The sequence below is a fragment of the Prescottella sp. GW823-FHT02E09 genome (assembly GCF_058797375.1).
In genome coordinates, this window is sequence record NZ_JBXAJP010000001.1 from 1 (window position 1) to 51,856 (window position 51,856).

Sequence of the window (51,856 nt, forward strand, 5' to 3'; positions counted from 1 at the left end):
GACCCCCGCCGAAGTCTTCGACGAACAGCTACGCTCAATCCAGCAGTCCGGTGTTGCATCGACCAGTTGAACACGCCTAAATCACATCTCCGGCATTTCGGTTTCATTGCACCGTTTGCCACATTTTTCGCATTCGAATTGGTTTCTTGCCCAGTCGGTTCCGGCTGTCTCGGTTCCCGGCAGATGTCGGGCGCGGCACTGGCGCGAGCTACCCGACAGGGGGCGGGGCCGGACGGTGTCACCGACCGATCGGTAGTCGGCGAGGATGACGAACGCATCCACGCCCTGCGCTGTCACCACTTCCGGAACACGCCTCAGGTGCGGAGCAGTTCGGCCTTGCGAGCCGGCGATGCGAAGGACGCCTCGATAGAGTTGCGCGCGAGTGTCTCGACCTCGTTGTCGGTCAACCCGATCCCGGCCCGCAACTGGGCGATGTTCTCCCCCAGGTCACCACCGAAGTACGCGGGGTCGTCGGAGTTGACGGTCACCCGCAGACCCGCGCGCATCATCGTGCGCAGGGGGTGATCGGCGATCATATCCACCACACGCAGGCGGACATTCGACAGCGGGCACACGGTCAGAGGAATCTCCTCGTCCACCAGACGCTGCACCAACGCCTGGTCCTCGAGGCAGCGCACACCGTGATCGATCCGCTCGGCTCCGAGGAGATCCAATGCCTGCCAGATGTACTCGGGCGGCCCCTCCTCGCCGGCGTGCGCGACCACGTGCAGCCCCTCCGCGCGGGCCCGGGCGAACACGTCCTCGAACAACGTCGGCGGGTAACCGACCTCCGCCGAGTCGAGTCCGACGCCGATGATCGGCGCCTGCAGTCTGAGGATCTCGGCGAGCACCTCCTCGGCATCGTGCACGGGCTGGTCGCGCAGGAACGCCGCGATCAGGCCGCTACTGATGTCGAACTCCTGCTCGCTGGTGGCGAGCGCGTCGAGGATGCCGTCCAGGACCACCTGCAGCGGGACGCCTCGCGACACGTGCGCCTGCGGGTCGAAGAAGATCTCCGCGTGCCGCACCCCCGCCGCGGCCGCACGGCGCAGGTAGTCCCGGGTGAGGTCGGCGAAGTCGTCGGCGGTCCGCAGCACCGCCATGTTCGCGTAGTACAGGTCCAGGAACGACTGCAGGTCCGTGAACTCGTAGCGCGCTTCGAGATCGGCCAGGTCGACATACGGCAGGTGCATCCGGTTGCGCTCGGCCAACGCGAAGATCAGCTCCGGGCCGAGTGCTCCCTCGATGTGCATGTGCAGCTCCGCGAACGGCAGCGCGGTCATGTTCGTCAACGCCCCTTCCACACGGGTGCCCGCTTCTCCGCGAACGCGGTCGCCCCTTCCCGCGCGTCCTCGGAAACGAACACGGGGCCGATCACCTCGAGCTGCTTCGTGAACGCCTCGTCGGCGGGCCAGTCGCGGGCACGGACGAGGACCTCCTTCGTCTTGGCGACCGCGAGCGGGCCGTTGGCGGTGATCCGCTCCGCGAGCTCGAGTGCGCCGTCGAGCGCGCCGCCCGGCTCGGTCAGCGTGTTGACGAACCCGTACGCGGCGGCCTCCTCGGCCGTGAACGGATCGCCGGTCAGGGCGTACTCCATCGCCTTCTGGTACGGAATCCGCTCGGGCAAACGCAACAGGCCGCCGGCGCCGGCCGCCAGCCCGCGCTTGACCTCCGGGATGCCGAACTCGGCCGCGCGCGACGCCACCACGAGGTCCGTCGCGAGCACCAACTCGGTACCGCCCGCGAGGGCGTATCCCTCGACCGCCGAGATGATCGGCTTGCGCGGAGGCTGCTCCGTGAAACCGAGGCCCCGGCCCGGCACCACCACGTTCTCGCCGGCGACGAAGGCCTTGAGATCCATACCCGCGCAGAAGTTTCCACCGGCCCCGGTGAGGATGGCGAGCGACAGACCCGGATCCTCGTCCAGCTCGTCGACGGCGGCGGCCAGGCCACGGCTCACCGCGGCGTTGATCGCGTTGCGCGCCTCCGGACGGTTGATCGTGATCACGAGCACCCGATCGCGGCGGTCGAGCAGGACCTCATCCGACATCGACATATCCCTTCGTCGTGGAACACAAACCTGGCGCCCCCTGCAGCCACGACCGTACCGACCGCCGGTCGACGCGTCCCGTGGAAGTCCGGGGCAGCGCGGGCACGCTCGCACACAGCCGCCGCGACGGGCGGTACCCCGCCAGCGCCGTTCGGAGGTGCTCGCGGACCGTGTCGAGGTCCACACCGGAGCCGGGCTCCCCGACGACGGCCACCCCCAAGTCGGGGCCACCGGGCGTCGTCACGCCCACCACCACGGCCTCCGACACCCCGGGGCACTCGAGCAGCGCGACCTCGATCTCGCGGCCGTAGACGACCCCACCGGGGAACTCGACCGCATCCCCGGCCCGGCCCGCGATACGGAACGAGCCGTCCGAACCGACCCGCATCACGTCGCCGGTGTGCAGCCATCCCCCGACCGTCGTGCGGGCGGTGGTCGCGGGATCGCCCCAGTAGCCCCGCATCACACTGGGCCCCCGGCACCACAACTCGCCGACACCCGGATCGGATTCGGCGACAGCGAATTCCATTCCCCCGTGTGGAGATTCGAGCAATCGGTCGCCGCCCGCGACACCGCCGACCCGTTGGATCAGCCCGGCACCGCCGGTCTCCGTCATCGCCCAGCCGGAGACTACGTCGGCGGCCGGGAAGCGGTCCCGCAGCCGCCGCAGCATCGGGGACGAGAGCGGCTCGTCGTCGAGCGCGAGAGACCGCACCGCGTCGAACTCGGCGCCGGGCGCCCGAACCATCTGCCGGTAGAACGGAGCGGCCACCGAAAGACGTTCGACTCGTTCGACGTCGAGGGCACGCAGCAGCGTGCCGACGTCGGCGTTGGACTGCAGGACGACGGTGCCGCCCACGACGAGCGTGGGAAGCAGTTGCGACACACACGCCGCCGCCGAACTGAGCGGCAGGGCGATCGCGTGACGAAGCCCTCCCGCAACTCCGCCATCCAGTTCACGACCCCATGCCCCGATGACCGACTCGATCGTCGAGAGCACGTTCTCGTGACAGAGCTCGACGCCCTTCGGTGGCCCCGTCGTTCCGCCGGTGTAGAACAGCAAGGCCGAATCATCCGGCCCCGCACCGTCGTCGATGAACGGAACCCCCTGCGGCAGTTCGTCGTCCAACACGAGGACACTGCCGCTGTCGGCCACGATGTGCTGCGCCTCCGCGGCGTCGAGCCCCGGGTGGATCGGCACCGGCACGCCACCGGCCAGCAGCACACCGAGGAACGCCTGCACCCAACGGGCCCCGTTCGGCATCCGGATCGCGACACGGTCACCGATATCGACCCCCTGCTGGAGCAGACCCCCGGCCACTCGCGCCGCCGACGTCCACAACTGCGTGTGCGTCAGGCGCTCGCCGCCGACCTCGACGACTGCTTCACGGGAGCCGAAACGGTGCGCCGCGACGTCGAGGAGTTCGGTGAGGGAGGAGGTCAGCCCGGTGTAGCGGAGCAGACCGTCCGCGCCGCGCACCAACCGGTCGTCCCGCAGGCGATCGGGCCCGACCGGGTACTCGAGCAGCGACGCCATGCCCACCTCCACCGAGTAGGTTCCACCAGCACGACTATATGACCGTCGTCACATTCGCGCCGTCGAACCGCCGGCTCGGCGCGCCGCTACTCCCCCGTGTACGTGGCATGCCCCGGGCCGACCTCGAGGAAGCTGCGGACCGCTCCCTGCAGGTCGGCCGTCCCGAACAGCGCGCCCGAAGTTTCCGGTGTGATCGAATCCGCCTGCGCGACACCACCCGAACGCCACGCGGCGACGATGGTCTTGGTGGCGGAGTGCGCACGGGTGGGACCGTCCGCCAGGCGCGCGACCAGAGACCGGGCCTCGCCGTCGACATCCTCGTGCACGTAGTTGACGACACCCCACGCGTGCATGGTCGCGGCGTCGTACAGGTCCGCGGTCATCACCAACTCCCGAGCGCGTCCCGATCCGGCGCGTTCGGCCAGTCGCTGCGGACCGCCCATCGACGGCGTCAACCCGACGACGGTCTCGACCAATCCGAACTTCGCCCTCGGTCCGGCGACGATGATGTCGCATGCGAGTGCGATCTCGAACGCCGCGGTGAGAGTCAACCCGTGAGCGGCGAAGGCGACGGGGCACGGCAGGGCCTCGAGTGGATGCGCGATCTGCGCGAACAGCGACTGCCACAGCTCGCTGCCCTGGTCCGCGGTGAGTCCGTCGAACACATGGACATCCACACCTCCGGAGACCACCTTGCCCTCGGCCCGCACCAGGACCGCCCGCGGCGGCCTCGCGGTCAGGTCCGCGATGTCGGCGATGACCGCGTCGAACATCGCCCGGTCGAACAGATTGAGCGGTCCGTGCGCGAAGGTCAGGATCGCGACTTCGGCACCGGCGGCGGTGGTGACGCGCTCGAGCCGGGTCGGACGGGATCCAGGAGAAGAGGCGGCGTCGGGTTCGGTCATGGGCTCAGAATGCCACCGTCACGCGGCGGGCGCGATCGACGACCCCAGCACCGTGGTCATCGCCCGACCGAAGCTGTCCGGGTCGCCGATGAGCCAGCCGTGACAGCCCGGGACCCGGTGCACGTGCGGGTCGCGCAGTGCTCCTCGCAGGGACTCGAAGCTCGCACGCGGGATGAACGTGTCGCCGTGACTCCAGACCAGGGTGGTCGGTACCCCACGCTCGGCGATCCGGGTGGCCTCCGCCCGCAGATCGGCGCCGCGGGCCAGTTCACCGATCCGCCACAGCGTCGCGGGGCTGCGGACCGCATTGCGCAGTGCATCGCCGGCGATCGCCGCGATCGCGATCGCCGGTGGCCTCGCGAGGAGAGCATCGACGGCCGCGGATGCTCCCCACCGCCAGAGAGGACGTTCGCGAAGTGCGCGCGGCGGGCCGCCGGGCGCCCACGCCCCACCGCCCACCGAGTTGACCAGCACCAACCTCGACACCCGCGTCCCGAGATCGTGCGTCGACGCGATCCCCACCCCGCCGCCGAACGAGTGCCCGACCAGCGTGACGGGCCCGTCGACACCGACCGCGTCGAGGAACCGGTCCAGCCATCGCGCGTAACCTCCGAACCCGTCGTGGTGCGGGGGCAGGGCGTCGGTGCCGGCGAAGCCGGGCAGCGCGGGCGCGTACACACGGGCACCGGTGGCCGCGAGCCGCTCGACTGCGCCCGCATAGGTACGGTGGGTGAGCCCGAATCCGTGCAGAAAGACCACCGGCTCTCCCGACCCTGCCACCCCGTACTCGGCGTTCCGTCCGTCCACGACGACGTCCCGCCAGCGGACCGGCTCGGAGCGGGCGTCGATCGAACAGTGGACGGGCGGATGCTGGCGCACGGGACGACCTCGTTTTCCGGTGTCGGACGGGACAGGTCACAGCGTGCCCGGGAATCGCCCTGTCGGGGACCGTGGATCTACCGGTTTCGATACGTGTTTCGTCGCGACGGGTATCCGCACAGGTCCGCGAAACGACCTGGTCAGGTGCGATCGTGTTCGGCCACCCAGGCCGCGATCTGGGCGCGTGATCCGAAGGCGAGCTTGGCCAGCACGCGTTCGACATGGCCCTCCGCAGTGCGCGGCGAGATCACCAGCTCCTCCGCGATCTCGCGGTTCGTCAGCCCGCGTGCGACGAGATCGGCGACCTGCCTCTCGCGGCGGGTCAGCGAAGGCGTCTCGGGTGCCGGAGTCACGATCTGCATCGGCGCGGTCGGGGCATCCATCTCGCCACGGGACAGGTCGAACCCGTCCCGGCGCCCGAGCGCGTAGTCGACGGCCTCGGCGAACTCGAGCGCCGCCCCCTTGGCGAACGCCGCCTCGAACGCCCGGTCGCCGAGAATCTGACGGCACAGCCGACGGCATTCCTCGTGATGGACGAGCATGGTCGGTATCAGTACCGGCGGCACCCCCATCGCCTGCCGCAGGGCCTCGGCCGCACCCGACAGGATCGCCGCCCGCTCGCCCTGGCGCGCGGCGGCCGCACCCCAGGCCGCCGACTCCAGGCATCCCGCCCCGGCGAAATGGTCGTCGACCACCCGAGTCAGTTGCAGCGCCTCGATGAACAGGCCGGTGGCGCGGTCTCGATCGCCCTGCCGCCACACGCTGAGCCCCAGCAGGAACATCGCCCGCGCCCGATACTCGTACTCCCCACGCGCGGCCGTGATCGCGAGGACCTCCTCGTGACACGCTCGCGCGAGTGCGACGTCTCCGTTCATCCCGCCGACGAGCCCGAGCGCCTGCAGCACCCAGATCAGGCGATGTGGATCGGGTTCCCCCCGCAACGGCCCGAGTGCCCGCTCGAGGAACTCGATCGCCGATGCGAGCTCACCCCGATACAACGCCTGGCGACCGAACGCGTGCGCGACCATGGCGTCGACGACGGGATCGCCCAGTGTGGCGGCGAGGAGCTCGCCGTGGCCGGCGAGTTCCGCGCCGGCCACGAAGTCCTCCTGCATTCCGGCCAACTGGCTGGCCGCACACAGCGCCGCGACCCGCAGAACGCCGGGCCGGTCCTCCGACGCCGCCAGCGTCCTCGCGAACCAGCGTCGACCCTCACCCAGCATCCCGCGGCAGAACCAGAACGGGAACAGCGCGTTCGCCATCCCCACCCCCGCGTCATCCTCGCCCGGGTCGCTGACGCAGAACTCGAGTGCGTCACGCAGGTTCGCCTGCTCCCGGTCGAGTCGAGCCATCAACTCCGGCTGTCGGGGCCCGATCCAGTCGGCGGCCGCGCGTTCGGCGAAGTCACGGAACCAGTTGCGGTGCTGCCGCCGGAAATGCACGTCCTCGCCCGATTCCGCGAGCTTCTCCAGGCCGTAGTCGCGGAGAGTCTCGAACATCCCGTACCGCACCACCGGGCCGGAGCCCTCCACGAGGAGGATGGACTTGTCGACCAGCGAGGCCACGATGTCCAGAATCTCACCCGGCGCGGCGTCGTCCACGCAGATGCCCTCTGCGGCATCGAGTTCGAACCCACCCGAGAACACCGCCAACCTGGTCCACAACCGACGCTCCGGCGGCGTGCACAACTCGTAGCTCCAGTCCACCGAGCAGCGCAGCGTCTGCTGTCGTGTCGGGGCGACCCTGCTCCCCGCGGTGAGGAGTCGGAACCGGTCGGTCAGCCGCTCCAGGATCTGAGCCGGGGACAGGGCGCGCACCCTGGCTGCGGCCAACTCGATCGGCAGCGGTAAACCGTCGAGACGGTGACAGATCCTGGCGATCGCAATCCGATTGTCCTCGGTGACAGCGAAACCCGGTAGCGCCGAACGCGCTCGATCGACGAACAGCGTCACCGCCTCGTATCGGGGGAGCACCTCCAGGGCCGGTGGGACGTCCGGATCCGGTACCGGCAACGGCAGCACCCGCAGGATCGACTCCCCGCCCACGCCCAGCGGTTCCCGACTGGTGGCGAGCACCCGCACGCGGGGGCACTCACGCAGAAGCACCGACGTCAGCGCGGCAGCCGCGGCCACCAGATGTTCGCAGTTGTCCAGGATCAACAACGCGTCCCGATCGGCGAAGTGTTCACCGAGGAGGTCCAGCGGCGACCGGGCCGCCTGGTCGCGCAGCCCGAAGACGGCGGCGACCGTGTCGGGCACCAGCTCCGGGTCGTGTAGTTCCGCGAGCTCCACGAGCCACACACCGTCCGCGAACTCGCGCCGCACGTCCTCCCCGACCCGCAGCGCGAGCCGTGTCTTGCCGACGCCACCGATTCCCGTCAACGTCACCAGCCGCGCCGAGGAGAGCAATCGCTTGGCCGCAGCAAGCTCGCGCCGACGTCCGATGAACGTGGTCAGCGCGGATGGCAGATTGCCGGCCCTGCTCCGGGCGGTGGTCGCCATCAACCGTCACGCTCCCTCGCGCTCCCTGCAGCTTCGACGGTACGCCCCGGCCCCGGATGCCGGGGCGCGGTCCAGCGTGCCGAGCGCCCCTTCGCCTGGACCAGGATCTCGCGGGTCGCGGCCACCAGACGCTCCAGCCACGGGCCGGTGCCGACCTCCCGCCGTAGCGGCTCGTTCGGGAGTTCGATGCTCACCGGCAGGTCGTCGGGGAGCGTCGCCCAGATGTCGGCGAGCGGGATTCCACCCGTTCCGGGCACCAACCGTTCTTCCCGTACATGCCGGATCAGCTCGGCGTCGTCGGTCGGCGTCGGGACCGAACCGTCACACATCTGGGCATAGTGCAGCCACTCGCGCGGGATCGCCCGCAGATCGTCGAGCGTGGTCGTGGAGCGTCCGACGTGGAGGCCGTCGACGAGCACACTGCGGGCCGGACCGTCCGCCTGCGAGACGATATCGACGGCGGCGGTCGCATCGGGGACCGCCGTCCACGGCATGAACTCGAGGCTTGCGACGATGCCGTACGGAACGCACAGTTCGGCCAGTCGCGCGTACGAGTCGGTCAGGCGGGAACGGTCGGGATCGTCGCCTCCGACCAGCACAGCCTTGGCACCCAGCCGGGCCCCGGTGTCCAGGAGCGGCACGTAGTCCGCCGGATCGAAGTCCGCGCCGAGTCGGATGATCTCGAGGTCGAACACGTCGATCGGCGAGTCGGCAAGCCGCCGCACCAACCTGTCGAGGTCTGCCGGGTTCTCGTGCAGGGGGTACGCGGTGGTACCCGGCGCGGCCGGCAGCAGCCGGATCCCGATCGTGTCGAACCCGTACCGTTCGGCGAGGTCCACCTGCTGCATCGGCGCGGTGTCGAGGACGGTGAGGGCTGCCAGGCCCAGCTTCGCGGTCACTTGGTGTCTCCGGTCTTCGAAGTGGATTCGGTCGAGGCGAGGCGGCGTCCGGTGAGGAAACCGAAGGTCATGGCCGGGCCCAGATTGATGCCACCGGACGGGTAGTGACCACCCATGACACTCGCCTGGTCGACACCGACCGCGAACAGTCCGCCGATCGGCCGGTCGTCGCCGTCGAGGACCCGCGACGCCGAGTCGGTCACGAGGCCGGCGAACGTGCCGAAACTGCCGGGCACCACCTTGACGGCGTAGAACGGGCCCTTCGCCAGCGGTGCGAGGGACGGGTTGGGCCACGGGTTGTCCGCGTCCCCCGATCCGCGGTTGAACGGCGTTGTGCCGCGACCGAACTCGGGATCCTCACCGTCGCGTGCACCCTCGTTGAAGGCCGCTACCGTCTTCTCCAGTCCGTCCGGGTCGACGCCGATCTTCTCCGCGAGCTCCCGCACGGTCTTCCCGCGGGTGAGGTACCCCGAACGCAGATAGGGCCAGATCGGAATCGGCAGGGGCTTGGCGAAGCCGAGCGGCAGGTACCGCATGTACTGCTGGTCCGCGATCAACCACGAGCACACCTCCTCCCCGTCCGGCACCTGCTCGACCATCGCGAGTGTGTAGTCGTGGTAGCCGAGGGCCTCGTTGACGAAGCGGCGACCGTTCGCGAGCACACCGATCGCGCCGGGCTTGCCGCGATCGAGGATGTGCGGGAACACGCCCTGCCTGCCGTTGCGGTACTTCACGATCGAGACGGGGCAGTACGCGACGGGCGAGCGAGCGGTCGAGGCGAGCGAGCGGTCGAGGCGAGCGAGCGGTCGAGGCGAGCGAGCGGTCGAGGCGAGCGAGCGGTCGAGGCGACCGCCCACCGATTCGCCGAGACCGATGCCGTCGCCGGTCGTGGTCGACGGGGTGAGCGTCCAGTGATCGCGGCCGGTCGGGTTGCGCGGGAACAACTCTCGACGGCGATCGATGTCGTGGGTGAAGCCGCCTGTGGCGAGCACGACGCCACGGCGGGCCTGCACGGTGTAGGCACCGTCCGACCCCTCGAGGCGGACGCCGACGACATGCCCGGCGGAGTCCGTCTGCAGCGCCGTCGCCGACGTGCTCACCCGGATCTCGACACCCGCATCGAGAGCCGACCGGAGCATCCGGCCCACCAGCGCGGTGCCGTTCACCAACTGCTGACCGCGCCGTTTCGTGGCAAGGTCGATCAGGTGCTTGGTCACGCGAACACCGCAGTGCACGAACGCCTTCGGCGACCGCGTCGAGTGCAGGAACGCCTGCAGGTCGGGACCGGCCATGATGCCCATGCCCAGGAACGAGGTCTCGTACAGCTGTCGGCGAAGCAGCGCGGCCACGTCCGGGCCGAGCTTGCGCAGACTCACCGGCTTCGGGCCGACCGACCGGTGGCCCGTGCCGGCACCCGGGGTGTCGCCGTGGATGTCGGCGATCTTGGCGCCGGGCACGAACTGCAACGCGGTCTGCTTCTCGAAGAACTCCACCATGTCGGGTGCGCCGTCGAGCAGTGCGTCCACCTTCTCGGCGTCGAAGTTGTCACCGAGACGATGCTCCAGATAGGTGCGCGGTAGCGAGCGGTCCTCGTGGACGCCGTCGGCGTGCGCGAACATGTTGCGGGGCGTCCACATCCAGCCGCCGGACCACGCCGTCGCGCCGCCGCACACGTCGGCCTTCTCGACGACGAGCACCGAGGCTCCTCCGTGCGCGGCGGCGATCGCGGTGGAGAGCCCGCCCGCGCCGGAACCGACGACGACGTCGTAGGCGAGGCCGCCGTGGGGCTGGTCGGAACTCATCGGGTCTCCTTGTTTGCTGTGGTGAGAGTTGTTGCAGGCGTGAGGTCGACGACCCGCCCGGTGCGCGACGACTCGTAGATCGCAGCGACGATCGCGAGCGAGGCCCGCGCGTCGCGCCCCGTCACGGCCGGCGCACGGCCGGTCAGCACCGCGTCGGCGAAGTCCTGCACCTGCCGCGTGTGGAAGTCGGTGAGCCGGGCGTTGACTTCCCCGACGTCGAGATTGGCGTGCGTCTCGGGCGAGAACGGGGTGCGCAGTTCGAGTTCACCCGGCGCCGTCCAGATCTCGTTGACGCCCTCCTGCCCCTCGGGGAACTCGAGGACGCTGGCGATCGCACCGGTCCGGCCGATCACGGTGACACGGTTGCCGAGATTGTGATTGGCACCGGTGGTCGCGGTGACGGTCGCGGTTCCGCCCGACGCGAACGAGACGACCGCCGAGGCACTGTCCTCGGTCTCGATGTGCTCGCCGTGCGTGTGGGTGCGGATGAAGCCGCTGCCGGCGCCGTCTACGGCGCGAGCGGAGGGCGCGCCCGCTACTGACCGCACTACCGTTGGGTCCCGTGGACGCGCATCAGATCGACATCATCCGGCTCGCCTGGTCTCGGGAACTCGGTATACCCGACCGCGCGCTCGACACCCCCGGCACCCGCCACGTGCGGGTCGACGAGGCCGCGAATCGGATCAGATTCGTGACGGTCGCCGGTGCGAGCGCGCTCGTCGGCCCGGCATGGGCCACCGAACGCGCGGAGGACTGGTCCGACGACGACCTCGCCCGCTCCGGCGCCTTCTCCGCGCTCGCGAAGGACCACGCGGGCCGCAGCGCCGGACCCACCGAGCTCGCCTGGGCTGCGGACTTCGGAACGGCCACGGCGGTCGAGGAACCACTGGTCTCGCACGACCTGGCACACGTTGTCGAGCTGCAGAACCTCTGCCCGCCCGACGACGTCGCGGAGGCCGGCCTCGCCGACAAGGGCAGCTGGTTCACCGTCGTCGACGACGCCCACCGCCCGCTGTCCTCGGCCGGTTACACGGAGTGGCAGGGCATCGTCGCGGACATGGGCGCCCTGACCGCCCCGTCGGCCCGTCGACGCGGATTCGGCGCGACCGCAACACTGCTGGCCACCAACGACGCCCTCGACGCGGGGCTGATCCCCCAGTGGCGGGCACACCGCGACAACGTCGCATCCCGCCGCCTGGCCTCGGCGCTGGGCTACGAGGAACTCGGAACCTTCGTGTCGATCGAGGTGGCTCCCAGTACCGTGTGAAGCGGGGGAAACGGCGGCCGCGATGCCGAGACACGGAGCTGATGCGCGATGAGCGAGAGCACGGAAAGCAGGAAGGGCACCGAGGACGTCGGAGCCGATTTCGTGGAACCGGGCAAGGAATTCACCCGCGACACGAACTACATCACGACACGGATCACCGCCGACGGCCGTGACGGCTATCCGGTCGAGCCGGGCCGGTACCGCCTGATCGTCGCCCGTGCCTGCCCGTGGGCCAACCGATCGATCATCGTGCGCCGCCTCCTGGGACTGGAAGGCGTTCTGTCCATGGGCATCTGCGGCCCGACCCATGACGAGCGCAGCTGGACGTTCGATCTCGATCCCGGCGGCGTGGACCCGGTGCTGAAGATCCCCCGGCTGCAGGATGCGTACTTCGCGCGCTTCCCCGGATACCCCCGCGGAATCACGGTGCCGGCAATCGTCGAGATCGCCACCGGGCAGGTGGTCACCAACGACTTTCCGCAGATCACGCTGGACCTGTCGACCGAGTGGAAGGAGTTGCACCGTGAGGGCGCCCCCGACCTTTATCCGGAGGATCTGCGCGGCGAGATCGACGAGGTGTCCGAACTGGTGTTCCACGACGTCAACAACGGCGTCTACCGCTGCGGCTTCGCCGGCTCGCAGGAAGCGTACGACAGCGCGTACGAACGCCTGTTCGGGCGCCTCGACTGGTTGACCGAGCGTCTCTCGACACAGCGGTTCCTGGTGGGCGACACCATCACCGAGGCGGACGTCCGTCTGTTCACCACACTCGCCCGGTTCGACGCGGTCTACCACGGCCACTTCAAGTGCAACCGGAGCAAACTGTCGGAGATGCCGGTGTTGTGGAACTACGCGCGGGACCTGTTCCAGACGCCCGGTTTCGGGGACACGATCGACTTCACCCAGATCAAGCAGCACTACTACATCGTCCACAAGGACATCAATCCGACGCAGATCGTGCCCAAGGGCCCGGACCTGTCGCACTGGCTCGAACCACACGGCCGCGAAACGCTCGGCGGCCGACCGTTCGGCAGCGGCACCGCACCTCACCCACCTCGACCGGAAGAGGTTGTGCCACTGTCACACTGGGCGAGCGCACAGAGAGACTGACCCGCTATTCACCGGTGTAGGTACCGAAGCTCCAGTACACGCCCTCCGGATCCCGGCACGTGAATCCCCGGGAACCGTAGTCCTCGTCCTCGAGACCCTGGACCACCGTCGCCCCGGCATCGACGGCGCGCATGTAGAGCCCGTCGGGATCGTCGGTGACGAGGTACACCGCGCCCACCCCGGTGGGCAGGTCGACGAGGACGGAGTCGGGGCGGGGCGAGCCGAGCATGATGCCGCCGCCTCCCGGCCACGCGAGCTCGGCGTGATCGACGCGGGTCCCCTCGCCGTAGACCGACTTCTCCTCGAACCCGAACGCCTCGACGAGGAAGACGATTGCCCCGCGGGCGTCGGCGTAACGCAACGCCGGCCACACCCTGGTCGTCTCGGCCATATCCGACACCTGCTTCCGCTCTCGGTCACGGACCGCTCCAGCGTATCGCGGGGTATCCGTCCCGGACCGGGGAATTCGGGGGACGAGCGCCCGGTTTCCCTATAGTCGGATGCGAGACAGTCGGATATCGCGTGACCGGACGACCGACCGCCGGATACCGAAGTGAGGACTGATGATGGGCCAGAAGCAGGGACGGGTGGAGTCGACCGTCGTCTCCGTCCTCGACAATGCGAGCCGACTGCAGGCGCCCGCCGTAGCCAAATACGTCGAGCGGGTCCGCCGGGCACACCCCGACGAGAGCCCGGCTCAGATAGTCGCGCGGATGGAGAAGATGTTCCTGACCGCGGTCACCGGCAGTGGCAGCGCCGTGGGAGCGGCAGCAGCGGTTCCGGCCGTGGGAACCGTGACCTCGATCGCGGCGGTGGGTGCCGAGACCGCGTTCTTCCTCGAGGCGTCGGCACTGCTGACCCTCGCGATCGCCACGGTGCACGGCATCTCCCCGCAGGATCACCAGCAGCGCCGCGCACTCGTGCTCGCGGTGGCGCTGGGAGCTTCGGGCATGGAGATCGTCGAGCGCGTGACCGGCGTGACCGCGACCAATTGGGCACGCCTCGTCACGGGCCGGATTCCGCCGAGCACGATGCGGGCGCTCAACAGCTCGCTGGTCCGCAAGTTCGTGACCAAGTACGCGGCGAAGCGCAGCGCGCTCATCCTCGGCAAGCTGCTCCCCGCCGGGGTCGGCGCGGTGATCGGTGGTGCCGGAAACCGCGCGATCGGCCGCGGCGTCGTCGACAACGCGCGTGAGGCGTTCGGCCCGGCACCCGCCCAGTGGCCGGACCGACTCGGCACGGCGGTCGGTGACGCCCGACTGCAGGTGGTCCCGCCGCTAACGGGCGAGGGCCGACGTTTGCAGTCCTGACATCGGACCCGGCCCCGACGAAAGGACGTCGCCGTGTCCCCCGCCTCCCCCGACGTTCCCCACGTGCTCGTCTCCGGATCGGGCGATCGCACGGTGGTGCTGCTCCACGGCTACTCCGATCACGGCGGCACGTGGCAGAAAGTGGTGCCGACACTCGGCGAGCGCTTCCGGGTCCTGGTCGTCGACCTGCCGGGTTTCGGTCTCAGCGCCGGATCGTGGTCCGAGCCGTTGATCGACGGCTACGTCGGCGCCCTCGCCGCCCTCGTCGGCGCCCGGACCGGACCGGTGAGCGTGATCGGCAACTCGCTCGGCGCGGTGACCGCGCTGGCCTTCGCCTCCGCGCGTCCCGACCTGGTGACCGATGTCGTCCTCGCGGACATGCCCGGGGTCACCGGGATTCCACGCTCGTGGACCGGAGGCGCACGGCTCGGGGCGGACCGGGTGACGCGGGTGCTCACCGGGCCGGTGCCCGACCGGTTTCTGCAGCGGATGATCGGGACGCTCTATGCCGGCGCGGCCCTGCGCCATCCACGCCGGGCCGATGCCCGCGTGCGCGCCGGCTACTCCCGGCACTACGCCACCAAAACGCAGGTGGCCGATCTGCTCGCGATCGGGCGGGTCGTCATCCGGGAGATCGCGGAGATGCCCGTCGCGACGATGGTGGACGAGCTGACCGTCCCGGCCCTCCTGCTGTGGGGTGCGAACGACCTGCTCACCCCGGCACGCGCCGCCCGCCGCATCACCCCGACGATCGACCGCCGCGTCGCGGTCATCCCCGATTGCGGGCACTGCCCGCAACTGGACTGCCCCAGCGAATTCCTCGCCGAGGTCCTGCCCTTTCTCGACCGTTGAGCACATCGTGCCGATCGGTACAGTTGGAGCCATGCGTGACCAGGTCCGAGTGTCGTTCGCTCGACTCGCGGCACTGTGTGCGCTCGTCTTCGGGGTCCTGGCGATGCACCACGTCACAACCGGCCCTCTCGTCTCGACATCGACCGGGGCGGACTCCACGCATCAAGCGGTCGGCCACCAGGTCGGCACGGAGTCGGACGGCTCCGCCGACGCTCCGATCCATCCGCCCGACCACGACAGCTTCCACATGTGCCTGGCGGTACTTCTCGCCGCGGCGCTCGCCCTCGCGGTGTGGTTGTTGATGCGGACCGCGCGTGAACAGCGCGTGCACCCACGCCGTGCGTCCGGGCCGGCGCGGCGAGCGGGGCGCGGGCCGCCCTTCGCGCCGTCCACCTCGGTCTTTCTCTCGTCACTGTGCATCCTGCGGGTGTGAAAGGGCCACTGCGGCGCGACCCCGGGTCGTTCCGGCCGCAGTCCGGTCCCTGATCTTGCACACGACTGCACACACGTAGAGGAAGAACACGCCATGAAAACCAAGCGCATGCTCGTCGGAATCGGTGCCGCGGCAGCCGCCGTCACCCTCGTCGTCGGCTGTTCGAACAACGACTCCGACACCGGCACCTCGGCCACCGGCACCGCCACGACCACGTCGGCGAATGCGTCGGAGACCAACGAACAGGGCGGCGCGCACAACGACGCCGATGTCGCCTACGTCCAGATGATGATCCCGCACCACGAGCAGGCCGTGGAGATGGCCGAGATGGTGCCCAGCCGGAGCGGGAATCCGGATGTCATCGCACTCGCCGCGCAGATCGAGAAGGCTCAGGCACCCGAGATCGAGCAGATGGAGGGCTGGCTGAAGGCCTGGGGCGTGCCCGAACCGAGCGCGATGCAGACTCCCGACGGCATGGACCACGACGGCATGGACCACGACGGCACCTCGGCCCCCATGACGTCGATGTCCGGCATGCCCGGCATGGAGGGCGGCCACGAGGGGATGATGACGGGCGAGCAGATGCAAGCACTGGAGAACGCGAACGGACCCGAGTTCGACCGCATGTGGCTCGAGATGATGATCGAGCACCATCAGGGCGCGGTCGCCAGCTCCGAGCAGATTCTCGAGACCGGTGAGAGCCAGCAGGTGCGCGACCTGGCCCAGCAGATCGTCGCCAGCCAGCAGGCGGAGATCGCCCAGATGGAAGCTCTCCTGAACAAGTAGTCCCGCTGCAGACCTGCACACCCGGCGCCACCAGCGCCGGGTGTGCAGTCGAGACCGGCCGGTACCCTCTCAGGCATTCGATCGACTGTGATCGTCGCGAAGGGGGATTCGTGAGTTCAGCCATGCAGTTCGGTCCGCCCGGGGCCTACGGGCCGGGTGGGGGCCACGGCCCGGCCGGTGCCGGGGGGAGCTACGGCCCGGGAGGGCCGGCCATCGAGGTCCGGGGACTGTCCAAACAGTTCAAGACGATTCGGGCCGTGTCCGACCTGAGCTTCGCGGTCCCGCACGGCTCGGTCACCGGGTTCCTCGGACCCAACGGGGCGGGCAAGACCACCACTCTGCGGATGTTGCTCGGGCTCGTGCGCCCGAGCGCGGGCACCTCGACGATCCTCGGTCGGCCGTTCGGCGCGATCGACGAACCGGCACGCGCCGTCGGTGCCGTTCTCGACTCCCGAGGACTGCACCCCAAACGCACCGCGCTCGACCATCTCCGGATGTACTGCGCCGCGATCGGGGTGCCGGACGACCGCGCCCCGTACGTGCTGCACCTGGTGGGGCTTGCCGACGCGGCCGACCGCAGAGCCGGCACCTTCTCGCTGGGTATGCGCCAGCGGCTGACCCTCGCGACCGCCCTGCTCGGCGATCCGCAGATCCTCGTGCTCGACGAGCCGTCCAACGGTCTCGACCCCGAAGGCATCGCGTGGCTGCGCGATTTCCTGGTCGCCTTCGCCCGGACCGGTCGCACCGTCCTGGTGTCGAGCCACCAGTTGCGTGAGGTCGAGCAGATGGTCGATCACCTGGTGATCGTCAGCCGTGGGTCGCTGGTCTTCCAGGGCGCCATGGACCACCTGAGGAGCGCCCACCGCGCACGACTGCTCGTCGCCTGCTCCGACCCGGCCCGCCTCGCGACGGCCCTCGCGGCCGCCGGAATCATCGACATCCAGCACCTCTCCGACGGGCGGATCGCGATCTGCGGATCCGACCCCGCCACCGTGGGACGGGTCGCCGCCGACGTCGACGTGACGGTGTTCGGCGCGTCCACCGAACACGTCGACCTCGAGCAGGTGTTCCTGGCGATGACGTCGGGGCAGTACGCGGCCCCCGGTCACCGCACCGGTCCCGGTCTCCCGCCGCCGGGGCCACCGGGTCCCCCGCCGCCGGGATACGGCGCCCCACCGGGGTACGTCCCACCCCAGCCGCCCCAGCAGTGGTTCGGCCCGACCGACGGAGGTGGACGGTGACCACACGCCTGCTTCTCGCAGAGTTCCGCAAGGTCACGTCCCTCCGCTTCTGGTGGGCGCTGGGTCTGGCCCCGCTTCTGGTCGGCGTGATGGCGAGCGCGATCAGCGTCCCGATGTTCAACGCGGTCGCCGACGAGATCGAGTCGAAGGAAGCGACGACGGCCGCCACCGCGATCGGGCTGTTCGTGGCGCTGGGCCTGGTGTTCCTGTTCGCAGCACTGTTCGGGGCCGTCAACTGCGGTACCGAGTACCGCCACTACACGCTCACCACGACCTTCCTCACCGCCCGCGGACGCGACGGTGTGCTGGCCGCGAAGCTCGCGGTGACGGCCGCATTCGGCCTCCTCTACTGCCTGGTCATCGAGGTCGTGAGTGTGCCCCTGCTGCTCGTCCTGTCGGACGACTTCGAGCTCGACGGCACGATCGCCGGACTGCTGGTGATCGGGCTGGTCGCGTCGACGCTGTGGGCGCTGATCGGCGCCGGACTGGCCCTCGCGACGGGGTCGTCGATCGGCGCGGCCGTGGGGCTCGTGGTGTGGTACGTCATGGGCGAAGGCATCGTGCGCCTGGTGCTGGCCGGCCTCGGCGCCGACGTGGTCGCCCAATGGCTCCCGGGATCGGTCACCGTCACCGCCTTCGTCGGCTCCATCGACGACGGCGCGCTGGACGGCATCCCCGACTGGCCGCTGTCGTTGCTGGTGCTGTTCCTGTGGGCCGTCGCGTCGTGCGGGCTGGGCTGGTGGGCGACCCGCTCGCGCGACATCACCTGACACCGCGGACCGCGGACCCCGGCCCCGACACGACGTGTCACCGGGCCGGACTACCGTTGATCGCAATGGCTACACACGACGCGACATCGGTGTCCGGCGAGCACCGCGGCTGGATACGACGGCTCGGAGCCGAGTGCTGGAATCACCGCCGGACCGCGGTCGGGGCGCTCACCGTGACGGTGGTGGCGGCGATCATCGACATCGGCTTCCCGCTCCTCACGAAGATCGCGCTCGACGCGGCATCGGCCGGCGAATCGACCGCCACCGAGGTCATCGCCGGCGTCGCGGGCCTGATCGCGGTCCTCGCGCTCGTCCGGTTCGGCTGCCAGTACGGCCGCCGGATGCTCGCCGGCCGGCTCTCCCTCGACGTGCAACACGACCTCCGCCTCGGACTGCTCGGGTCGCTGCAGCGCCTCGACGGCCGCGGCCAGGACCAGATCCGCACCGGACAGGTGGTCTCCCGTTCCATCACCGACCTCCAGTTGGTGCAGGGCCTGCTGGCGATGGTGCCGATGTCGGCGGGAGTGGTGCTGCAGTTCGTCCTCGCGCTGGGGATCATGGCGTGGATGTCGCCGCTGCTCACGCTGGTCGCGCTCGTCGTGGTTCCGGCAGTGGCGCTGGTGGTCTACCTGGTGCGGCCCGTCCTGTTCGCCGCGACCTGGTCGGCGCAGCAGCGGGCCGCCGACCTCGCCCAGCACGTCGAGGAGACCGTCACCGGTGTCCGGGTCGTCAAGGGGTTCGGGCAGGAGGCGCGGGCGGTCGACCAGCTCGAGGACCTCGGTCGGACGCTGTACGCCGAGCGCATGCGGGCGGCGCGGATCAACGCACGGTTCGCCCCGTCGATGGCCGCACTGCCCCAGCTCGGTCTCGTCGGCGTGGTCGCGCTCGGCGGCTACCTCGCCCTCCACGGCACCATCACCGTCGGCACGTTCCTGGCCTTCGCGGCGTACGTCGCGATGATGACGACCGCGACCCGGACGCTGTCGCAGGTCGTGATCATGGCGCAGCTGTCCCGGGCGGCCGTCGAACGGGTCTACGAGGTGATCGACACCGAACCCGACGTCTCCGATCCCCCGCACCCCGTCGACCTCCCGAGCGGACCCCTCGGCGTGGACCTGCGCGACGTCGGGTTCGGCTTCGAGGAGGGCCGCGGAGTGCTCGCGGGCCTCAACCTGTCGATCGCGCCGGGCGAGTCGGTGGCCGTCGTGGGTCCAGCGGGCTCCGGCAAGACCGCGCTGTCGCTGCTGCTGCCGCGCTTCTACACCCCGAGCGCCGGGACGGTGTCCCTCACCTGCGACGGCCGCGAGTTCGACGTGTCCGCGCTGCGCGCCGACCAGCTCCGCGAGGCGGTCGGACTCGTGTTCGACGAGCCGTTCCTGTTCTCCGACACCGTCGCCGCGAACATCGCGCTGGGACGGCCCGACGCCAGTTCCGAGGAGATCCGCGCCGCCGCGAAGCTGGCGCAGGCCGACGAGTTCATCACGTCGCTGTCCGACGGCTACGACACCGTGGTCGGCGAACGCGGGCTGACGCTGTCCGGCGGGCAACGTCAGCGGGTGGCGCTGGCCCGCGCCCTGCTCGTCGATCCGCGGGTCCTGATCCTCGACGACGCGACGTCGGCGGTGGACGCGAACACCGAAGCCGTCATCTTCGACGCCCTCCGCGACGGTCGGCGCCGGACCACGCTGATCCTCGCGCACCGACGTTCCACGCTGACCCTGGCGGACCGTGTCGCGGTCCTCGACGGCGGTCGCATCGTCGACATCGGCACCGTCGACGAGTTGGACGAGCGGTGCGCGCTGTTCCGCACGCTGCTCGCGGCACCCGACTCCGCAGACCCCGCCGACTCGGACGGCAACGGTGACGGCGCGGCCCCGGCACCGATCGCCGAGCCCACCGAGGCACAGTTGTGGCCGGCGGTGAACGCGGCCGCGGACGACGAGTCGGCCCCGTCGAACGGATCCGCGCCGGCGGCGACGGGTGGCGGGCACGGCGGCGGCGGGCACATGGCGGGCGCCCTGGGCGGTGTCGCCGCGACCCCCGAACTGATCCGCGCCGTCGACGCGCTGCCACCGGCCCGGGAGGACCCGCACACCGACACCGGCGCCCTGCGCCGCGACGACTCCGAGTTCCGACTGGGCCGGCTGCTGCATCCGGTGCGCTGGATCCTGGCGGGCGTCGTCGCGTGCCTGGCCCTGGACTCGCTGATCGGCATCACGTTCCCCTCCATCGTGCGGTACGCGATCGACCACGGAGTGTCCGCCGGTGACGCGGGCCCGCTGTGGACCGCGACCGCCGTGGGCACCGTCCTCGCGCTCGTCGGCTGGCTCGTGGTCGCGGTCCTCACCGTGATCACCTCCCGTGCCGGGGAACGTGTGCTGTTCGGGCTGCGGGTGCGCAGCTACGCGCACCTGCAGCGGCTCGGCCTCGACTACTACGAACGGGAACTGTCCGGCCGGATCATGACGCGCATGACGACCGACGTCGATGCGCTGTCGTCGTTCATCCAGACGGGATTGTCGACGGCGGTGGTCGCGCTGCTCACGCTCGGCGGCATCGCCGTCGCGCTCCTGGTGACCGATGCGACGCTCGCGTTGGTAGCGCTCGCCGCGCTCGTCCCCCTCGCGGTCGCCACGGTCGTGTTCCGCCGGGTGTCCGGCACCGCGTACTCGGTGTCCCGGGAGCGGATCTCGATCGTCAATGCCGACTTCCAGGAGAACATCGCGGGCCTGCGTGCGGCACAGGCCTACCGCCGCGAGGAGTTCGCGGCCCGGCGGTTCGCCGAACGCGCGGACAGCTACCGCCGCAGCCGGATGCGCTCGCAACGCGCCATCTCGGTCTACTTCCCGTTCATCACGCTGCTGTCCGACCTCGCGCTCGCCGCGGTCGTGTTCGTCGGCGCGCAACGGGTCGCCGACGGCTCCGCGACGGCCGGCACGCTCGTCGCGTTCGTGCTGTACCTGGGCCTGCTGTTCGGGCCGATCCAGCAGCTGTCGCAGGTGTTCGACGGCTACCAGCAGGCCGCCGTCGGACTGCGGCGGATCGCCGACCTGCTCGCCACCCCGAGCTCGATCGAGACCGCCGACGCCGGCGACACCGTCCCGATCGAGGGCCATCTGCGCGGTGACGTGACGTTCGACGACGTGACCTTCCGGTACCAGGGCGCCGACACCGACGCCCTCAGCGACATCGACCTGCACATCCCCGCCGGCACCACGGTCGCGTTGGTGGGCCGCACCGGCGCCGGCAAGTCGACCGTCGTGAAACTGCTCGCCCGCTTCTACGATCCGACCTCCGGATCGGTCCGGGTCGACGCGGAGGATCTCCGCCGCTACCCGCTGCACAGTTACCGGGGCCGGCTCGGCGTCGTCCCACAGGAGGCGCACCTGTTCACCGGCACGGTCGCGAGCAACATCGCGTACGGCCGACCGGACGCGAGCCGTGCGGAGATCGAGGCGGCGGCACGGGCCGTGGGCGCACTGCCGACCATCGCGGCGATGCGCGGTGGCATGAACCAGCCGATCGGAGAACGCGGGCAGGGCCTGTCGGCGGGTCAACGTCAGCTCATCGCGCTCGCCCGCGCCGAGATGGTCGATCCGGACCTGCTCCTGCTCGACGAGGCGACCGCGACGCTCGACCCGGCGACCGAGCGTGTGGTCCTCGAATCGAACCGAATGGTCACTCGAAAGCGCACGTCGGTGGTGGTCGCGCACCGCCTGGCGACGGCCGCCCGAGCCGATCTGATCGTGGTCGTCGACGACGGCCGGATCGTCGAAACCGGTGCTCACGGCACACTTCGACATTCGGGTGGGCACTACTCGAAGCTCTGTGATGCGGCGGCCAGTCAACAGGGGAATAATTCGTCGTCGAGAACCGTCATCGATGGTGACCGCATCGCAACAATGTGAGACAGCCGACACGCGGCGGACCGGATGCCCGAGCTCGACGCGCGGAGGCTAGCCTCATGTGTATAGGCGCTCTGATCGGGTACCGAAGAAAGAAACGAGGCGAACACCTGCCGTGAGCAGCAGCTCTACTTCCCAGTTCGGACAGAACCAGTGGTTGGTTGACGAGATGTACCAACGCTTCCAGGATGACCCCTCATCCGTGGACGCTAGTTGGCACGAGTTTCTGACGGATTACTCGCCCGATGCGGCGAATGCGGGCGGGAACGGTGAGGCGCTGAACGGCGCCGGTGATGTCGCCACCAAGGCAGCCAACGGTGCCGCCGCTGCGGCGCCCGCCGCCACGGCGCCCGCTGCCCCGGCGCCCGCTGCCACTCCGGCCCCGAAGGCCGCTCCGCCACCGGCACCCAAGCCCGCAGCTGCGCCTCAGGCAGCCGCCCCCAAGCCTCCGGCCGCCAAGGCCGCCGCTCCCCAGGCTGCTCCCGCCTCGGAGACTCCCGCTCAGGACACCAACCAGGTCCTGCGTGGCGCGGCCGCCACGGTCGCCCGCAACATGAACGCGTCGTTGAGCATCCCGACCGCCACCAGTGTTCGCGCCATCCCTGCGAAGCTGATGTTCGACAACCGGATCGTCGTCAACAACCACCTCGCCCGTACCCGGGGCGGCAAGGTCTCGTTCACCCATATCCTGGGTTACGCGATCGTGCAGGCGGTCAAGGCGTTCCCGAACATGAACCGCCACTTCGCAGAGATCGACGGCAAGCCCAACGTCGTCACGCCCGCCAGCACCAACCTCGGTCTGGCCATCGATCTGCCCGGCAAGAACGGCAGCCGTTCGCTCGTCGTCGCCGCCATCAAGGGCACCGACTCGATGAACTTCGTGCAGTTCTACGCCGCGTACGAGGACATCGTCCGTCGCGCGCGTGACGGCAAGCTCACCGCCGAAGACTTCTCCGGCGTCACGATCTCGCTGACCAACCCGGGCGGCATCGGCACCGTCCACTCCGTGCCGCGCCTCATGCAGGGCCAGGGCGCCATCATCGGCGCCGGTGCCATGGAGTACCCCGCCGAGTTCCAGGGTGCGAGCGACGAGCGCATCGCGGAGATGGGCGTCGGCAAGCTGATGACGCTGACCTCCACCTACGATCACCGGATCATCCAGGGAGCCGAATCCGGCGACTTCCTGCGCACGATCCACAACCTGCTGATCAGCGACGAGTTCTACGACGAGATCTTCCACTCGCTGCACATCCCTTACGAGCCGGTCCGCTGGCGCAAGGACGTGCCGGAGGGCGCGGTCGACAAGAGCACCCGCGTGCTCGAGATGATCGCGGCGTACCGCAACCGCGGCCACCTGATGGCCGACACGGACCCGTTGCAGTTCGTCAAGGACAAGTTCCGCAGCCACCCGGACCTCGACGTCACGACGCACGGCCTGACCCTGTGGGATCTGGACCGCGAGTTCAACGTCGGCGGCTTCCACGGCAAGGCCCGGATGAAGCTCCGCGACGTCCTGAGCATCCTGCGGGACGCGTACTGCCGCCACATCGGCGTCGAGTACACGCATATCCTCGAGCCCGAGCAGCAGGCATGGCTGCAGGAGCGCGTCGAGGCCAAGCACGTCAAGCCCACGGTCGCGCAGCAGAAGTACATCCTGAGCAAGCTCAACGCCGCCGAGGCGTTCGAGACGTTCCTGCAGACCAAGTACGTCGGCCAGAAGCGCTTCTCGCTCGAGGGCGCCGAGTCCGTCATCCCGATGATGGACGCCGTCATCGACCAGAGCGCCGAGCACAGCCTCGACGAGGTCGTCATCGGCATGCCGCACCGCGGCCGCCTGAACGTGCTCGCGAACATCGTCGGCAAGCCGTACTCGAAGATCTTCACCGAGTTCGAGGGCAACATGAACCCGGCGGCCGCGCACGGCTCCGGCGACGTGAAGTACCACCTGGGCGCCGAGGGCACCTACATCCAGATGTTCGGCGAGAACGACATCAAGGTCTCGCTCACCGCGAACCCGTCGCACCTCGAAGCGGTCGACCCGGTCCTCGAGGGCCTGGTCCGCGCCAAGCAGGACATCCTGGACAAGGGCCAGGAGGGCTTCACCGTCCTGCCGCTGATGCTGCACGGCGACGCTGCCTTCGCTGGCCAGGGTGTCGTGGCCGAGACCCTCAACCTGGCGCTGCTGCGCGGCTACCGCACCGGCGGCACCGTGCACATCGTGGTCAACAACCAGGTCGGCTTCACCACGGCTCCGGAGCACTCGCGTTCGTCCGAGTACTGCACCGACGTCGCGAAGATGATCGGCGCGCCGATCTTCCACGTGAACGGCGACGACCCCGAGGCCTGTGTCTGGGTGGCGCAGCTGGCCGTCGACTTCCGTGAGAAGTTCGGCAAGGACGTCGTCATCGACATGATCTGCTACCGCCGTCGCGGTCACAACGAGGGCGACGACCCGTCGATGACGCAGCCGGCGATGTACGACCTGATCGACACCAAGCGCAGCGTCCGCAAGAGCTACACCGAGTCGCTGATCGGCCGCGGCGACATCTCGATGAAGGAAGCCGAAGACGCCCTGCGCGACTACCAGGGCCAGCTGGAGCGGGTCTTCAACGAGGTTCGCGAGCTCGAGAAGTTCAAGCCCGAACCGTCGGAGTCGGTGGAGCTGGACCAGACCCCGCCGGCGCGCCTCACCACGGCCGTCGACGCGGCCACGCTCGCCCGCATCGGCGACGCGTTCGTCAACGTGCCCGAGGGCTTCACGGTGCACCCGCGCGTCAAGCCGGTCATCGAGAAGCGCAAGGAGATGTCCCGCGAGGGCCACATCGACTGGGCGTTCGCCGAGCTGCTCGCGTTCGGTTCGCTGGCCGAGCAGGGCGCCCTGGTGCGTCTGGCCGGTCAGGACTCGCGTCGCGGCACGTTCACGCAGCGGCACTCGGTGCTCATCGACCGCAAGACGGGCGACGAGTACAACCCGATCGCCGAGCTCGCGACGGCAGCCGACAACGGCGGCAAGTTCATGGTGTACGACTCGGCGCTCACCGAGTTCGCGGGCCTGGGCTTCGAGTACGGCTACTCGGTCGGCAACCCCGACGCCCTGGTGCTGTGGGAGGCGCAGTTCGGCGACTTCGTCAACGGCGCACAGACCATCATCGACGAGTTCATCAGCTCGGGTGAGGCCAAGTGGGGCCAGCTGTCCGACGTCGTGCTGCTGCTGCCGCACGGCCACGAGGGCCAGGGCCCGGACCACACGTCGGGCCGCATCGAGCGGTTCCTGCAGCTGTGCGCCGAGGGCTCGATGACGGTCGCGATGCCGTCGACCCCGGCCAGCTACTTCCACCTGCTGCGTCGTCACCACCTGGACGGCATCCGCCGCCCGCTGGTGGTCTTCACGCCGAAGTCGATGCTGCGCAACAAGGCCGCGGTCAGCAACCTCGAGGACTTCACCACCGGCAAGTTCCGTTCGGTGTTCGAGGAGCCGGCATACGAGGCCGACGGCGGCGACCGCACCGAGGTCAAGCGGGTGCTGCTGACCTCGGGCAAGATCTACTGGGAGCTGCTCGCCAAGAAGCAGAAGGAGAATCGCGACGACGTCGCGATCGTCCGGATCGAGCAGCTGTACCCGATCCCGCGCCGCCGCATCGCGGAGACGCTGGATCGCTACCCGAACGTCAACGAGTTCTTCTGGGTCCAGGAGGAGCCGGCGAACCAGGGTGCATGGCCGTTCCTCGGTCTGGCACTGCCGGAGCTGCTGCCGGAGAAGCTCGCGGGCATCAAGCGCGTCTCGCGTCGTGCGATGTCGGCACCGTCTTCGGGCTCGAGCAAGGTTCACGCCGTCGAGCAGCAGGAGATCATCGACGCGGCGTTCACGCCCACGAAGTGATCTGCCCGATCGGCTGAGATCCCGAACCGGCCCGCCCACTCTTCACGAGTGGGCGGGCCGGTCCCGTTTCGGCGACCCGGTGCCCGCGGTTCCGCTACACGTGCGGTTCTCATATTCTGTGAAGAGGGTCTCGCCGTCTCCACGAAGGAGGCTGAAGATGAGTCAGCCAACCACAGACCCGACCTTCTATCGCACGGCAGCGGATGCGGCAGCCGCGCCACCAGAACTCCTGGCCTACGTGGCCGCATTCGACCGTGCGGCGCACAAACCCGACGCGATGAGCGTGATCGACGTCGATCCGCGCTCGGACACCTACGGCCAGGTGGTGGGCTGGACCGAAGTTCCCGGTCTGGGCAACGAACTGCACCATTTCGGCTGGAACGCGTGCAGCAGCGCGTTGAAGCACGAGGGTCACGACATGGCGGGGTTGACCCGCCGGTACCTGATCGTGCCGGGCCTGCGCTCGTCCTCCCTTTACGTGCTCGACACCGGGCCCGACCCGCGTCAACCCACCGTGACCAGAGTCGTGGATGCTGCCGACCTCGCCGCCAAGGCCGGCTATTCCCGTCCACACACGCTGCATTGCGGGCCGGACGGTGTGTTCATGACCTGCCTCGGAGGCGCTGGCGGATCGGACGGCCCGGGCGGGATCGCCCTGCTCGATCACGAGACGTTCGACGTGCTCCGGCAATGGGAAACCGACCGGGGGCCGCAGTACTTCGCGTACGACGCCTGGTGGCATCTCAACCAGGACACACTGATCAGCAGTGAATGGGGTACGCCGTCGATGATCGAGGACGGGCTGGTGCCCGAGCTGCTGCTGGCGAACGAGTACGGCCACTCGATCCACTTCTGGGACCTGACCACCGGTCGGCACCGGCAGCGGGTGGACCTCGGGGCACAGCACCAGATGCCGCTCGAACTGCGCCCCTCGCACGACCCGGAGGCCACGTGGGGGTTCGTCGGCGTGGTCATCTCGACCGAGGACCTGTCGGCCTCGGTGTGGCGCTGGCACCGAGACGATGGTGACTGGGCGGTGGACAAGGTGATCACCATCCCGGCCGAGCCGGCCGATCCGGACTTGCTCCCGCCGGCGCTGAAACCGTTCGGTGCGGTGCCACCGTTGGTCAGCGACATCGACCTGTCGGTCGACGACGAGTTCCTCTACGTCTCGTGCTGGGGCACCGGCGAGCTCAAGCAGTTCGATGTGCGCGACCCCGCCCACCCAACGGAATCCGCTTCCGTGCGGCTCGGGGGGATCATCGGTCGCGTCGCGCATCCCGCGGCTCCGGCCCGGGCGCTGTCCGGCGGCCCACAGATGGTCGAGATCAGCCGGGACGGTCGGCGGGTGTACGTCACCAACTCGCTGTACAGCGCCTGGGACGACCAGTTCTACCCGGATGGGGTCGGCGCCTGGATGGCGCTGCTGCACACCGATCCGCGCGGCGGAATGACCGTCGACGAGCGATTCTTCCCGCACGACGGAGACTTCCGAGGCCTACGCGCGCACCAGGTCCGCCTCCAGGGTGGCGATGCCTCGTCCGATTCGTACTGCTACCGGTAGCGGAACCGACGGCACTCGGCGATCCCGGTACCGGTGCGCCGGTGTGCGATCGCCATGTCGGGTATGCGGAGCGTCTACCCGCCGAGCAGGGCCGCGGCCATGCCGGAGCTGAGGGCCACCGCCGGCAGCGCGGTCACCAGCAGCTGGATCAGTTCGTCGCGGGAGATTTCGGGTGCCCGCAGCCACGTGATGGTTGCCTCTTCGACGAATGCGATCCAGCCGCGCACCGAGAGTGCGATGCGTGCGTCGGGTTCGATCCCCAGGGTCGGCAGCTGTTCGACGACGCGTCGGGCCATCTCGGCACGGGTCCGTTCGAAGACCTCCCGCATCGCCGGGTCACCGCTGGCGGTGCCCCGCAGCAGCGAGACGTAGGTGTCGCAGTTCTCGGAGACGTAGTCCACGTACGACGCCATGACGTCCCGCAGGATCTCGATGGGTTCGAGGTCGGGGTTCGGCGCGGTGCGGGCGAGCATCTCGGCGCTGGTGTGGCGGACGATCTCGACGTGGAAGTCGTGTTTCGACGCGAAGTAGTGGAACAGCAGGCCGCGGGACACCCCGGCCTGGTCGGCGATGTCCTCGACCGAGATCTGCTCGAGCGGACGTTCTCCGAGCATGCGCACACCCAGATCGATGAGCTGCGCGCGCCGCTCCTGGGGGCTGAGCCGCGTGCGTTTGACGCCTTCCATGGCACCCACCTTACTGAATCGTGTTCAATAGACTATTGACTAGCAATCAACAACTCCCTACGCTCGTCTACATGAGTCTCCCAGTCACAGATACTTCCGCCCGGGCGGCAGCTCCGCGCCAGGTCGACACACTGATCATCGGCAGCGGCTTCGCCGGCCTCGGTGCGGCTATCAAGCTGGCACAGGCAGGCAAGCGCAATTTCCTCGTCCTCGAGCGCGGCGCCGAGGTCGGCGGGACGTGGCGCGACAACACGTATCCCGGCGCGGCGTGCGACGTCCCGTCGCACCTGTACTCGTACTCGTTCGCTCTCAACCCGGAATGGACCCGCTCGTTCTCGCCGCAGCCCGAGATCCAGCGCTACATCTCGTCGGTCGCCCGCAAGTACAACGTGCTCGACAAGCACGTGTTCGGGTGCGACGTGCTCTCCGCCCGGTGGAACGACGCCGCCGCGCGCTGGGAGGTCTCCACCACCCAGGGCGACTTCGAGGCCAAGATCGTCGTCTCGGCCGTCGGCGCGCTGTGCGAGCCGTCGCTGCCCGACATCGACGGCATCGAGGACTTCGAGGGCGAGATCTTCCACTCGGCACAGTGGAACCACGACACGGACCTCACCGGCAAGCGGGTCGCGGTGATCGGCACCGGCGCGTCGGCGATCCAAATCGTGCCGCAGCTGGCACAGAAGGTCTCCCACCTCGACGTGTACCAGCGCACCGCGCCGTGGATCCTGCCGCGCGCGGACCGCGAGTACACCAAGGCCGAGCATCTCGCGTTCAAGTTCGTGCCGGGCTTCCAGAAGCTGTGCCGCACCGGCATCTACTGGATGCGCGAGACTCAGGTCGTGGGACTGGCCAAGGCCCCGATCTTCATGAAGCCGCTGCAGTTCGCGGCCGAGCGCCACCTGCGCCGGCAGATCAAGGACAAGGCGCTGCGCCGCAAGGTCACCCCGAACTTCCAGATCGGCTGCAAGCGCATGCTGATCTCGAACAACTACTACCCCGCGCTCACGCAGTCGAACGTCGACCTGGTCACCGACGGCATCGCCGAGGTACGCGCAGGTTCGGTCGTCGACCGGAACGGCACGGTCCGCGAGGTCGACGCGATCGTGGTCGCCACCGGCTTCCACGTCACCGACTCCCCCACGTTCGCAGGCATTTTCGGCAAGGACGGGCGTTCGCTCGCCGAGACGTTCGACGACGGCGGTCAGCAGGGCTACAAGGGCTCCACGATCGCGAACTTCCCGAACATGTTCTTCCTCGTCGGCCCCAACACCGGGCTGGGACACACGTCGATGGTCTTCATGATCGAGTCGCAGTTGAACTACGTGGTCGACGCGATCGACGCGATCGAGCGCTACGACATCGGCACGATCGAGGTCCGCAAGGACGCACAGGACCGGTACAACCGGGAGTTGCAGGACAAGCTGTCCAAGAGTGTGTGGAACAACGGTGGCTGTGCCAGTTGGTATCTCGACAAGCACGGCAACAACACGACGCTGTGGCCGGGCTTCACGTTCGAGTTCCGCCGCATCACCAAGCAGTTCGACCTCGGCGCGTACCGCAGCGTGACCACCGGCGATCTGCCGGTGCCCGCACCCGCGGCGGTGTCGACCGCAACCGACATCGATACGGAACTGACCGATCTCGACGACGACAAGGTGGCAGCACAGTGAGTGAATTCGCAGGCAAGGTCTGTGTCATCACCGGAGCGGGATCCGGGATCGGCCGGGCCGTTGCACTGAACCTCGCCGGGCAGGGCGCGAAACTGGCACTGTCGGATATGGATTCGGCGGGACTGGCGGAGACGGTGCGGCAGGTCGAGGCGCTCGGCGCGGACGTGAAGTCCGATCATCTCGACGTCACGCAGCGGGAGGCCGTCCTCACGTATGCGGACGCCGTCGTGGCGCACTTCGGCAAGGTCAACCAGGTGTACAACAACGCCGGTATCGCCTTCCACGGCGAGGTCGAGCGCTCGGAGTTCAAGGACATCGAACGCATCATGGACGTGGACTTCTGGGGCGTCGTGAACGGCACCAAGGCATTCCTGCCGCACGTCATCGCGTCCGGCGACGGTCACATCGTCAACATCTCGAGCCTGTTCGGCCTGCTGTCGATCCCGGGTCAGAGTGCCTACAACGCAGCCAAGTTCGCGGTGCGCGGCTTCACCGAGTCGCTGCGCCAGGAGATGCTGATCGCCAAGCACCCGGTGAAGGTGACGTGCGTGCATCCCGGCGGCATCAAGACCGCGATCGCCCGAAACGCGGCGGTGCCCGACGGCGACGACCAGGTCACCTTCGCCCAGTTCTTCGACAAGCACCTGGCCCGCACCACGCCCGAGGACGCCGCGAAGACCATTGTGAACGGAGTGCGAAAAGGCAAGGCGCGCGTTCTCATCGGCGCGGACGCCAAGTTCCTCGACGCCTGGGTGCGCATCGTCGGTCCGAGCTACCAGCGGGTGGTCGCGACGATCACCTCGCGCGTCCTGCCGAAGGCGAACTGACGGGCAGGCCCGACACCCCGGCCGGCCGCCCCGGACCACCTGGGCCGACCTCGGCCGACCGAAATGTCGTTATCCCTCGCTAAGCTCTTCGCTCGATGACAACGAGAGCCGACGGCGGCAGCCGTCCATTCCAGGTACACCTCGGTGGGATCATCGAGCTTCTCAGCGCGAGCATCTACACCGGGCCGCAGGTCTTCGTCCGTGAACTCCTGCAGAACGGGTGCGATGCGATCGCGGCCCGTCGCGACCACGAGCCCGGCCATGTCGGCACCATCCGGGTGCTGCCCGCAGGCCAGGCCGGGGCCGCGTTCGCGGTCGAGGACGACGGCGTCGGGCTGACCGCGGCCGAGGTGGGTGAGCTGCTCGCGACGGTGGGCCGCAGTTCCAAGCGCGACATCCTCGATCTGCCCCGCACCGACCGTCTCGGCCAGTTCGGGATCGGCCTGCTCAGCTGCTTCATGGTGAGCGACGAGATCCGGGTCCGGTCGCGGTCGGCCACCGGTGCGCCCGCCGTCGAATGGGTCGGGCGCGCCGACGGCACGTTCACGGTGACCGAGCTCGCCGACGAACTGCCGGTCGGAACCCGGGTCGAGCTGTTCCCCCGCGCGGACTCCGCCGGACTCGTATCGCGCGCGGGGGCACACGAGTTGGCTGACCGGTTCGGCCGGCACCTGCCGGTGCGGGTGACCGTGGCCGGCGAGACGGTGACCCGGCCGGCGCCGTTCCTCGAGCGCACGACAGTCCCGTCGCCCGAGCTGCGCGAGCTGGGACGGGAGATCGTCGGTGCCGAGCCTTTCGCCACGATTCCGCTGCATGTCCCGTCCACCGGCACCCGGGGCACCGCGTTCGTGCTGCCGTTCCAGCTCTCCCCGGGCCAGCGGCAGTCGAGCCGCGTCTATCTGGGCGGCATGCTGCTGTCCGAGCGCATGGACGACCTCCTGCCGGACTGGGCGTTCTTCGTGCGGTCCGTCGTGGACACCACCGGGCTGCACCCGACGGCCTCCCGCGAGTCCCTGATCGAGGACTCCGCGCTCGAGGAGACTCGCACCGAGCTGGGGGCCGCGGTTCGCCGCTGGGTCATCGGTCTCGCGGCGGAGTCGCCGCACCGGCTGGCGGCGTTCCTGTCCGTGCACCACCTGGCGTTGCGGGCGCTCGTCCTCCACGACGACGAACTGGCCCGGTTCATCGTCCCCCACCTACCGATCGAGACCACCGAGGGGCAGACGACCTTCGGCGAGGCCGCCCGCCGCGGCACGGTGCGGTACACCCGGACCGTCGACGAGTTCCGGCAGCTCGCCGGGATCGCCCGTCCCGGCGCTCCGATCGTCAACGGCGGCTACGTCTACGACGCGGAGATCGCGGCCCGGCTGCCGGAGTTCGTGCCCGGTGCCGCAGTCGAGATCGTCACCGTGGCAGACGAAATCGACCACCTCGACGTGCCGCCGCTGTCCGAGCGGGCCGCGTCCCGCCGCCTGCAGGAGCGTGCCGACGCCGCGCTGGCGGACCTCGACTGCGCGACCGCGGTGCGGGCGTTCCAGCCGGAAACCGTCCCCGCCCTGTACGTCGCGGACGAGGCGGTGCTCCGGAACCTGCGGCGCGAGCAGGCCGGCGAGTCGGCCGGTGGGTTCTGGGCCGATGTCCTCGGCCGGGTGGAGGACGCAGCGGCGGCCTCCGGTTCCGACGCCTCCGGTCGGCTGGCCCTGAACTGGCGAAATCGGTTGGTGCGTACCCTCGCCGCCGTCGACGACGACGCGGTGCTGTCGCGGGCGGTGCGAATCCTCTACGTCCAGGCACTGCTCGCCGGGCACCGGCCGCTGCGGGCCGCCGATCGTTCGGCCCTGACCGACGCCATGACCGACATCGTGCACCTGTCCGTCGGTCTCGACGCGGGCGTCGTCACCGATCCCGGACTGCGCTCCCCCTCCACCATCGACAAGGACGACCATGCCGACTGAGACCACCCTCGACGCACTGATCAGCGAGATCGACTCGACGTCCTACGGACCGGCGGAGCGCGAACTCATCGAGCGGGCGATCACGCTCGCCGAGGAGACCGGCGACGAGGCCGCCGCCTACGCCGTGCGGATGCGCCTGATCCAGTCCGCCTCCATGACGGGCGACACCGACGCCCTGCTCACCGCATTCGCGTGGTGCGTCGGGCGAAACGCCGCCGACCCGGCCACCTTCCCCACCGAGGTCGACGACCACGACCTGCTGTGGTTCCACAAGTGGATCGCCGATGCGCTCGCCTCGAACCCGATGTTCCCGCGGGCGACGATCGCAGAGTCGATCGAGCAGATGGAGACCGCGTACCGGCAGGCCGGTGTCGGCCTGTCCGGGGTGGTGCAGACCCGGTTCTGGCAGGCATTCGAGGCGGGCCGGATCGAGGAGGCCGCCCGCTACCTGGAGGAGCTGGGACGGACCCCGCGCGACGACTACAGCCACTGCGAGGCGTGCGTTCGTTCCGAGGAGGCCCAGTTCCGGCTCGCCACCGGGGACCTCGAGGCCGGACTGGCCGTCGTCGAGGAGATGCTGGACCAGGACATGGGGTGCGCCGACGAACCGGAGCGGGCGATGGCCCACACGCTGGTGCCGCTGCTCGAGGTCGGCCGTCTCGACGATGCCGAGCAGATGCACATGCGGGGCTACCGACTCGCACGCCGCAACGTCGACAACATCGACATGATCGGGCAGCACCTGATCTTCCTCTCGGTCACCGGAAACGCCCAGCGCGCCCTGGAGATGCTCGAGCGGCACATCGGCTGGCTGGCGCACGACAACCTCAACGCGGTCGCGCACCTCGACGCCCTCACCGCGTTCGCGGTGACGTGCACGGCCGCCGACCGAGCCGGGATCGGCCACGAGCACGTCCGCGGGGCCGACGCGGAGCCCCTGCGCCGGTTCTTCGGCGCGCACACCGGCCCCTGGACCGTCGCCGAACTGGCACAGGCGTCCTGGCGTGCCGCCGAGGAACTCGCGACCCGCTTCGACGAGCGCAACGGAACCGAGCGCCGCAGCGAGAAGGTCTCCGCCGCACGGACTCTGGCTGAGCAAAGCTGGGACCTGCCGATCGGGACGACACACACTGTGCCGGCCCCTCCGGCCTCGGCGGACCCGGCCGCGACGACGGCCTTCGTCGACGAGGTGACGGGGGCGGGCCCGCTGGACGAGCAGGTCGACACGATCCTGGGTGCCGAGGGCGGGGATGCGGCGCTCGCCTGGCTCGAGTCCGAACTGACCCCGATGTCCGCGCCCGGACGCCGCACGGTGCTGTTGCGGTTGCTGGCCCAACTGCTGGCGGGCGGCGGCCGGTTCGAGGAGGCGCTGACCGCGGTCGATGCCGCGCTCGACCTGTCCGTTGCCCACGGGGCCCGGTCCGTGACCGCCCCGCTGGCTGCCCTGAGCGCCCAGATCTGCGACGACCTGGGCCGGCTGGACGAGGCGGCCGGCCGACTGCGACTGGCCACGCGCGAGGCGGATCTGGCCGGCACCGAGTCCGTCGGCCACCGCTACCGGCTCGGCGTGACGCTCGTGCGGTCCGGACGCCCCGACGAGGCCGTCGACGAACTCACGACGGTGGCGGAGATCGAGGAAGCACGGGACACCGAGACCGCGTCCCGTGCCCTGACCCTGCTGTGGCTCGGCTACGCGAGGCGTGACGCCGGCGAGCCGGGGGCAGCGGTCGCGGTGTGGGCCGAGGGCCGGGAGCTGGCCCGGGCGGGCGAGGACTACGCGGTGGCGGCACGGGTCGGCAAGGAACTCGGGCTTCTGATGATGCAGTTCGACGACGAGGACGCCGTCGAAGCCCTCGACGACGCGGTCGAGGATGCCCGGAAACTCCACGATCAGCCGGACGCGCTCGCCGACCTCCTGCACGCACGTGGGCGGGCTCGGTGCCAGTTCGCCGACGAGGACGGGCTCGAGGACCTGCGGGCCGCGGCCGAACACGCCGACCCGTGGACGCGTGCGGACATCGAGGACTCGACGGCTCGGGCACTGTCCCAGCTGGGCCGGTTCGACGAGGCGGTACGGACGGGGCTCGCCGCCTCCGATGCCTACGCCGCAGCCGAGGACGTCGTCGGCTCCGGCAGCGCACTGATCGTCGTCGCGCAGGCGTTGCTGTCGACCGACCACCACGAGGAGGCCCTCGCGGTGCTCGCCGACGCCGCGCCGCGGGTGACCGAGGCGCCGCGGCTCGCGGTCCGGGTCGCGCTGATGGAGGGCGACGCCAACGAGGCTCTCGGCCGGCACGACGCCGCCGCGGCAGCGCGGGCGCGGGTGGGAGGCTGACGACGGCCGACCCCGCGGGGCCGTCAGATGTGCTCGGCGATCCACTCCCCCGCGGCGTCGGCCGAGGTGATCTCGCCGCCGCGGACCCGCACGGCCATGTCCGTGAGGTCCGCGGTGGTGAGTTGCAGGACCACGCTGAGCCCCTTGACGTCGTCGGCCCGCAGCACCCCGCTGCGGAAGAGCGGCACCACGTTCTGCGCGGTGAACGCGCCCTTCGTGTCGGCGAGGACGACGAGCTCGTCCTGCGCGACGTCGGGTGCGGCGGCCGTGGTACCGCCGACCGGTGACGCGCCGGCGATCAGTTCGCGGGCCGCGTCGGAGGTCGAGCCGACCGGGACGACGGTCCCGAACGTGCACCCGTAGGCCGATCGCAGCCCCGAGAGCGCCTGCGCATTCTCGCGGAACGTGTCGGATGCGTACAGCGTCATGTCCGCGCACCCGGCAGCGATGTCGTCGATCGACCGGGCACCGAGGTCGTCGGCCTGTGCCGCGGACAGCACCAGCGCCGACCGGTCGTCGGCCGGCGAGTAGTCGGACACCGTAAGGCCTTCGGGCAGAGACTTGTTGAGTGCCTCGAAGACGTCCTCGGCGTCGGTGACGTCGGCGTCCGGATCGAACCAGTGCAGGAGGCGCCCGGTGTGCTCCGGCACCAGTGCCACCCGGTTCGAGTCGAGGGCGGCGACGCGGTCGGCGCGGTCTCCCAGCCCCAGCACGACTTCGGTGCTGCGCCCCGCTGCTTCGAGCGCGCCCGCGTACAACCGGGCGACGAGTTCGCTCTCGATCGTGTCCGAGGCGCCGATGACGACCGACTCGGGTGTCTCGGGTCCCCCGACGCTGCTGCCGGTGTCGACACCGCAGGCCGTGACGAACGCGAGCAGTGCAGCGATCGCCAAACGCGCCGAGAACCTGCCCACGCGCCCATTTCCGTTCGGTGACACCGTGTCCCTCTCCGCTCTGTTGCGGTGCGAACCGGCACCTGTCGGTACCGCGCACTTGTCGTACCTATCGTTACACTGACTTCGCGCACCATCATCACGAGCGGTCGAGAGATCCGGCTTGTCACCGCGCGGCACCGCTCCCCACGGGTGGCTGCCACGCCGGATCCGATGGAAGGACGACATGAAGAGTTCCCGGATCCACCTGTTCGCGGGTGTCGCCGTCGCGGCGTCACTGGCGCTTCTCACGGCGTGCGGCAGCAGCGACCCACTCGGCAGCGAGAGCTCTAGCGGCGGCGACCCGGACTCGATCGTCGTCGGCTCCGCCAACTTCCCCGAGTCGGAGACGGTCGGGTTCATCTACGCCGAGGCGCTGCGGGCCAACGGTTTCGACGTACAGACCAAGATGAACATCGGAACCCGCGAGATCTACGTCCCGGCGCTGCGCGACGGTTCCCTCACGCTCATTCCCGACTACACCGGGAATCTGCTCGAGTACCTCGATCCGGCGGCGTCGGCCACGACCGCCGCGGACATCGACGCCGCCCTGCCCACGGCGCTCGCGCCGGATCTCGCGATCACCACACCCGCACCGGCGGAGGACAAGGACGCCGTCGTGGTGACACGCGAGACGGCGGAGAAGTGGAATCTGACGTCGATCGCCGATCTCGCCGCGCACTCGGCGGAGGTGACGTTCGCGGCTCCGGCCGAGTTCCAGGAACGCTCGGTGGGCCTGCCCGGCCTACGGGAGAACTACGGACTCGACATCTCGCCGTCCAACTTCGTACCGATCGGCGACGGCGGCGGTCCCGCGACGGTCAAGGCCCTGACGTCGGGACAGGTGACCGCCGCGAACATCTTCACGACGTCACCCGCGATCGAGGCGAACGATCTGGTGGTGCTGGCCGACCCGAAGAGCAACTTCCCGGCTCAGAACGTGGTGCCGCTGCTGCGCGCGTCCGCGAAGACCGAGCAGTTGACGCGCGTCCTGGACGCGGTGTCAGCGAAGCTCACCACCGAGGAGCTCATCGGTCTCAACGACGCCGTGTCCGGTGACAGCAAGACCGAACCGCAGGCCGCGGCCGAGCAGTGGGTCACGCGGCACGGTCTGGACGCGCCCGTCTCGTGATCTCGTTCTCCGGTGTCACCAAACACTTTCCGGACGGCACGGTCGCGGTCGACGACCTCGACCTGAAGATCGACGAGGGCTCGTTCACGGTGTTCGTCGGCCCGTCCGGGTGCGGCAAGACGACGTCGATGCGGATGATCAACCGAATGGTGCTACCGACCGCGGGCACCGTCACCGTCGACGGCCGGGACGTCGCCACGACGGACGCCGTCCGGCTGCGGCTCGGCATCGGGTACGTCATCCAGAGCGCCGGACTGCTGCCGCACCGCACCGTCGTCGACAACGTCGCGACGGTTCCGGTGCTGCGCGGCGACTCGCGCCGGGACGCGCGGCGAGTCGCACTCGACGTGCTCGAGCGGGTGGGCCTGGACCCGGCGCTGGCCGGACGGTATCCGGGCCAGCTCTCCGGCGGTCAGCAGCAGCGGGTGGGCGTGGCACGGGCGTTGGCGGCCGATCCCCCGATCCTGTTGATGGACGAGCCGTTCAGCGCGGTGGATCCGGTGGTGCGGGCCGATCTGCAGGCCGAGATGCTGCGGCTGCAGTCCGAGCTGCGCAAGACCATCGTGTTCGTCACCCACGACATCGACGAGGCCGTCCGGCTCGGCGACCGGCTCGCGGTGTTCGGCCCGCACGGTCGCCTGCAGCAGTTCGACACGCCTCGAAACGTACTCTCGGCGCCCGCAACCGATTTCGTCGCCGACTTCGTGGGACACGACCGGGGGTATCGCGGGCTGTCCTTCCGCAGTGCCGACACCGTGGAGCTGCGCGAGATCCGGCGGGTGCGCGAATCCGATGCCGCGACAACCGTGCTCGGCCCCGACGAATGGGCGTTGATCGTCACCGCCGACGATCGGCCCCAGGGCTGGATCGACGCGGCCGGGGTCGACGCGGTCCGCGCCGGGCGCACCGTCTCCGACGCGACGGCCGCCGGCGGTTCGCTGTTCACGGTGGGCACGGACCTGCGCCGGGCCCTCGACGCGGCCATCTCGTCGCCGTCCGGAATCGGGGTCGCGGTGGACGCGGACGGTGTGGTCGCCGGCGGCATCGACGCGGGCGACGTGATCGCCCGACTGTCCGAGCAGCGGCGCGAAGAGGACCGACTGCGGAACGGCCGGTGATCGTGTGCGCTGGCTGATCGACAACTTCTCGCAAGTGCTGGAGCTGACCCGCACGCACCTCTACCTGGCGTTGCTGCCGCTGATGATCGGCCTGGTCGTCGCGGTGCCGGTGGGCACCGCGATCCGGCGTGTCCGCTGGCTGCGTCGCATCACGGTCGTCGCCGCCAGTGTCGCGTTCACGATCCCGTCACTGGCGTTGTTCGTGACCGTCCCGAGTGTGTTCGGACTGAGCATCCTCGACCCGAACAACGTCGTCATCGCGCTGAGCGTGTACTCCACCGCCCTGCTGATCCGCGCGGTGCCGGAGGCCCTGGACGCGGTGCCCGACGACGTCGTGGACGCCGCGACCGCGATCGGGTTCACACCGCTGCGCCGCGCACTCACCGTCGAACTGCCGCTGGCCCTGCCGGTCCTGGTCGCGAACGTCCGGGTCGTCGCCGTCACCAACATCTCCCTCGTGTCGGTGGGCTCGCTGATCGGAGTCGGGGGCCTGGGTGAGCTGTTCACGAAGGGCTATCAGCGCGACTACCCGGATCAGATCGTCGCCGGCATCATCGCGATCGTCGCGCTGGCCCTGGTCTTCGACGCCGCGCTGTACCTGCTGGGCCGACTGCTCACACCGTGGGAGCGCGGAGCGCGCCCCGACCGTTCCCGGCGCGACACCCTCGAACTGTCGGAGGGGCCCGCCTGACATGTTCACCAGCGCATGGGACTTCATCGTCGATCCCGCCAACTGGCAGGGGCCGACCGGGATCGGTGCCCGGATCCTGCAACATCTCTGGTACAGCCTGCTGGCCGTCGCGCTCGCGGCGGTGATCGCCGTGCCGGCCGGCCTGGCGATCGGCCACTTCCGCCGCGGCGAGATCGTCGTCGTGGGTGTGGTGAACGCACTGCGATCCCTGCCCACCCTCGGTGTGCTCACCCTGCTGGTGCTGCTGCTGGGGCTCGGGCTGGTGCCGCCGATCCTCGCCCTGGTCCTGCTCGGCATCCCACCGCTGCTGGCCGGCACGTACGCGGGCGTCGCGAATGTGGACCGGACCGTGGTGGACGCCGCCGAAGCGATGGGGATGACGCCGCTGCAGGTGCTGGTGCGCGTCGAGATCCCCAACGCGCTGCCGCTGGTCCTCGGCGGGCTGCGCAGTGCGACGCTGCAGGTGATCGCGACCGCGACCGTCGCGGCGTACGTCAATCTGGGTGGCCTCGGCCGCTACATCTTCGACGGGCTGGCCCTGCGCAGCTACGACCGCGTCCTGGTCGGCGCGATCCTGGTGGCGGTGCTGGCCCTGATCGTCGACGGGCTGCTGGCCGTGGCGGTGTGGGCGTCGGTGCCCGGCACCGGGCGCCTGCGCCGGCCCTACACCCCACCGATCGCCGCTACCGACGCCGAACGCCCCGACACGGTCCGCTGAGGGCTGTGTCGGGGCGTTCGAGCAGAACGTGCAGGGGTCCTATGCGACGCCCTCGTCCTTGGCCGCCTGCGCGACCGCTGCAGCGACCGCCGGGGCCACCCGCGGATCCAGCGGGCTGGGGACGATCTTGTCGACCGCGAGCTCGTCGCCGAGCACCGACAGGATCGCGTCCGCGGCGGCCAGCTTCATGCCCTCGGTGATCCGGCGTGCACCGGCGTCCAGGGCGCCCTTGAAGACACCGGGGAACGCGAGCACGTTGTTGATCTGGTTCGGGAAATCGCTGCGGCCCGTCGCGACGATCGCGGCGTACTTGCTGGCGATGTCGGGGTGGATCTCCGGATCCGGGTTCGACATCGCGAAGATGATCGACTCGGGAGCCATCGTCGCGATGATCTCCTCGGGCACGGTGCCCGCCGAGACACCCAGGAACACGTCGGCCCCGTCGAGTGCCTCGACGATGCCGCCGGTCCGCCCCGCGGGGTTGGTGCGCGCAGCGAGGTCGGCCTTGATCTCGTTGAGATCGCCGCGGTCGCTCGACACGATGCCCTTCGAATCGAGGACGGTCACGTCGGGCACACCCGCCGCCAGCAGGATGTTGGCGCACGCGACACCGGCAGCGCCGGCGCCGGAGATGACCACGCGCAGGCCCTCGATACCGCGGTTCTGGACCTTCGCGGCACCACGCAGCGCAGCGAGGGCCACGATGGCCGTGCCGTGCTGATCGTCGTGCATCACGGGGCAGTCCAGCGCCTCGATGACGCGGCGCTCGATCTCGAAGCAGCGCGGCGCCGAGATGTCCTCGAGGTTCACTGCGCCGAAACTCGGGCGCAGCCGGACCAGGGTCTCGACGATCTCGTCGGGGTCCTTGGTGTCGAGCACCAGCGGGATCGAGTTGAGGCCGGCAAAGTTCTTGAACAGCGCCGACTTGCCCTCCATGACCGGGAGCGAGGCGCGGGGCCCGATGTCGCCGAGGCCCAGGACGGCGGTGCCGTCACTGACGACGACCACGAGACGGTTGGTCCACGTGTAGCGATCGGCCAGCGTCTCGTCGGCGTGGATCGCCCGGCTGACCTGCGCAACACCGGGGGTGTACGCAATCGACAGCGCACGCTGGGAATCGAGGGGCGCGGTTGTCTCGACTGAGAGCTTGCCACCGATGTGGCCCGCGAAAATATCCTCGTCGGTGATTTCGACCTTTGGCGTTACGGAAGCTTCAGACACAGGGGACACGATGACACTCCTCTTGAGGCCAGACTCACTCGGGTCCTGGTTACTGAGAAGTAACCGCCTCGGTGAGATGAAAACGAGACAGCACTTCGAAACACAGGATTTGATCGGTTGCAGCTACCGGGGCGCGCGATCGCTGCACTACTGCCGGAGCGTGATGGCGCCGGGCGGGGTGGGCCCTGGCTCAAGTTCTGCCACCTTGGAAAACTCCGACGAAGGGCGGTAGCACCCTCGCGGAGTGCAGTAATTCTGCACCATCGGGAAGCAGGAATCAAATCCGTCGGATCGGTCGGAACCTCACCGAAAACGCGTTCTACCTGTGAGGACTCAGTTGCGACGCACTCGACACCACGCCGCACCACGAATGCCGCCGAACACGAGCAGTCAGGACCACCACTGGCTCCACAGCAACAGCCCGGTAATCGCCAGCACCGCGATCGCGGACACCGCGGCGGCTCCTCCGCGGCGCCGATCCGCGAACACCTGCAACCCCACGACGGCCACACTCGCGAGGACGTGCGCGGTGATCGACTCGCCACCCGGGCCGGGGAATCCACGGTCCGACGAGAGGTAGGCGGTACCGATCACGACGAGCGTGAGGACCACGACACCGCCCGCCACGACGCCCGACAGCCCCCGCAGGGTGCGCACCGGCCACGAGTCCCGCCGACGACGGACGCCGTCGAATCCGCCCCCCATCACCGGCCGCTGCCCCCGATCGTGACGTCGCTGCCGGAGAGCACTGGCACGCCACTCGCGCGCGCCACCAGCGCGTCGAATGCACCGGGGTCGGTGGTGTGCCGGCCGAGCTCGATGCTCTTGTTCGACCCGTGGTAGTCCGACGACCCGGTGGTGATCAGATCCAGTTCGGATGCCAGCGAACGCAGCACCTCGACATCGTGGTCGTCGTGATCGGGATGGTCGACCTCGAGCCCGCCGAGCCCCTGCTCGGCGAGTTCACGGATGTGGTCGAGCGACAGCAGCCGACCGCGGGTGCGGGCGCGGGCGTGCGCGATGACACTCACCCCGCCGGCGCCGGCGACCATGCGGACCGCGTGCTCGAGCGGAGTGTCGACCTTGTGCACGTAGTAGGGGCTCCTGGTCGACAACAGGTCGGTGAACGCCTCGCCGACGCTGGCCACCACGCCGGCACGGACGAGCGCCTGCGCCAGGTGCGGACGCCCGACTGCGGGGCCGGCCTCGGCCATCAACGCGTCGGGATCGATCGGCAGGCCGTCGTCGGCCATCCGCTTCGCCATCGCGCGCAGGCGTGCCACTCGCTCACCGCGCAGGCGCTCCCGCTCGACGGCGAACTCGCGCGCACTCGGATCGAACAGGTAGGCAAGCAGGTGCACGGCAACCGGACGACCGTCCTCGCCCCGCCCCTCGCACGACATCTCCATGCCCCGCACCAGTTGCATTCCGGTAGGAAGGGCGGCAGCGGCCTCACGCCAGCCCGCGGTGGTGTCGTGGTCGGTGATCGCGAGTACGTCGACTCCGGCCCGGGCCGCGGCCCGTACCAGTTCCGTCGGCGTGTCCGTGCCGTCGGAGGCGGTCGAGTGGGTGTGGAGATCGATACGCACCGGTCCAGTGTGTCAGGTCCGAAAGGTGCGCGCTGCGCCCGCTTTACCGACGGGTCACAGCGCGGCGGCGCCCCGATCGGGGTCACGCACGTCGATTCCGGCCTCTGCCCAGGCCTCACGCAGCGCGGCGGCCCCGCGCAGACGCACCCACGCAGCCTCGGTCCCTGTCAGCGGCACCACCGAGAGGAACTGGACGGGGTCCAGCGGTTCGGGCAGCACGAGGTCCGGGATCTCGCTGGGCCCCAGCAGAACCGCGGTGAACGGCACACCCTTCCACAGCGGCTCCCCCAGGTCGATCAACCCGTCCGGCTTGAGCACCACGCCCTCGACGGACGGTGCGGCGGCGAGGACGGCCAACGTGCGGTGCACACCGGACGCGACGCCCGCGCCACCGACGAGGCTCAGGACCAGTTCGGCGCGTGGACCGCGCGTCGGGTCGGCGATCATGTCGCTCGGATCACCCATCGGGTGCCGGGCGCACCCCAGAGTGGCGTAGCAGACGGGCGCATCGCCGTCGCCCGGGTAGCGCAGGACGTCGACGGGTTCGACTCCGAGGAAGGTCACCGATGCGGCGGTCGGCTCGGGCCCGCCGATGTACCGGTCGAGATGTGCGCGTACGGCGGAGACAACACTGTCAGTCACACACCCATCTAACACCGGGGCGTACGAGGCTCACTCCGCTCGCCCGATCCGCACATCGAACGTCTCGGCGTCGGGATGCGCGAAGCGCAGCAGGCGCCGGCCCTCCGCCTCCAGTGCCGTGACGTGGGTGCGCGCGAGGGCGCGGAAGGTCGCGACGTCGAGCACCGCGGTCGCATCTTCCCGGCGCGGTGCGATCCATCCGGCAACGGTGCCGCCGACGAGCAACGCGGGCTTGACGATCCCGTTCTGGGTGAACAGCGTCCGCCGGTGCTCGTCGGCGAGGAAGCGGGTGCGATCGGCGTACGAGAGCAGGATGTTGTCGTACGGCGCGAGCAACCGCACCGGCGCGGGGACCGAGGTGTCGGGCCGCGGGGCATCCGGAAGATCGAACAGTTCGGCCCCCGATTCCGACGTAAAGCGTTCGAGTTCGGGCCGCAGCCGATCGACCACCTCCCCCAGTCGGGTGAGGCCGGACCAGGCCTGGACGTCGCGCACGCTCGCGGGGCCGTACGCCGCGAGGTACCGGAGCACCATCCGTTCGACCGAGGGAGCAGGCCCGCCGGGCCTTCCCACCCACGAGTCGAGGGTGGTGCACACCGGAGATCCCGAGCGACCCCACAGACCGCGGGGTGGAAGCTGCACGAGCGGTACCAGTCCCCGCACCCCGTGGGCGAGCGCGTTCGGGTCGCGACCGGGCCACCGCTCGGCCAACAGCGGGCGCAACTGTGCCATCGTGCGGGGTTCCTGCTCGACGAGTTGCCGTCCGACCGCCGCGAGTTCGCCCCGGTCGATCCCGGCCAGCTGCGGACCGTGTTGCGTGTTGGTGTCGAGGTCCCGATCGAACAGCGGTTGGACGAGGGCACGGAGCGCGAACGCATCGTCGGCGGCCACCAGGTGGACGGTGCCGCGCATCAAGGCGATTCGGACGACCTCGCCGCTCTCGACGAGCGCGGAGAGAGTCTCGGGACGAAATCCCTTCAGCCGCGACCACAACGCGAAGTACGGCGCCGACGGGGACTGCGCCTGCAGTCCGTACAGGTGCTCGACCGCAGTCGGCGTGTCGCCGTCGCTGCGCCGCAGCAGGTGTTGACGCGCGAGCGTCGCCCGCCCCACCGAACGCTGCGACAACGTGCGGGGCCGGACGGTGGTCGAGTGCGTGCGTCGAACGTTCATGTGCTCGAACCTACTTCGAACCTCTCCCGACCAGAGGGAGACCGATTGGACAACACCGCACCGACGCACTAGTTAGATGAATTAACCAATTTGCACCACCCCTTGCCTCGCGCATCTTGCTTCACCGCGTTTGCTCGATCTCGCACAAGTTTCGCCCAGGAGCCACCTTGCCCCGCAACGCCACCCGACCGCCCGGCACCGCACTGACCGCCACCCTCTGCTTCGTCATCCTCGTCGCGTCGGTCCAGCAGACCGTCGTCATCCCCCTGTCCGGCGTGATCGGTCACCAACTCGACGTCGGACCGACCGCGATCGGCTGGACGCTCACCGCGAGCTTCCTCGCGGCGGCGGTCACCACGCCCGTGGTGGGTCGCATGGCCGATCTGCGGCGCAAGCGAACGGTCCTGCTGGGCGTCCTGGTGGTGGTGTTGGCCGGGTCGATCCTCGGTTCCATCACCGAGTCGCTGCCGTGGTTGCTGGTCGCCCGGGTGTTGCAGGGCCTGTCGTTCGCGGCCTTCCCGGTGAGCATCGCGATCCTGAGGGACGAGTTCACGCCGAAGCAACTGACGTCGGCGATGGGGCTGCTGTCCGGCACGCTCGGTTTCGGCGGTGCCATCGGGATGGTGCTGACCGGATTGCTCGTCTCGGAGGGCACCGACTACCGACGGGTGTTCTGGCTCGCGATGGGCATGACGATCATCGCGATCGTCGGCGTCGTCGTGACGGTGCCGTCCCGCCCGAACCCCACCCCAGGCAGGGTCGACTGGGCCGGCGCCGCCCTGCTCGGCGCGGGGCTCGTGTTGCTGCTGATGCCGCTGGCCGAGGGCGTCCGGTGGGGCTGGACGTCGCCCGCGACGATCGGCTGCGCCGTGGGCGGCCTCGTCGTGCTGGGCGTCTGGTTCGCCGTCGAACGCCGGATCAGCCGGCCGCTGGTACCACCGGCGATGCTCACTCACCGGCCCGTGCTGTTCACCCACCTCGCCGGTCTGCTCGTCGGCGCCGGCATGTTCGTCAACGTCACCGCGGTGATGTACTTCGTGCAGAGTTCCCGCGGGATCGTCGGCTACGGATTCGACGCCGATCCGATGCGCGCCAGCGTGATGTTCATCCTGCCCGGTGCGACCGTGGGCGTGATCGCGTCGATCTGCAGCGGCATGCTCATCACCCGGTTCGGTCCGCGCAGCGTGATGGCGGCGGCGTCCGTGCTGGGCGTGCTCGGGTTCGGTTCGATGGTCGTGGCACACGAACACCCGTGGCAGGTGGTGTGCGCGTCGATACTGATGTGTGCGTTCACGAGCCTGTCGTACGCATCCCTGCCGGCACTGCTGGTCGCGGAGGTGGAACCGGGCCTGACGGGGGTCGCCAACAGCGTCAACTCGATCGCCCGGACCGTCGGTAGCAGCGTGGCGAGCGCCCTACTGGCGACACTCCTGACCACCCACACCGTCGCCGGTGGCGGCGCCGCGGTGGACGCCTACCTGATCGCGTTCGCCATCGGCGCCGGATGCTCGGTGGCCGCGGCCGTTCTGGTGTTCCTCGCGACCGCGAAGTCCCATCGACGCCGGCCGGCCGGAGCGGAACCGGTGCCGGTCGGCTAGAGCGCCAGTTTGGCCAGCATGTCGCGCGCGGTCTCGGCCGTCTTGGGGTCGCACAGCACGTCGTAGCGTCCGGCCACCAACTGCATCGTCGACGAGAAGTCGCGCGTGCCACGAGCCGCCGCGTACGGGATCGTGGTGGAGATCAGCCCGAAGATGATGCCACCGAACACGCCGACCAGCAGCGGCCCGAGGAACCCACCGGTGAAGATGCCGAGCAACAAGCCGAAGAACACGCCCAACCAGGCACCCGAAACGATGCCGCCACCAATGACTTTGGTCCAGGTGAGCCTGCCGAGGACCCGCTCGACCTGCATCAGGTCGACGCCGACGATCGTGACGTCCTCGACCGAGAACTCCTGATCCGACAGGTAGTCCACGGCACGCTGTGCCTCGGCGTACGTCGGATACGAACCGATGGGCCAGCCGGTGGGCGGCGTCGGTAGCCCGCGGCCCTGTCGGTTCGGCTGTGAGAGTGGATTCGTCATCGTCTTCGTCTCTCCTGCTGGGGGCGTGCGATATGTCCGGTTCTACCGATGTCCGGTTCTTGATATCAATTGTGCCCGCACCGAGCGACGGGCGCCTACCCGTTCACGGGCGGCGTGAACGACGACGTACGTGACATGCCGGCGGCCCGCCCCTTCGCCGAGATCACCAGCGCCATCTTGCGGCTCGCCTCGTCGATCATCTCGTCGCCGAGCATGACCGCGCCGCGCCCGCCACCGTCCGCCGAGGTGTGGAACTGGTACGCGTCGAGGATCAGCTCCGCCTGGTCGAAATCTTCCTGCCGGGGACTGAAGACCTCATTCGCGGCATCGATCTGGGTGGGGTGCAGGACCCACTTGCCGTCGAAGCCGAGTGCGGCCGTCCGCTGCGCCGAGCGGCGGAACGCGTCGACGTCACGAATCTGCAGGTACGGGCCGTCGATGGCCTGCAGGTCGTGTGCCCGCGCGGCCATCAGGATCGTCATCAGGATGTGGTGGTACGCATCTCCGCGGTCGTACCCGTCAGGCTGCTCGCCGACCACGAGCGTGCGCATGTTGATGCTGGCCATGAAGTCCGCGGGCCCGAACACCAGCGTCTGCACGCGCGGGCTCGCGGTCGCGATCGCGTTGATGTTCGTCAGCCCGATCGCGTTCTCGATCTGCGGTTCGATGCCGATCCGGCCCACCTCGAGACCGTTGGCCTTCTCGACCTGGGTCAGCAGCAGGTCGAGCGCCTGAACGTGACTGGCGTCGGGCACCTTCGGCAGCAGCACGGCGTCGAGGTTGGCGCCCGCACCGCCCACGACGGTCGCGATGTCTGCATGCGTCCACTCGGTGGTCCAGTCGTTGACCCGCACCACCTTGATCTGCTCGCCCCACCCGTCCTCGTTGAGGGCGTCGACGATCCGTGCCCGCGCCTCGGCCTTCGCGATCGGCGCGACCGCGTCCTCGAGGTCGAGGAAGATCTCGTCGGCCGGCAACCCCTTCGCCTTGTCGATCATCTTCCTGCTCGACCCCGGCACCGCCAGGACGGACCGACGTGGCCTGATACGAGAAGTCATGACCGAACGGCCCTCCGAATTCAGTGGATTTCCGAGCAAGGATCTAGCCTTTTCATCATGGCAGCTGTGAACAAGGTATTCGCAGCCAGGCTCGCCGGCCTGGTGGTTCTCGGACCGGACGGCGAGTCGATCGGGCGCGTGCGGGACGTGGTGCTGACGATCCGAATAGGCAGACAGCCGCCGCGCGTTCTGGGCCTGGTCATCGAGATGTTCACGCGCAAGAGAATTTTCGTGCCGATGCTCCGTGTCACCGCGATCGAGCCGGCATCGGTCACCCTCAAGACCGGCAACGTGAGCCTGCGCCGTTTCGACCAGCGTCCGACCGAGATCCTCGCGCTCGCTCAGGTCCTCGATTCCCGCGTCCGGATCGACGATCCGGAAGTCACCGACGCGATCGGCGCCGACGTCGTGGTCGTCGACCTCGGTATCGAACTCACCCGGACCCGCGACTGGGTGGTGTCGAGGGTCGCGGTGCGCGCCCCCCGTGGGCGGCTCGGCCGCCGGTCGGCGATCCACGTCGTCGACTGGCAGCACGTGCACGGACTGACCCCGACCGCGCTGGCGATGCCCGGTCAGGGCGTTTCACAGCTGCTGATGCAGTTCGACGGCATGCGCGCCGCGGACGTCGCGCACGCGATGCGTGAGCTTCCCGAGAAGCGCCGGCACGAGGTGGCTCTCGCGCTCGACGACGAACGTCTCGCCGACGTCGTGCAGGAGTTGCCCGCCGACGACCAGACCGACCTGCTGCTCCATCTCGAGGTCGAGCGCGCCGCGGACGTGCTCGAGGCGATGGACCCCGACGATGCCGCCGACCTCCTCGGTGAGCTGCCCGAGACGGACGCCGAGTCGCTGCTGCAGCTGATGGATCCCGAGGACTCCGCGCCGGTCCGACGTCTCCTCGAGCACTCCCCCGACACCGCGGGCGGGCTCATGACGCCCGAACCGGTGGTGCTGACACCGTCCACGACGGTCGCAGAGGCACTGGCTCGCGCCCGCAACGCCGACCTGACGCCCGCGCTCGCGAGCATGGTCTTCGTGGTGCGGCCTCCGACTGCGACGCCGACCGGCCGCTATCTGGGGTGCGTCCACCTGCAACGGCTGCTCCGCGAGCCACCCGCGAGCCTGGTCGGCGGCGTGCTGGACGACGACCTGCCCCGACTCGATCCCGAGGACTCGCTCGCGACCGTCACGCGGTACTTCGCCACCTACAACCTGGTGTGCGCGCCGGTCGTCGACGACGAGCACCACCTGCTCGGCGCGGTGACCGTCGACGACGTGCTCGACCACCTGCTGCCGACCGACTGGCGCGAAGAGGAGGCCGGCGATGAGTGAGCCGACCGGACGCCAGCGCCTCGAGACCCCCCGCGGGACTCGCGGGCTGCGCATGCACATCGACGTCGAGGCCGTGGGCCGGGTCAGCGAGAACATCGCGCGGTTCCTCGGCACCGGCCGTTACCTGCTCATCCAGACCGTGATCGTGATCGTGTGGGTCGCGCTCAACGTCTTCGCGGTGAGTCTGCAGTGGGACCCCTACCCGTTCATCCTGCTGAACCTCGCCTTCTCGACGCAGGCCGCGTATGCCGCTCCGCTGATCCTGCTGGCCCAGAACCGGCAGGAGAACCGTGACCGCGTATCGCTCGAGGAAGACCGGGCGCGCGCCGAGCAGACCAAGGCGGACACCGAGTTCCTCGCCCGCGAACTGGCCGCGCTGCGGCTGGCGGTGGGTGAGGTCGCCACCCGTGACTACCTCCGCCGCGAACTCGACGACCTCAAGCAGATCCTCGCCGAGCGCGACGCCCGGCAGGACGATGACGGCGAACCCGCCCCACCCCCGAAGGCCCGCGGCGCCCGCAAGTAGCCCGGACACAGCGGACGATCGCCACGGGTGCCGCGGTTCCCCGACACGACCGGTCACCGATATGTAACGTGTGTCACATCGTTCGAGATGTATCCGACGGAACGCTCCGTACGGGGTGGCCGAGCGTGGATGCAGGTTCCTGCAAGGAGGGGTTGAGAGAGTGCGCGTGCGTGGAACTGTCGGAGTGTCGGCCCTCGTCCTTGCCGGATTCGTGACAGCAGCGTCATCCATAGGTGGCGTGTTCGCGGCCCCTCCCACCGAGTCGACGTCGGCCGCCGCTACCCACGATCTGGATCCCGGCACCGAGCCTCCGGCCGCGCAGGCGGCCCTCATCCCGACCGTCGGGCTCGTCCCCGCCGCACCCCGGCCCGAGCGCCAGCTGCGCACGGCGAAGCCTGCCGCGACACCGCCGATCCCGGACCCGGCGAACCTGCTGCCCGGCGCCGCGCCGCGCTCGGTGCCGGTCCCCGTGGTGGTCGGCCCGCTCGGCATCCCGGAGATCGTCCTCAACGCCTACCGGTCGGCCGAGCTCACGATGGCCAGCGCCCAGCCGGGCTGTGGGCTGCAGTGGAATCTCCTCGCCGGCATCGGGAAGATCGAGTCCGGTCACGCCGGCGGTGGCCAGACCGATGCGGCGGGCACCACCGTCACACCGATCCTGGGCCCCACCCTCAACGGGCACCTGGCAGGCAACGAGATCATCACCGACACCGATCGGGGTCTGCTCGACGGTGATCCGACGCACGATCGCGCCGTCGGCCCGATGCAGTTCATCCCGAGCACCTGGGCGCACTACGCGTCGGACGGCAACGGCGACGGCGTCGCCGACCCCAACAACGTCTTCGACGCCTCCCTCGCGGCGGCGCGGTACCTGTGCTCCGGTGGCCTGAACCTGAACGACGCGGCCCAACAGTCGAGGGCCGTGCTGCGCTACAACAACTCGACGACGTACATGGCGAACGTCCTCGGCTGGTCGGCCGCCTATCGGACCGGCGGTACGGCCGCCCCGTCGGTGCCCGTCACCCCCGCCCCGCCCGAGCGGGCGCCGGATTCGGAGGCAGTGTCGGTGGCGGACGCGGCCCCCGAGTCCACGTCGGCCACACCGCCCCCCGCGGCACCGCCGGCCGATCAGGTTCCCGCACCTGCTCCGGCGCCCATGCCGCTGCCGGTCATCCCCGGGCTTCCGACGCTGCCGTGCCTCGTCTTCTGCCCGCCTGCCGAGCCTGCGGAGGCACCCGCACCCCCACCGGGCCCGGTCGCATGACGGCGCCGCCTACCATGGGGGCATGGCAGCCCTGAGCGAGACCGCCGTCCGCACCGCACTGTCGCGGGTGCAGGACCCCGAGATCCGTAAACCCATCACGGAACTCGGAATGGTCAAAAGCATCGAGATCGGCGACGACGGCAGTGTCGACATCGGCATCTACCTCACCACCGCGGGTTGCCCGCTGCGGACCGAGATCACCGAACGCGTCACCAAGGCCGTCGCGGACGTCGAGGGTGCGGGCGCGATCCGCGTCGACCTCGACGTGATGAGCGACGAGCAGCGGACCGAGCTACGTCGCTCGCTCCGCGGCGATTCCACCGAGCCGGTGATCCCGTTCGCCCAGCCCGGCTCACTCACCCGCGTCTACGCGGTCGCGTCCGGCAAGGGCGGCGTCGGGAAGTCCAGCGTCACAGTGAATCTGGCCGCAGCCATGGCCACGAAGGGGTTGTCGGTGGGCGTGCTCGACGCCGACATCTACGGCCACTCCGTGCCCCGCATGCTCGGCACCGACGCCAAGCCCACCCAGGTGGAGCGGATGATCATGCCGCCGCAGTCCCACGACGTGAAGCTGATCTCGATCGCCCAGTTCACGCAGGGCAACACCCCGGTCGTGTGGCGCGGACCCATGCTGCACCGCGCGCTGCAGCAGTTCCTCGCCGACGTGTTCTGGGGCGATCTCGACGTGCTGCTGCTGGACCTTCCGCCCGGCACCGGTGACGTCGCGATCTCCGTCGCTCAGCTCATTCCCGGCGCCGAGATCCTCGTCGTCACCACACCGCAGCAGGCGGCCGCCGAGGTCGCCGAGCGGGCCGGCGCGATCGCGCTGCAGACCCGTCAGCGCATCGCCGGTGTCGTGGAGAACATGTCGTGGATGGAACTGCCCGACGGCACCCGGATGGAGGTGTTCGGCTCGGGCGGCGGACAGGCCGTCGCGGACCGGCTCACCAAGGCGGTCGGCGCGAAGGTTCCCCTGCTGGGGCAGATCCCGCTCGAACAGGCCGTCCGCGAAGGCGGCGACGCCGGACTGCCGATCGTGCTCGGCGCCCCCGATTCGCCGGCCGGCACAGCGCTGCGCGACATCGCCGACAAGCTGTCCGTGCGTGCCCGTGGCCTCGCGGGGATGTCGCTCGGCATCGACACCACCCGGCACCTGTAGCACCGACGAAAACGGGGGGGGGGGGGGGGGGGGGGGGGGGGGGGGGGGGGGGGG

42 protein-coding genes and 1 pseudogene are annotated in these 51,856 nt (G+C 69.6%); 24 read left to right on the top strand and 19 right to left on the bottom strand.

The window, feature by feature from the left end; genetic code table 11:
• Positions 1–314 precede the first annotated feature (314 nt).
• From AC1RIF_RS00005 to AC1RIF_RS00045, 9 genes and pseudogenes are all read right to left on the bottom strand, one after another.
• Positions 315–1,283, bottom strand: coding sequence for an adenosine deaminase (locus AC1RIF_RS00005; RefSeq protein ID WP_492600097.1), 969 nt, complete (start codon positions 1,281–1,283; stop codon positions 315–317).
• Between the two features lie 5 nt (positions 1,284–1,288).
• The gene (locus tag AC1RIF_RS00010; RefSeq protein WP_492599333.1) at positions 1,289–2,050 is read right to left on the bottom strand and encodes a crotonase/enoyl-CoA hydratase family protein; all 762 of its coding nucleotides are present in this window, start codon (positions 2,048–2,050) and stop codon (positions 1,289–1,291) included.
• Positions 2,040–3,587, bottom strand: a complete 1,548-nt coding sequence (locus AC1RIF_RS00015) for a class I adenylate-forming enzyme family protein (protein WP_492599334.1) — start codon at positions 3,585–3,587, stop codon at positions 2,040–2,042. Before AC1RIF_RS00015 ends, AC1RIF_RS00010 begins: the two co-directional genes overlap by 11 nt.
• Positions 3,588–3,673: 86 nt before the next feature.
• Positions 3,674–4,492 (bottom strand): enoyl-CoA hydratase/isomerase family protein, encoded by an 819-nt coding sequence (locus AC1RIF_RS00020; RefSeq protein WP_492599335.1) that lies wholly within the window; start codon positions 4,490–4,492, stop codon positions 3,674–3,676.
• 18 nt (positions 4,493–4,510) lie between these two features.
• A complete protein-coding gene (locus AC1RIF_RS00025; protein WP_492599336.1) occupies positions 4,511–5,371 on the bottom strand; it encodes an alpha/beta fold hydrolase in 861 nt (286 codons plus the stop codon).
• A gap of 140 nt (positions 5,372–5,511) precedes the next feature.
• Positions 5,512–7,872, bottom strand: coding sequence for an ATP-binding protein (locus AC1RIF_RS00030; RefSeq protein ID WP_492599337.1), 2,361 nt, complete (start codon positions 7,870–7,872; stop codon positions 5,512–5,514).
• Positions 7,872–8,771 (bottom strand): sugar phosphate isomerase/epimerase family protein, encoded by a 900-nt coding sequence (locus AC1RIF_RS00035; protein WP_492599338.1) that lies wholly within the window; start codon positions 8,769–8,771, stop codon positions 7,872–7,874. The genes AC1RIF_RS00030 and AC1RIF_RS00035 overlap by 1 nt, the downstream gene beginning before the upstream one ends.
• Positions 8,768–10,573 (bottom strand): FAD-dependent oxidoreductase, encoded by a 1,806-nt coding sequence (locus AC1RIF_RS00040; protein WP_492599339.1) that lies wholly within the window; start codon positions 10,571–10,573, stop codon positions 8,768–8,770. Before AC1RIF_RS00040 ends, AC1RIF_RS00035 begins: the two co-directional genes overlap by 4 nt.
• Positions 10,570–11,070 (bottom strand): annotated as a pseudogene (locus tag AC1RIF_RS00045) (Gfo/Idh/MocA family oxidoreductase); the annotation flags it as partial. The pseudogene AC1RIF_RS00045 and the gene AC1RIF_RS00040, both read right to left, overlap by 4 nt.
• A gap of 65 nt (positions 11,071–11,135) precedes the next feature.
• Between AC1RIF_RS00045 and AC1RIF_RS00050 the strand changes: the two are divergent.
• Both AC1RIF_RS00050 and AC1RIF_RS00055 read left to right on the top strand, forming a co-directional pair.
• Positions 11,136–11,840 carry a GNAT family N-acetyltransferase gene (locus AC1RIF_RS00050; RefSeq protein ID WP_492599340.1) on the top strand — a complete coding sequence of 235 codons (705 nt, stop codon included), beginning with the start codon at positions 11,136–11,138 and terminating at the stop codon, positions 11,838–11,840.
• A gap of 48 nt (positions 11,841–11,888) precedes the next feature.
• A complete protein-coding gene (locus tag AC1RIF_RS00055; RefSeq protein ID WP_492599341.1) occupies positions 11,889–12,950 on the top strand; it encodes a glutathione S-transferase family protein in 1,062 nt (353 codons plus the stop codon).
• Between the two features lie 4 nt (positions 12,951–12,954).
• Here the strand turns inward: AC1RIF_RS00055 and AC1RIF_RS00060 are convergent, their stop codons facing one another.
• Entirely contained in the window at positions 12,955–13,341 is a 387-nt protein-coding gene (locus AC1RIF_RS00060; RefSeq protein WP_492599342.1) for a VOC family protein, read from the bottom strand.
• Between the two features lie 175 nt (positions 13,342–13,516).
• Here AC1RIF_RS00060 and AC1RIF_RS00065 point away from each other — a divergent pair, with 175 nt between their 5' ends.
• From AC1RIF_RS00065 to AC1RIF_RS00105, 9 genes are all read left to right on the top strand, one after another.
• Positions 13,517–14,260 (top strand): hypothetical protein, encoded by a 744-nt coding sequence (locus AC1RIF_RS00065; RefSeq protein WP_492599343.1) that lies wholly within the window; start codon positions 13,517–13,519, stop codon positions 14,258–14,260.
• Between the two features lie 33 nt (positions 14,261–14,293).
• Positions 14,294–15,112: an alpha/beta fold hydrolase gene (locus AC1RIF_RS00070; protein ID WP_492599344.1), complete on the top strand. Its 819-nt coding sequence runs from the start codon at positions 14,294–14,296 to the stop codon at positions 15,110–15,112.
• Positions 15,113–15,143: 31 nt separating this feature from the next.
• The gene (locus AC1RIF_RS00075; RefSeq protein ID WP_492599345.1) at positions 15,144–15,545 is read left to right on the top strand and encodes a DUF6153 family protein; all 402 of its coding nucleotides are present in this window, start codon (positions 15,144–15,146) and stop codon (positions 15,543–15,545) included.
• Between the two features lie 93 nt (positions 15,546–15,638).
• A complete protein-coding gene (locus AC1RIF_RS00080) occupies positions 15,639–16,331 on the top strand; it encodes a DUF305 domain-containing protein (RefSeq protein WP_492599346.1) in 693 nt (230 codons plus the stop codon).
• 110 nt (positions 16,332–16,441) lie between these two features.
• Entirely contained in the window at positions 16,442–17,572 is a 1,131-nt protein-coding gene (locus AC1RIF_RS00085) for an ABC transporter ATP-binding protein (protein WP_492599347.1), read from the top strand.
• The gene (locus tag AC1RIF_RS00090; RefSeq protein WP_492599348.1) at positions 17,569–18,342 is read left to right on the top strand and encodes an ABC transporter permease; all 774 of its coding nucleotides are present in this window, start codon (positions 17,569–17,571) and stop codon (positions 18,340–18,342) included. Before AC1RIF_RS00085 ends, AC1RIF_RS00090 begins: the two co-directional genes overlap by 4 nt.
• A 65-nt stretch (positions 18,343–18,407) precedes the next feature.
• Complete coding sequence (locus tag AC1RIF_RS00095; RefSeq protein WP_492599349.1) at positions 18,408–22,250, top strand: ABC transporter ATP-binding protein; 3,843 nt, start codon at positions 18,408–18,410, stop codon at positions 22,248–22,250.
• A 112-nt stretch (positions 22,251–22,362) separates the two neighbouring features.
• On the top strand, positions 22,363–26,127 hold the full coding sequence (locus tag AC1RIF_RS00100) for a multifunctional oxoglutarate decarboxylase/oxoglutarate dehydrogenase thiamine pyrophosphate-binding subunit/dihydrolipoyllysine-residue succinyltransferase subunit (RefSeq protein WP_492599350.1): 3,765 nt from the start codon (positions 22,363–22,365) through the stop codon (positions 26,125–26,127).
• Positions 26,128–26,284: 157 nt separating this feature from the next.
• Positions 26,285–27,691, top strand: coding sequence for a selenium-binding protein SBP56-related protein (locus AC1RIF_RS00105; RefSeq protein ID WP_492599351.1), 1,407 nt, complete (start codon positions 26,285–26,287; stop codon positions 27,689–27,691).
• Between the two features lie 74 nt (positions 27,692–27,765).
• Here AC1RIF_RS00105 and AC1RIF_RS00110 read toward each other — a convergent pair whose 3' ends face one another.
• A complete protein-coding gene (locus AC1RIF_RS00110) occupies positions 27,766–28,377 on the bottom strand; it encodes a TetR/AcrR family transcriptional regulator (protein WP_492599352.1) in 612 nt (203 codons plus the stop codon).
• A gap of 71 nt (positions 28,378–28,448) precedes the next feature.
• On the opposite strand from AC1RIF_RS00110, the gene AC1RIF_RS00115 reads away from it, so the two are divergent.
• The 4 genes from AC1RIF_RS00115 (at position 28,449) to AC1RIF_RS00130 (ending at position 35,164) form a co-directional block, all read left to right on the top strand.
• Positions 28,449–30,047, top strand: coding sequence for a flavin-containing monooxygenase (locus AC1RIF_RS00115; protein WP_492599353.1), 1,599 nt, complete (start codon positions 28,449–28,451; stop codon positions 30,045–30,047).
• Positions 30,044–30,874, top strand: a complete 831-nt coding sequence (locus tag AC1RIF_RS00120; RefSeq protein ID WP_492599354.1) for an SDR family NAD(P)-dependent oxidoreductase — start codon at positions 30,044–30,046, stop codon at positions 30,872–30,874. Before AC1RIF_RS00115 ends, AC1RIF_RS00120 begins: the two co-directional genes overlap by 4 nt.
• A 95-nt stretch (positions 30,875–30,969) precedes the next feature.
• Positions 30,970–32,829, top strand: a complete 1,860-nt coding sequence (locus AC1RIF_RS00125; protein ID WP_492599355.1) for an HSP90 family protein — start codon at positions 30,970–30,972, stop codon at positions 32,827–32,829.
• Complete coding sequence (locus AC1RIF_RS00130) at positions 32,819–35,164, top strand: ATP-binding protein (protein WP_492599356.1); 2,346 nt, start codon at positions 32,819–32,821, stop codon at positions 35,162–35,164. Before AC1RIF_RS00125 ends, AC1RIF_RS00130 begins: the two co-directional genes overlap by 11 nt.
• 23 nt (positions 35,165–35,187) lie before the next feature.
• Here AC1RIF_RS00130 and AC1RIF_RS00135 read toward each other — a convergent pair whose 3' ends face one another.
• On the bottom strand, positions 35,188–36,078 hold the full coding sequence (locus AC1RIF_RS00135) for an ABC transporter substrate-binding protein (protein WP_492599357.1): 891 nt from the start codon (positions 36,076–36,078) through the stop codon (positions 35,188–35,190).
• Between the two features lie 205 nt (positions 36,079–36,283).
• Between AC1RIF_RS00135 and AC1RIF_RS00140 the strand changes: the two genes are divergently transcribed.
• The 4 genes from AC1RIF_RS00140 to AC1RIF_RS00155 are packed head-to-tail and all read left to right on the top strand — an operon-like array spanning position 36,284 to position 39,755.
• Positions 36,284–37,228: an ABC transporter substrate-binding protein gene (locus AC1RIF_RS00140; RefSeq protein ID WP_492599358.1), complete on the top strand. Its 945-nt coding sequence runs from the start codon at positions 36,284–36,286 to the stop codon at positions 37,226–37,228.
• On the top strand, positions 37,225–38,346 hold the full coding sequence (locus tag AC1RIF_RS00145) for an ABC transporter ATP-binding protein (protein ID WP_492599359.1): 1,122 nt from the start codon (positions 37,225–37,227) through the stop codon (positions 38,344–38,346). The genes AC1RIF_RS00140 and AC1RIF_RS00145 overlap by 4 nt, the downstream gene beginning before the upstream one ends.
• A gap of 4 nt (positions 38,347–38,350) precedes the next feature.
• On the top strand, positions 38,351–39,037 hold the full coding sequence (locus AC1RIF_RS00150) for an ABC transporter permease (protein WP_492599360.1): 687 nt from the start codon (positions 38,351–38,353) through the stop codon (positions 39,035–39,037).
• 1 nt (position 39,038) lies between these two features.
• Positions 39,039–39,755 carry an ABC transporter permease gene (locus AC1RIF_RS00155; RefSeq protein ID WP_492599361.1) on the top strand — a complete coding sequence of 239 codons (717 nt, stop codon included), beginning with the start codon at positions 39,039–39,041 and terminating at the stop codon, positions 39,753–39,755.
• Between the two features lie 39 nt (positions 39,756–39,794).
• Here AC1RIF_RS00155 and AC1RIF_RS00160 read toward each other — a convergent pair whose 3' ends face one another.
• From AC1RIF_RS00160 to AC1RIF_RS00180, 5 genes are all read right to left on the bottom strand, one after another.
• A complete protein-coding gene (locus AC1RIF_RS00160) occupies positions 39,795–40,985 on the bottom strand; it encodes an NAD(P)-dependent malic enzyme (protein ID WP_492599362.1) in 1,191 nt (396 codons plus the stop codon).
• Between the two features lie 381 nt (positions 40,986–41,366).
• Positions 41,367–41,681 carry a hypothetical protein gene (locus AC1RIF_RS00165; RefSeq protein ID WP_492599363.1) on the bottom strand — a complete coding sequence of 105 codons (315 nt, stop codon included), beginning with the start codon at positions 41,679–41,681 and terminating at the stop codon, positions 41,367–41,369.
• Positions 41,681–42,565 carry a PHP domain-containing protein gene (locus AC1RIF_RS00170; RefSeq protein ID WP_492599364.1) on the bottom strand — a complete coding sequence of 295 codons (885 nt, stop codon included), beginning with the start codon at positions 42,563–42,565 and terminating at the stop codon, positions 41,681–41,683. The genes AC1RIF_RS00165 and AC1RIF_RS00170 overlap by 1 nt, the downstream gene beginning before the upstream one ends.
• Positions 42,566–42,619: 54 nt before the next feature.
• Positions 42,620–43,207, bottom strand: coding sequence for a suppressor of fused domain protein (locus AC1RIF_RS00175; protein ID WP_492599365.1), 588 nt, complete (start codon positions 43,205–43,207; stop codon positions 42,620–42,622).
• Positions 43,208–43,237: 30 nt separating this feature from the next.
• Positions 43,238–44,380: a winged helix DNA-binding domain-containing protein gene (locus AC1RIF_RS00180; protein ID WP_492599366.1), complete on the bottom strand. Its 1,143-nt coding sequence runs from the start codon at positions 44,378–44,380 to the stop codon at positions 43,238–43,240.
• Positions 44,381–44,547: 167 nt separating this feature from the next.
• Here AC1RIF_RS00180 and AC1RIF_RS00185 point away from each other — a divergent pair, with 167 nt between their 5' ends.
• The gene (locus tag AC1RIF_RS00185) at positions 44,548–45,978 is read left to right on the top strand and encodes an MFS transporter (RefSeq protein WP_492599367.1); all 1,431 of its coding nucleotides are present in this window, start codon (positions 44,548–44,550) and stop codon (positions 45,976–45,978) included.
• Here AC1RIF_RS00185 and AC1RIF_RS00190 read toward each other — a convergent pair.
• Both AC1RIF_RS00190 and AC1RIF_RS00195 read right to left on the bottom strand, forming a co-directional pair.
• On the bottom strand, positions 45,975–46,463 hold the full coding sequence (locus AC1RIF_RS00190; RefSeq protein ID WP_492599368.1) for a YflT domain-containing protein: 489 nt from the start codon (positions 46,461–46,463) through the stop codon (positions 45,975–45,977). The two genes, AC1RIF_RS00185 and AC1RIF_RS00190, sit on opposite strands and share 4 nt — an antisense overlap.
• A 95-nt stretch (positions 46,464–46,558) precedes the next feature.
• On the bottom strand, positions 46,559–47,521 hold the full coding sequence (locus AC1RIF_RS00195; protein WP_492599369.1) for an HpcH/HpaI aldolase/citrate lyase family protein: 963 nt from the start codon (positions 47,519–47,521) through the stop codon (positions 46,559–46,561).
• 57 nt (positions 47,522–47,578) lie between these two features.
• Between AC1RIF_RS00195 and AC1RIF_RS00200 the strand changes: the two genes are divergently transcribed.
• From AC1RIF_RS00200 to AC1RIF_RS00215, 4 genes are all read left to right on the top strand, one after another.
• A complete protein-coding gene (locus AC1RIF_RS00200; RefSeq protein WP_492599370.1) occupies positions 47,579–48,853 on the top strand; it encodes a magnesium transporter MgtE N-terminal domain-containing protein in 1,275 nt (424 codons plus the stop codon).
• Positions 48,846–49,379 carry a DUF1003 domain-containing protein gene (locus tag AC1RIF_RS00205; RefSeq protein ID WP_492599371.1) on the top strand — a complete coding sequence of 178 codons (534 nt, stop codon included), beginning with the start codon at positions 48,846–48,848 and terminating at the stop codon, positions 49,377–49,379. The genes AC1RIF_RS00200 and AC1RIF_RS00205 overlap by 8 nt, the downstream gene beginning before the upstream one ends.
• 160 nt (positions 49,380–49,539) lie before the next feature.
• Entirely contained in the window at positions 49,540–50,643 is a 1,104-nt protein-coding gene (locus AC1RIF_RS00210; protein ID WP_492599372.1) for a lytic transglycosylase domain-containing protein, read from the top strand.
• A 22-nt stretch (positions 50,644–50,665) separates the two neighbouring features.
• Entirely contained in the window at positions 50,666–51,802 is a 1,137-nt protein-coding gene (locus tag AC1RIF_RS00215) for an Mrp/NBP35 family ATP-binding protein (RefSeq protein ID WP_492599373.1), read from the top strand.
• Positions 51,803–51,856 lie beyond the last annotated feature (54 nt).

Excerpts from the sequence above, each read along its gene's own strand:
- AC1RIF_RS00005 (WP_492600097.1), bottom strand. The coding sequence starts at position 1,283 with ATGACCGCGCTGCCGTTCGCGGAGCTGCACATGCACATCGAGGGAGCA.
- AC1RIF_RS00010 (WP_492599333.1), bottom strand. The coding sequence starts at position 2,050 with ATGTCGGATGAGGTCCTGCTCGACCGCCGCGATCGGGTGCTCGTGATC.
- AC1RIF_RS00015 (WP_492599334.1), bottom strand. The coding sequence starts at position 3,587 with ATGGCGTCGCTGCTCGAGTACCCGGTCGGGCCCGATCGCCTGCGGGAC.
- AC1RIF_RS00020 (WP_492599335.1), bottom strand. The coding sequence starts at position 4,492 with ATGACCGAACCCGACGCCGCCTCTTCTCCTGGATCCCGTCCGACCCGG.
- AC1RIF_RS00030 (WP_492599337.1), bottom strand. The coding sequence starts at position 7,872 with ATGGCGACCACCGCCCGGAGCAGGGCCGGCAATCTGCCATCCGCGCTG.
- AC1RIF_RS00040 (WP_492599339.1), bottom strand. The coding sequence starts at position 10,573 with ATGAGTTCCGACCAGCCCCACGGCGGCCTCGCCTACGACGTCGTCGTC.
- AC1RIF_RS00055 (WP_492599341.1), top strand. The coding sequence starts at position 11,889 with ATGAGCGAGAGCACGGAAAGCAGGAAGGGCACCGAGGACGTCGGAGCC.
- AC1RIF_RS00060 (WP_492599342.1), bottom strand. The coding sequence starts at position 13,341 with ATGGCCGAGACGACCAGGGTGTGGCCGGCGTTGCGTTACGCCGACGCC.
- AC1RIF_RS00065 (WP_492599343.1), top strand. The coding sequence starts at position 13,517 with ATGGGCCAGAAGCAGGGACGGGTGGAGTCGACCGTCGTCTCCGTCCTC.
- AC1RIF_RS00075 (WP_492599345.1), top strand. The coding sequence starts at position 15,144 with ATGCGTGACCAGGTCCGAGTGTCGTTCGCTCGACTCGCGGCACTGTGT.
- AC1RIF_RS00080 (WP_492599346.1), top strand. The coding sequence starts at position 15,639 with ATGAAAACCAAGCGCATGCTCGTCGGAATCGGTGCCGCGGCAGCCGCC.
- AC1RIF_RS00095 (WP_492599349.1), top strand. The coding sequence starts at position 18,408 with ATGGCTACACACGACGCGACATCGGTGTCCGGCGAGCACCGCGGCTGG.
- AC1RIF_RS00105 (WP_492599351.1), top strand. The coding sequence starts at position 26,285 with ATGAGTCAGCCAACCACAGACCCGACCTTCTATCGCACGGCAGCGGAT.
- AC1RIF_RS00110 (WP_492599352.1), bottom strand. The coding sequence starts at position 28,377 with ATGGAAGGCGTCAAACGCACGCGGCTCAGCCCCCAGGAGCGGCGCGCG.
- AC1RIF_RS00115 (WP_492599353.1), top strand. The coding sequence starts at position 28,449 with ATGAGTCTCCCAGTCACAGATACTTCCGCCCGGGCGGCAGCTCCGCGC.
- AC1RIF_RS00125 (WP_492599355.1), top strand. The coding sequence starts at position 30,970 with ATGACAACGAGAGCCGACGGCGGCAGCCGTCCATTCCAGGTACACCTC.
- AC1RIF_RS00130 (WP_492599356.1), top strand. The coding sequence starts at position 32,819 with ATGCCGACTGAGACCACCCTCGACGCACTGATCAGCGAGATCGACTCG.
- AC1RIF_RS00140 (WP_492599358.1), top strand. The coding sequence starts at position 36,284 with ATGAAGAGTTCCCGGATCCACCTGTTCGCGGGTGTCGCCGTCGCGGCG.
- AC1RIF_RS00155 (WP_492599361.1), top strand. The coding sequence starts at position 39,039 with ATGTTCACCAGCGCATGGGACTTCATCGTCGATCCCGCCAACTGGCAG.
- AC1RIF_RS00165 (WP_492599363.1), bottom strand. The coding sequence starts at position 41,681 with ATGGGGGGCGGATTCGACGGCGTCCGTCGTCGGCGGGACTCGTGGCCG.
- AC1RIF_RS00180 (WP_492599366.1), bottom strand. The coding sequence starts at position 44,380 with ATGAACGTTCGACGCACGCACTCGACCACCGTCCGGCCCCGCACGTTG.
- AC1RIF_RS00190 (WP_492599368.1), bottom strand. The coding sequence starts at position 46,463 with ATGACGAATCCACTCTCACAGCCGAACCGACAGGGCCGCGGGCTACCG.
- AC1RIF_RS00195 (WP_492599369.1), bottom strand. The coding sequence starts at position 47,521 with ATGACTTCTCGTATCAGGCCACGTCGGTCCGTCCTGGCGGTGCCGGGG.
- AC1RIF_RS00200 (WP_492599370.1), top strand. The coding sequence starts at position 47,579 with ATGGCAGCTGTGAACAAGGTATTCGCAGCCAGGCTCGCCGGCCTGGTG.
- AC1RIF_RS00205 (WP_492599371.1), top strand. The coding sequence starts at position 48,846 with ATGAGTGAGCCGACCGGACGCCAGCGCCTCGAGACCCCCCGCGGGACT.
- AC1RIF_RS00215 (WP_492599373.1), top strand. The coding sequence starts at position 50,666 with ATGGCAGCCCTGAGCGAGACCGCCGTCCGCACCGCACTGTCGCGGGTG.